This window comes from Bacillus sp. T17B1, from assembly GCF_026796395.1.
Classification (GTDB): domain Bacteria; phylum Bacillota; class Bacilli; order Bacillales; family Bacillaceae; genus Bacillus; species Bacillus spizizenii_A.
In genome coordinates this window covers 1-57,671 of record NZ_JALAYA010000027.1, presented here as the reverse complement: position 1 = coordinate 57,671, position 57,671 = coordinate 1, and the positions used below count along the sequence as shown (strand labels likewise).

Here is a 57,671-nt window from a genome sequence, read left to right as displayed (position 1 = left end):
TAGTGAAAAGACGCTTCTTCACGAAAGAACGCAGCCAAGCAGTTAGGGAATTTGCGAATACTTGGTTTGTGGCAGAGGATGAACTGTATTTATCTGCAGTTCAATATGTGATAGGAGCAGATCCTATTCCGAATATCGGGGGAATTATCAATAGCAAGCAATTTGATAAATATAAAGCCGTACATCCAGATGCAAAACCATTGAAATACGGACCAGAACTGAAGCGCCAGTGGAGAAGGACGTTAGATGAAGTCATTGTACCTTTGGATGGCGAGCTGAGATAAAGTCTTTTTGCACTAAAGGATCTATATAATGATAGGCCAACTGCGACTTGAGTTGGCCTAGTCTGTTTATGTACTCGTCATTTTTTTTGAATAAAGATCTGCAAGCTAAATATATATAAAATTTGTAATATTCAATGTAAACGCTTGTATTTATGGCAGAAAGTAATATACTGAGACTGTAATCTAGACTTTATAAATGAGTGTGATAATATGCGTAGTGATTCTGTTATTTGTATTGGAGAATTGTTAATTGATTTCTTTTGTACCGATGTTGACGTTGATTTAATGGGAGGGCGCCATTTCTTAAAAAGTGCCGGCGGTGCACCGGCGAATGTGTCAGCAGCCATTGCCAAGCTGGGTGGACAAGCTGCTTTCAGCGGAAAAGTGGGCAAGGATCCGTTTGGATATTTTCTGAAGCAAACATTGGACGCTGTACACGTCGATACCTCTATGCTGGTCATGGATGAGAAAGCGCCTACAACGCTTGCTTTTGTTTCATTAAAGCAAAATGGAGAGCGCGACTTTGTTTTTAATAGAGGCGCGGATGCTTTGTTTACGCTGGAGGACATTGACCAGGACAAACTAAACGAAGCGAAAATCCTTCATTTCGGCTCTGCAACGGCACTGTTATCAGATCCGTTTTGCTCAGCCTATTTACGGCTTATGTCGATTGCGAAAGACAATGGACAGTTTGTTTCATTCGACCCTAACTATCGTGAAGATTTATGGAAGGGAAGGGTGTCAGAGTTTGTAAGTGTCGCAAAAAAAGCGATCGCTGTAAGTGATTTTGTGAAAGTCAGTGACGAGGAGCTTGAGATTATCAGCGGTGTGAAGAATCATGAAGAGGGCGTTGAAATTCTTCATGAGATCGGAGCTAACATTGTCGCTGTGACACTTGGGAAAAGCGGGACTCTTCTTTCGAATGGGAAAGACCATGAAATCATTCCAAGCATTCCGGTAACATCAATCGATTCAACAGGAGCGGGAGATGCTTTTGTCGGTGCGGCTTTATATCAATTGGCAAACACGGATCACATTCAATCAGTTGATGCTGATTTTGCGAAGCTGCGTGAAATTGTGGGGTTTGCCAATAAGGTGGGAGCCCTTGTGTGCACGAAAATTGGAGCGATTGATGCACTGCCTAGCATGGATGAGATTGAAGTTACTTTGTAAAGAGCATGGATGTTTCTTGAAAGTCTTTGGACTTTTGGGAGGCATCTTTTTTTATCCCGCCTACTCTCGTATAGGCCATTTTCGAGCGCCCGCCTGGACAATTCCCAGCAGCAATTGACGACGTTCCTTTAAAGAATTGACGGCTGTTTGAAATGTTTGCTTGGATAAAGTCGGTATGCCTGATTGTTGAAGCCTTGAGATGTCTGGTTCCGGCGGCGCTTGTTCAGCTGAATGGATATAGGCAGTATGAACGGTATCCAAGTAGTTTTTAATACTAGAGCGCGTTTCTTTAATGTGAAGCTGATTCGGCTGATATTGTTCAGGAATGCCGTATTTTAAGATGGTTAATGCCTCATCCAATACAGTGACAGCTATGATGGATGATTCCTGTCGCTGCGTGCTATGGTAAAAATGAAGGATAGGGAAGGCGTTATGCTGAGCGGTCAGCTTTCCCAGCTCTGATGAGATAGCGACAAGAAGAAAATCAATGTCGTGAAAATCTTTGCCGTTCCATGCATTCTGCACAATGTCTGTTCCGTCACGTCCCAGACTTAATACACTTTGGGCAAATGAGCGCTTTTGATTAACAGCACTCAAGACGGAAATCAAATATGTGACAGAAAATGTGATGGTAAGCAGGCCTTGAGCCGTTTCAATAACCGTTACAAGCTTCCATAGGTCTCCATTCGGTGCGAGGTCGCCATTTCCTAGTGTAAACATGACATAACCGGAAAAATAAATTCGATCTGACCAGGATGCCGGTTCTTGCGATTGAGTTTCCACGAGTGAATGGGGGTCACTTGAGAAGATCAAAAACCACCCGCCCCAAAATAAAATGATCCATATTATTAACGTCAGGCATAACAGGAGAGGACCTGCCATGCTTAGAACCTTTGCATGGTCTCCGCTAATTTTACGGCAGCCTTTCCACAGCCATGCAGACAGACTTCTTGTGATCGGGCCGGCACCGCTCTCTAACCATAATGTGGTCCATAAAAAATCAATCATCCCCGCTGTCAACAATAAAAGGCCTGTCATCAGATAAATCTCATTCAATTTTGTTGCCTCCCCTAACCAGCCATCTTTTATTTTCTTATCTATTTCCTTTTATCTTGAGTCTGAAACAATTGATCGAATGTTGATAAGAGAGTCATTGCAGAGAAGAAAAATAGGAGGAGTTAACCAAAACTTACCCATTTTATTTATAGTAGCAGATGAACAGATATTCACAGAAATTTTGTCTTGTTTTACATAATTTTATGAAGAAAAAAGTTCATTTTCCCCTTGAATAGGTCATTTTCCTTTTATTGAATAAAAAAATTTCAGAAATTTATATTGACTGAAAACGCTTTTAAAATTATGATAATATCAGATGTAACAAAAATGTAACTATGATATTACTATAATCGAACTACTAAGTGACTATGATGTAACAAATCAAAATATATATGTTCAAGAAATACCCACTGTTCTTTTAGTGAAAAATGAAATCGCTTCCAAGAGAAATGACATGCGAAGAAGAAGGGAAGGTTATGAGGCCATTGGAGAAAAACATGATGAACTTTTTCTGAAGCCTGCTTATGAAATGTGAGTAAGGCAGCAGCCCTAAAATAAAGTTTTTGAAATACGCATTGATCGATTTTGAAAAAGACTGGGGGAAACAGTATGAATAAACAAGGCAATCAAATGTCATTTTTACGTACAGTTATTTTAGTCTCGACCTTCGGCGGGCTCTTATTCGGTTATGATACCGGAGTGCTCAATGGAGCTTTGCCGTATATGGGAGAGCCGGACCAGCTTAACCTCAATGCCTTTACAGAGGGGCTCGTCACCAGCTCGCTTCTTTTTGGAGCTGCGCTTGGTGCTGTTTTTGGCGGAAGGATGTCTGATTTTAACGGCCGGCGCAAAAACATTTTGTTTCTCGCTGTTATATTTTTTATTTCAACGATCGGATGTACGTTTGCTCCAAATGTAACGATCATGATTATCTCCCGTTTTGTACTTGGCATTGCAGTCGGTGGTGCATCAGTTACGGTTCCTGCTTATTTAGCAGAGATGTCTCCTATGGAAAGCAGGGGGCGAATGGTGACGCAGAATGAATTAATGATTGTATCAGGACAGCTTTTGGCCTTTGTTTTTAATGCAATCCTCGGAACAACAATGGGAGACAACTCCCATGTGTGGAGATATATGCTGGTCATTGCGTCGCTTCCAGCCGTATTCCTGTTTTTCGGCATGATCAGAATGCCTGAGAGTCCCCGCTGGCTCGTTTCTAAAGGTAGAAAAGAAGACGCTTTGCGTGTATTGAAAAAAATCAGGGATGAAAAGCGGGCGGCATCTGAACTGCAAGAAATTGAATTCGCTTTCAAAAAAGAAGATCAGCTTGAAAAAGCAACGTTTAAAGATCTTTCGGTCCCATGGGTGCGCCGTATTGTGTTCATTGGGATAGGGATTGCGATTGTGCAGCAAATTACAGGTGTAAACTCAATTATGTATTATGGAACTGAAATTTTAAGAGATTCTGGTTTTCAAACGGAAGCCGCTTTAATCGGGAATATCGCCAATGGCGTAATTTCGGTATTGGCAACGTTCGTTGGGATCTGGCTTCTTGGTAAAGTAGGCCGCCGGCCAATGCTGATGACAGGTTTGATTGGAACAACAACGGCATTATTGCTGATCGGGATATTTTCACTTGTAATGGAAGGATCACCGGCCCTTCCATATGTTGTCCTGTCATTAACGGTTACGTTCCTTGCCTTTCAGCAGGGTGCGATTTCACCAGTGACGTGGCTGATGCTTTCAGAGATTTTCCCGCTTCGCCTTCGCGGCCTGGGAATGGGTGTCACGGTATTCTGTTTGTGGATGGTGAATTTTGCAGTCAGTTTCACCTTCCCGATATTGCTGGCCGTCATCGGGCTTTCCACAACCTTCTTTATCTTCGTCGGATTAGGCATTTGCTCTGTTCTATTTGTGAAGAAATTTTTGCCGGAAACGAAAGGGCTTTCTCTTGAGCAGCTGGAGGAAAACTTCCGCTCTTATGATCGCAGCGAGGAGAAGAAAGAGCCCGGCGCTGAAGTAATTGGATAATAAAAAAAAGAATCCGCGCCCGAGTGCGGATTCTTCTTTCTGGTTTCAAATTAGTTAGGTCTGACAAGGATTTTGACTTGGTTTTTCTCGTTAATCAGAGCCCCGAAGCCCTCCTCGATTAAATCGTCTAACACGATTTTTTTCGTTACGAGTTTGTCGGCTGAGAAATAGCCTTCTTTCATTAATGACAAGACAGCGGGGAAGATGTCACGGTATCCGATAATTCCTTTTACTGTGCGTTCTTTGATGACGATATCGTTCGGATGGATTTCAGCGCCTTTTTCCCAAATGCTGACGATGACGGTTTCACCGGCGATTGTAGTGGATTGGATTGCTTGGGGTAATACCACTGGAACGCCTGTGACTTCGAATGCTACGTCAACGCCGCCTCCTGTACGTTCTGCAATTTCAGCTGCTACATCGTCTGTTTTGGACGGATCAACGATGATCGCTCCAAGCTCCTCAGCTTTTTGCTGGCGTTCAGGTGAAAGCTCGACAGCATAAATATCAGTCGCACCGGCAGCTTTCAGCGCTTCAATCACCAGAAGTCCAATCGGGCCGCAGCCGAATACAGCCGCTTTGTCGCCGGCTTTGATTTTGCTTGAGCGGACAGCATATAAAGCGACCGCAGAAGGTTCAACGAGCGCGCCTTGTTCATATGATAATTCGTCAGGAAGCTTGAATAACAGCTCTTCATCTACAGAGACATATTCAGAGAAACCGCCGCCTCCGCCGGCTAAGCCGAGGAATCCCATTTGCTCATCAAGGTTGTAGGCACCCTGGTGGCCGTGTGTGGCAAAAATCGGTTCGACTACGACGCGGTCTCCAATTTTATAATTTTCAACGCCTTCCCCGACTTCAACAACTTCGCCGGAGAATTCATGGCCCATTGTGACAGGTGCTGTTTCATTCGTTAATGGATGAGGTTTGTTAACCGGAATAAAGATCGGCCCGCCCAGATACTCGTGTAGATCACTGCCGCAGATGCCGCACCATTTGACTTTGATCTTTACTTTTCCCGGCTCCGTTTTTGGTTCTTCGATATGTTCAATACGGATATCTTTTTGGTTATGCCATCTTGCTGCCTTCATGGATTACCACTCCTATATCTTTTTGATATGAGTAGCATTCTGCACGGATCAATATGAACTGTTCACAAAATCGCCATTTTTAAAACCAAAAAAGAAATGAAATTTTTATATAATATAATTTATGTTTTTTTAAAAAAAGAAACTTTGAAGAAAAAAGAGTCTCGCACACTCTTTTTTCTTTACTATGAGAGAGTATGAGTCGTATACATAACTATGAATTTGGTTGAACAATACGGTAATGGTTCGTTCATATTGAATGCGTTAACTACTCTATCAACAATTATAACGCTAACACTGCAATTATTATAGGATAATCTTCCATGGTTTATTTTAGCAGATACAATTTTTCTGACTTTGTAACATTACTGTAAGAATATTGAAATAAAAAATCCCTGTTTCATCGTGTATAATTTTTCCTGGAAGTTAACAAATAGGGGGACAAAATGGTGAAGAAAGTCATTTTAGCGGCTTTTATCTTAGCAGGAAGTATTTTGGGAGCTTTCAGTTTTTCATCAGATGCCAGTGCGAAACATGTGAACGGAAATATTACTTGGTATAATGGAGTCGGAAAAAAAGGCTCTTCAGGTAAAAAACTTGGACATTGGGATTGTGCGACCAAGATCGGATTTGATGTTCCTAAAAACGGGACAAAAATCAGAGCCTATGCAAAAGCGAAGCCTAAAAAGGTAATTACGGTTTACAAAAATGATGTTGGCAGAATGCCTAATGCAGTACTGGACGTAAGCCCTAAAGCGTTTAAAGCGCTTGGATATCCATTAAGCAAAGGAAAAGTAGCGGGACATTACAGCTATTAATCTAATCTACATATATAATCTGTAAAGCAAGAAGTCACATTCTTGCTTTTTCTATTGGTGGAGATAAAAGATGAAAAAAAGAATCATATTATTATTAGCAGTCATCATAGCAGCTGCCGCGGGGGTTGCGTTTTACGTTACAAAGGATAAAGGCCATGAGAAGGCTGCTGATGTTTCATTCAATACGGAAAGCGGCGATAAGCTGCTTGTTTCAATTACGAATACCGATCTGCAGACGAAGTATTATGAAAATGATAAGGTGATCCATGAGGAGAAGCTGACCAGCTATCCGGCATTTGCTTTGGATCAAAAGCAGCAGGTGCTTTATTATACGGGCAATAACGATCAAAATGAAATGAGGCTTTTTAAGCTGGATCTAAAGTCTAATAAAAAGACGATACTTTATAAAGGCGCGGAGAGTGCGGATAGTTTGTTTTTGTCAAAAGACCGTTCAACCATCTTTTTCCGTTTAGGAAAAGCGGACGAAAGCAATTTCCGAATTGCAGCTTTTGATCTGAAAACGAAGAAGTACAAAAACCTTTATCCTGCCGCTAATGATCAGGATGACACCGTCAGCAGCTTCTTTTATAACAAAAAAACAGATTCGTTTGCATTGCTGCATTATTCTGTAGACGAAGATTACAAGAAAACAGATGAAGCGAATGAAAAGGGAACCGATCCTGAACCGACAACGATTCATTTTGCGGCAGGCCATCAAAACAGATTTGATGAGCTGAAGAGCCTTGACCAGTTTATCAGCGATATTGCTGTTTCCGATGATGATAAACAGATTTTGTTTACATCATATACGCAGAAAGGCACGGAGCAAACCGCTTCTGTTCAGATGCTGAATGCGGATACGAAAAAATATGAAACCATCATTTCAAATCAAAATTCATTCAAGCTGTTAATTGACGCACAGCCGCAGTTCTCTAAGGATGGAAAGGACATTTATTTTCTTGCCGAAGCCGAAGGGGCTAAAAAACTGAAGGATGAAACAGGGCGCGAAGCCAAGGTGCGGACGATTTATTCCTATAACCTTGAAAATAAGGCGTTCAAAAAAGTATGGGAAAATCCGAACGGCATCATCAACAGCTTTTCTGTCATCAACGAATAAAACCACTCGGCATGGGCTGAGTGGTTTTTTAATGGACGAGGTGCAGGGCTAATGATCCAAGCCATTTAAAGAGATGGATCAGAGGTATCGACAAAAACAGAAGTTCAACATAAGCGTTGATTGCAAGGTTCAGCTTTTTAAACCTAGCTCTCTTTTTCAGATCTCTTTGCTGCTGGTTTGAGAACACGTTATCACCCTTATATCCATATAATACCATAAGAATAGGCGAGAAAGCCCTAAACATTTATGGTTTTGGGCTTCTTTCTCATTTGCGGCCTCTTGCAATGAGAGGCTTATTCTGAAATATAGAATTTGCGTCTCCGTTCGGGGATTGTTTGCTTGCAGGAGACTGCATTTGTTATAGGGAAGAGCTAGCTTGTTTTCGTTTGACTGTTGTTTTGGAGATTCACTAATGAACGGATGCCGTCGATCATTTTGCTTCCGCACAAAGGACATGATGGCGAGTCACTGCTGGCGAAGTTTTTTCTGGTCCAGCCGTTGCAGTCTTCTTTTGTGCATTCCCATGTACTCACATCTTCTTTAGGCAGCGGTTCTTGATTACGTTTGTTATAGTAAGACATAAAGTCACTTCTTCCCTCATGTATTTTACTGCACATTTCTTATTGTCTCATACTTTTCCTCAATCTCCTAATTCCTTTTTCTTTATGGTTTTCCAATCAGGCCATCTAAAAAGGAGAGGAGTGTACTATTGAAAGCGTCGGGCTCTTCTAAAAATGGGCAATGGCTGCTTTCAGAAAAGGTGACGAGCGTCGAGTTTGGAATATTGCTGCGCAAGTGTTCTCCAGCTGCTGTCGAGAAAAATTTCCGGTCTTCTCCGAAGCACAGCAATGTCGGCACATTGATGTTTTGAAGGGTGCCGCGGTAATCAGCAGCCGTTTGGTTAAATAAGATCGTGCTTGAAATGGCAGCTGGCTGTTTGAGGATTTCTGCCAGCATCCATTCTGTTTCTGTCTCGGCAGGCGATTTTGCGAACATACTATGGATGAAACTTTCGTAGAATGGCAGCGGGTCAGTCTGAATGGCGTGCATCGCCGTTTTTAAACCGTCAAAATCAAACGGACCGTGTTCCCAGCCCTCCCATTGATAGTCGGAAGCGGATTGATCGATGATCACAGCGGCTTGTATGTTATCATTCCCAAATTGATTGAAATAATCCCATACGACGAAAGCACCCATTGACCAGCCGGCAAGAACGGCCTGATCAAGCTCCATTACTTTTAAAAATTCCCTTACATCACGGGCATATTGGGAAATGGTGTGTCCGTGAAGCGCTTTGTCGGATTCGCCGTGTCCTCTGAGGTCGAGACGAATACACTGATAATTGGCAGAAAGTACTGAAAATTGTTTGTGGAAAAATTGTCCGCTCATCAGCACGCCGTGTATAAACAGAATCGGTGTACCGCTCCCATGCGTTTCATAGTATAGGCGTGTCTGGTCTTCTAATGTGATGTATGGCATTTTTTCTCCTCCTTAGTTTCCGTCATGAGAATGACTGGCTGCTGTTGAGCTGATGATAGCAGCTGTCGCGGCTGCCTGGTGGGCCTGAATGACTGTTTCGATTGCGGTGTATAGCCCTGATTCCATCAGCAGATTTTCTTCCATATGCTCACTGAGGTATAGGCTGACGGCAATTTTGAAATTCATTTCCTTTTGCCACTTAAATGCTTTTTCTTGATTTAATTCGTGAGTGATGTTTAAAACGGCTTTGATATTTGGTTCTTCCAGAAATGTGAGAAGGGCAAGATCTGGATAATGGTAACTCTTTGGCTTTTTGAAAGAATCAGTGATGGATTGATATATATGTTTACATTGGGAAACAAGCGTTTCAGGGTCTTTTTCACTTTGTAAGGCCAGGATATGGCTGACCTGGTGCAAGTACTGTCCTTTTTTTAACCCGTTGGCCGCCAGCAGCCGATAGCATGTTTGCGCCTTGTTTAGCGCCTGCAAACCTTTTCCGTTTTCGCCAAGCAGTACGGCAAGCGGAACATTCTGAGTTGAAGTGAGGAAGTAATGATTTTTCTTCATCTGCTGATAAACAGATAGCCCCATGTTCATCTGTTCTCTTTGGTTTGTCGTTTCAGATTTGCCGGTGAGCAAGTTCAGAGCGGAAAGGTACGTGAACATATCCCGCTTATATCCAAGCTTCACCATTTCATTGTATACATCGATGAAAGTATGAAACGTTTGTTTTGCCTCTTGCTGAAAATGAATGTCCAGAAAAGAAGCAACAGTAAAACGGTGGTGTGAATTGAGTGTTGAGAAGCTCCCAATGTTTGATTTGATATAGCTGCTCAAATCATAAAAGCGATGAAAGTCAAACTCTCTTTTATTCACAATATATGCAGAAGAAATGAGCATTAATATCTGATCGTGTGCAACTTTCCATTTTAATTTTGATTTTAATTCAGCATAAATGGAAATGTATTGTTTTGTTTTTTCATTTAGGTCTTTTGTCAGCATAAAAAGCAGCTCCTCTTTGCTGTTTTTATGTTATACGAAAAAAGGGGCCAAAAGTTTCATATAGAAAAAACTTGCCTGTGAGAGGCAAGTTTGTCGTGTTATTTACGGGGATCTGTTATATCCATCGGTCTCATCATGTCATAGTCTTCATGCTCAAGAATATGGCAGTGCCACACGTATCGTCCGCTGTAAGGCGCGAATGTCACCGCGATTCGCAGGACTTCACCTGCATGTGCTTGAATGGTGTCTTTCCAGCCCTTTTCACTTGGCGGCGGAGGAACAGCCGGGCCGGTGTAGGACAATTCCCCTCTTTCTTGATAACGCGCGATATCAAACGGACGCCTGTCTAACACACGGAAGGAGACCAAATGCAGGTGGATCGGATGTGTTCCGCGCGTCGGGTTGACGATGGACCATATTTCAGTTGTGCTAGCTTTTGGTGCTTCTGTGACAGGATCATGCCAGCGTTTGTTATTGAGAAGAAGGACGGGTCTGCCGTATTCGTCTTGGGTGCCTGCCAGCTTCAGTGTTCTGATGTTTTGTATTTTTTCATTCTGTACGGAAGGGTATGAGGCGAGGTACTTTGGCTTTCTGCTTTCGTCTTTTTGTGCCAAAGGTTTGGTGACTCTAAATTGCATGATATTCGCATCTGTTTCTGGATTAACGCCACCTCCGCAGCCCTCGCTGTTTGCCAAAATGATGGATTGGCCTTCATAGGCTGTGAAGTCAATGATGATATCGTAACGTTCAGCGGGCGCAAGACTGAAAGAGTTCAGTTTTACAGAGCGTGGCAGGAGCCCTCCGTCTGAACCGATCTGAATAAATGCTCCGCCATTATCGAGTGACAGGTTATAGGTTCTCGTATTGGAGGCGTTGATGACGCGGAAGCGGTATTTCCTCGGTTCAACCTCAAAGTATGGCCATGCCTTCCCGTTGACGAGTATGGTTTTTCCGCAAAAAGCCGGAACGATAGAAGGGTTAGGCAGTGAGGGGGAAGGGTTTTCCGGCCCGCTTGGATAAAACAAAGAACCGTCCTCGTTGATCGTGCGGTCTGTGATCAGAAGCGGCACGTCGTATTCGCAGGAAGGCAGCTTTAGGCGTTTTTCCTTTGGATCGTGAATAATATAAGCGCCAACAAGTCCAGCATAGACATTTAGCCTCGTGAGTGCCATGGCGTGATCGTGATACCACAAAATAGCACCGCGCTGCTGATTCGGATAATGATAAACCTCTCGTTTAAAATAAGGGCCTGTTTGTTCAAAGTCTTTAGAAAACCAAGCCTCTGGATACCCGTCACTATCATCTGGCGTGACGCCTCCGTGTAAATGAACGACAGTCTTTACTTCTGGCTCTTCATGCTGGCTGTCACTGTGATGAATCGTGTGATCGATCGGAAGGAAATGCTCTGAAGGAAGGTTGTTCATCCATTTCACATACACGTTTTCGTTTCTTTTGACCTCAATGGTAGGCCCGGGAAATAAGCCGTTGTAGCCCCACAAACGGGTTGGAGGAAGATCGCGGTGAAGCTGATGGGCGCATTCTTTCATGGTGACTTCGTAGTATGTTTTTTCTTTTGATTGCTGTACTGGCTTTAGTGTATCTGGAATTGGGAGAGCATCTACAAATTTCTCAAGTGTCATTTTCATCTATCCTTATTTAAATTTTCCAAATTGGTACTATAGTTAATGACAATAAGGACGTGATGGTTCCAATAAGATCTGTGTGCCGCTGCCTGCCTAGAGAGAAATAACAAAATCCTAAACGGCAGGCCGTTTAGGATTTGATCAGCATTATGGCAGGATGTCGGGCTGTTGCTGTGTGACTGGCTTGGCTGCCGCTTTCTCGCTCTCCTTGCGTTTTCTGAACACAAGGTAAGAAATCAGAACGATTCCCGTGATGACGCCTGTCAGCAGCAGCTCGTTTCTCATGGAATTAATAAACGCCATTGATACTAAAATTCCGCAGATAGCGATGATGGTTAAGTAGGTTAGGAAAGGGAAGAGCCACATTTTGATTTTCAATGCTTCAGGATTTGTTTTTTCGAGTTTTTTTCGCATTCTTAGCTGGGAAACAGCGATGACAAGATAGACGAGTAAAGCAATTGCGCCTGATGAGTTGACTAAGAATAAAAAGACGGTGTCCGGTGAAAAGTAGTTCATTACAACTGCAATATAAGAGAAAAATGTCCCGGCGACTATGGCTTGTACGGGAACGCCTTTTTTGCTTAATTTCATAAAACGGCGCGGCGCTTCGTTTCTTTTTGCAAGTGAATACAGCATTCTGGATGTGGTGTACAAACCTGAGTTTAGACAGGAGAGTACGGCTGTGAGGACGATAAAGTTCATAATCTGCGCGGCTGCCGGCACTCCAATATGCTCAAGTACAGCGACGAAAGGGCTTTCTAAAATATTTGCTGAATTCCAAGGCAAAAGTGCCACCACAACGGCGATAGAGCCAACGTAAAAGACGATGATGCGCCATACAACGGATCGGGTCGCTTTTGTCACGGATTCGATCGGGTTGGATGTTTCTCCCGCAGCAATGGCAACAATTTCTGTTCCCATAAAAGAGAAGATGACAACGACTATGCCAAGCAATACGGAGCTGATGCCTTCCGGGAAAAATCCGCCTTTGCCTGTAATATTAGAAACACCCACTGGTTCACTGCCTGGCGCAAAGCCGAAAATAAAGGCAAAACCAATGATTAGAAATGCGATGATGGTTACAACTTTAATGAGGGAAAACCAATATTCAAACTCACCGAAAGATTTAACGGAGTAGACGTTAGTCAGGGTGAGCACGATCGTCAAGATCAAACTTGTCAGCCATAGCGGAATATCATGGAACCAGTATTGAATAATGCCTGCACCGGCAATGGCTTCGATTGCGATCACAATTACCCAGAAAAACCAATACAGCCAGCCGATTGTAAATCCTGCCCACGGTCCGATTGCATCATGAGCGTATTGAGAAAACGATCCGCTCGTCGGGTTTACAGCAGACATCTCACCGAGCATTCTCATGATAAAAATCACCAATAATCCGGCTAACGCGTAAGAAACAATGGCACCGGGCCCGGTTGAGTGAATCACTGAACCGCTGCCTACAAATAGGCCGGCTCCAATCACGCCAGCAATTGAAATCATTGTCATATGGCGGGTCTTTAATTCTTTTTTTAATCCTGATTGTGTCTGGTTCATAGGTTGCCTCCTTTAAGAATGAAGTCATACTGAATATTATGATAATTGAAACTCTATCATAAATATAGAGTTTGTCGAAAAATCGTGTAAGAAAATATAACAGTTTATTTCAAATTTGTAGGGTTTTGCTTAAGGTGCATTCAGCAGAAATGCTTGAAATAAAAGAAAAAATGTTTCTGTAATGATTCATTTTGTAGGTTGTTATACTCTCCTGATATATGTTTTTTTACGAGATATGTTGGTGTCATTGGAATTGAAGGTTTTTTTGGAGGAGAAAATAATTGGCTTAGAGAAACAATGTTCCACCGTTACTATTTTTCTGTGGCGGGTGAATCATGTTTCTGTAGACCCACTGCGGTTCAGCTTTGTATCATAATATAGGAAAACGCGAGCAGGGAGGAGGTTTTGTATGGAGAGATATGATGAACTGAAAAAAGGAGAAACCGGGGCGCTGGTCAGTATTGCCGCGTATCTTGTTCTGTCCGCAATTAAGCTGATTATCGGTTATCTCTTTCATTCGGAAGCACTTACGGCAGACGGGTTAAATAATACAACTGACATTATTGCTTCTGTTGCTGTGCTGATCGGCCTGCGTATCTCTCAAAAGCCTCCTGACGAAGATCATCCATACGGCCACTTTCGAGCGGAAACGATCGCATCACTTATCGCATCTTTTATTATGATGGTTGTCGGGCTGCAAGTGCTATTCAGCGCCGGAGAATCTATTTTTTCTGCGAAACAGGAGACACCGGGTATGATAGCGGCTTGGACGGCAGCGGGCGGGGCAGCCCTGATGCTTGTCGTCTACCAGTACAATAGAAGGCTGGGCAAAAAGGTGAAGAGCCAGGCGCTCCTTGCCGCGGCTGCTGATAATAAATCAGATGCATTTGTCAGTATCGGGACGTTTATCGGAATTGTGGCTGCGCAATTCCACCTTGCTTGGATCGATACGGTCACGGCGTTTGTAATCGGTCTTCTCATCTGCAAGACGGCATGGGATATTTTTAGAGAATCATCTCACTCTTTGACAGATGGCTTCGACGTAAAGGACATTTCAGCTTATAAACAGACGATCGAAAAGATCTCGGGTGTGAGTCGTTTAAAAGACATTAAAGCGAGATACTTGGGCAGTACGGTCTACGTTGATGTGGTCGTTGAGGTTTCGGCAGATTTAAATATTACGGAAAGCCACGATATTGCCAATGAAATTGAGCGGAGAATGAAGGAGGAGCATGCGATTGATTATTCGCATGTTCATATGGAGCCTTTCGAACACAAGTAATTGAGCTTCCTGTTACAGGGAGCTTTTTTGTGATTTGTCCTGCTTTATTGGAAACAATTTGCTAGAATCGTTTTTTTATACAGATCGCTATTTGTGGTAAAGTTAGGTTAGAATATGAAGAATTTTGTAGATGACTAGGAGGAAAAGAATGGCATACAAAGAAGACCTGCATCCTTTGCTGGGGAAAGCAGTTGAACATATTAATAGAGTAATGGTTGGAAAACGAGACATCGCCATACTCAGCTTCGCAGCCATTCTTGCCAAAGGGCATGTGCTGCTTGAGGATGTACCCGGAGTCGGAAAAACGATGATGGTCCGCGCGCTGGCAAAGTCAATCGGCGCCGATTTCAAAAGAATCCAATTCACTCCGGATTTGCTGCCATCTGATGTAACAGGCGTATCCATCTATAATGCGAAAACAATGGAATTTGAGTACCGTCCCGGCCCGATTATGGGAAATATCGTGCTGGCCGATGAAATCAACCGCACCTCTCCGAAGACACAGTCTGCTTTGCTTGAAGCGATGGAAGAGGGAAGCGTAACGGTAGATGGCCATACGATGGCGCTTGCCGCTCCGTTTTTTGTAATGGCAACGCAAAACCCAGTCGAATATGAAGGGACCTATCCTTTGCCGGAAGCTCAGCTTGACCGTTTTTTATTCAAACTTCGCATGGGTTATCCCTCCTTTAAGGAAGAGCTGGACGTATTATCTCTTCAGGAAAACAGCCATCCGATTGAGACGCTTGAGCCGGTTATAACAAAAGAAGACTTCATCCGGTTGCAGCGGGAAGTGCAACATGTCCGCGCCGATGACAGCATAAAAGAATATATTGTGGAGATCGTGCAGAAAACGAGACAGCATGCTTCTGTTCAATTAGGCGTAAGTCCGCGCGGATCAATTGCCCTCATGAAAGCGGCTCAAGCATACGCGCTGCTGCATCATCGCGACTATGTCATTCCGGATGATATTCAATATTTGGCTCCATTTACGCTTCCGCACCGGATGCTGCTGCAGCCTGAGGCGAAGTTTGAAGGGATCGAGGCAGAAGCAATCGTACGGGAGATCATGTCAGCTGTGAAGGTACCGGTTCAAAGGTCGTCGATCCGCTGATGAAGAAGAAATTACAATGGCTCGTATATGGGTGGAAGCTGATTGTATTAACATTATTGACCGCTGCTGTTTTTTCTTACGCGATGTTTCAAGGCGGCTTTGTCAGCTGGTTTTTGTTTTACACGTTTCTCCCTTTTGTCGTGTATGCCGGGCTGCTGGCGTTGTATCCGCTCTGCTCTTTTCAGGTTTCACGGCAAATGGCCAAAACACAATTACATGCGGGGGACAGGCTGGGCGTGTCGGTTACGCTGAGTAGAAAGCTGCCATTTCCAATGATGTATATGGTGATTGAAGATTGCCTGCCAGAAGGAATCGAGTCATTGAACCGAGACAAAGCTGTGGCCAAACGGCTCGTTTTTCCTTGGTTTAAACGGACTATGACGATGTCATATGAATTAGTTCCCGTACCGCGCGGAGAGCATCATTTTTATGCTATCAGGGTGAGAACCGGGGATGTCCTCGGTTTGATTGAAAAAACAGTTTTTTATGAGCTGGAAGACACCCTGCTTGTTTATCCATCCTTTCAGCGTTTTTCCTATCAGGTGAATGAGAGGCATCAGGAAGACGGTGTAAGCGGTTCTTCTCCTATTCATCAGCACCATTCCTCAGTCGCGGCAAGTGTGCGGAATTATCAGCCGGGAGACCGGTTTGCTGCATTAGACTGGAAAACTTCTGCACGGCGGAGCCAGCTGATGACGAAGGAATTTGAACCGTCACGAAGCAAAAACCTATTTCTTCTGATGGACCGTTCTTCCTCTGAAGCATTTGAAGAGGTCGTTTCTGTGACAGCTTCGATTCTTTATTCTGTTTTAAAAAACGGCGCGGGGGCAGGCTTGGCCTCAGTCGGAAAGGAAAAGAATATTTTTCCGATTCAGGAGGGAGAGCATCATTTTAACCACATGCTTCGGCATTTAGTTGTCGCTCATTGTGATGCAGCTGATCCGGTAAGTCGATATGTACGGGAAGAGCTGGGGAAGCCATCTGTTCGCCAGGCTGACAAAGTGATCGTCACGGGGCAGTTCACGGAAGATTTGCTGAGCATCGCAGAAACCAGGGGAGGCCGGGTTACAGTGATACTGGCAAAAGAGAAAGGTGCTGAACTTTCCCAAGCTGAAAATGTCATGATCGAACGGATGATGAAACGTCAAATCAGAGTTCAGGTCATGAGAGACGGATGAGTTTCGCGTGTTGTTTAGAAAGAGAGGTGACGGGTGCACATGCCGCACGATGATCAGAAGGAAAGCCGTTTGAGCTTGCTGTTATTTTATTTTCTGGCGTTTTTATTGCTGTGTGAGTGGCTAAGGCCGCTTGACAGTTTTACAGATACGAAACATACGGGCTTTTTTAGTGTCTTTATCGGTTTGACGTTTCTGCTGACTTTTTTCAGGATGAGGTGGTTTGTCACCGTTCCTTTTTCTGTCTTATTTACGTTGATCTCGATACACATCCTGTTTTATCAAGGTTCAATATTTGACTTGAGCTGGGTCAGCTCTTTTTTACAGGATGTCTATTTGAATATCAAGCTGATTCAATCAGGGCAATGGAATGACATGATTCCTTCGTTTCGGACCCTGTTGTTTTTTGTCCTGCTCTGGCTGTTGGTCTATCTCCTTCATTATTGGGTGATTTACCAGAGGAGAATTTTATTTTTCTTTATCATGACTGTAGCGTATATTACGATTCTTGATACCTTTACGCCATATGATGCCACTTTTGCCGTCATCCGTATCGTGCTGATCGGCTTCTTTATGCTGGGCCTTTTATACTTAGACCGCATCAAGCTGATGGAAAGAATTACACTGCCAAAAATGTCTGTCCTGAAATGGTTTCTTCCTTTAACTGTATTGGTTGTGGCTGCGGTGGGATTCGGGCTTGCCGCTCCCAAATCAGAACCGGCATGGCCTGATCCGGTACCCTTTCTCAAAAAAATCACGAATCAAGATCATGTGCCGGCTGGAGAAAGCAAAATCGGATATGGGAACCATGATGAATCGCTCGGCGGCCCGTTTCAGCAGGATGATACCCCTGTTTTTGCATGGCAGGGAAAAGAGCGTACGTATTTCCGTGTGGAAACGAAGGATACCTATACAGGAAAAGGCTGGGTTGAAACAGACACAGGCATGTCCTATCAGCTTAGCGGAGGAAAAGTAGAAAATCTATGGTTTGACCATAAGGTTGCGACAGAGCGCAACACCGTTCGTGTAAAAGTCGATGAGCACTATGGGTATAACCATGTGATGTATCCGATCGGTGCAGAAACCATTCAGCCAAATCAGGCTGTTTCGCTTGAAATGAACGGGAACACGGAACAAATTTCTCCGATCAGTGAACAAGCCGGTGAGATCAGAAATATGGGAAGCTATACAGTAACGTACCATTCTCCGGTCTACAAGCTGGATGAGCTGAGAAAGGTAAAAGTGAGAAGCAACAGTGAGGAATACAGATTCAGTGACCGCTATATGCAGTTGCCGAATTCACTGCCTGAGCGGGTAAGAACCCTTGCGATCAAGCTGACTCAGGATCACGACAATATGTTTGATAAGGTGAAAGCGGTTGAGGACTACTTAGGATCAAATGAGTTCACATATGAAACCGAAAACGTATCCATCCCTAAGAGTGATGAGGATTATGTCGATCAATTTTTGTTTGAAACAAAGAAGGGCTACTGTGATAACTTTTCTTCCTCAATGGTCGTGCTCCTGCGCTCGGCCGGTATTCCAGCCCGCTGGGTAAAGGGTTATACGTCCGGTGAATATAAAGAAGCAGGGAACAAAAACGGCAGCATTTACGAAGTGACCAACAACAACGCCCATTCCTGGGTAGAGGTGTATTTCCCGGAACAGGGCTGGGTCACATTTGAGCCGACTAAAGGGTTTACAAATCCGGCTGAGTTTGTTTCTTCAGACACAAAGGATTCCGGCAGCAAGAGCAGCAGCTCACCGGAGAAAACAAAAGAGCAGCAGAAAGAAGAGAAAAAACAGCCGAAAAAAGAGGAAAAACAAAAGGAAAAACGGGAGCCAGCTGGTTCTAAAAAGCCGTCCGCTTCACATGCAAATGCCGGTGCGGGCTGGTATTTAGGACTTGCAATTCTCGCAGTCCTCCTGTTGACAGTAGTATTGCTTTATGTTTTCCGTTCGTTATGGATTCCTGTTTTCGTTGTGAGAAAATTGAAGCGGCGCAGCGATCAGTACGTGTTTTTTGAGGCGTATGGCGCGCTGCTGAAACAGCTGAAGAGAAGGGGACTGTCGAAACGAGACAGTGAAACGCTGCGTGATTATGCAAAACGAATCGATGGAAAATTCGGCTCGGAAGACATGTCAAAGCTGACATTATGCTATGAACGGGCGCTTTACAGAAATGAAGATTCGGCTGCGCTTTGGATTGAATCCAGAGAGTTATGGGAAAATTTAATTAAAAGAAGATGGTCTTGACCGCTTATCAACGTGTTGTTAGAATTAGTGAATATTATCGGAGTCTGGGAGCGAGTTGCCAGACTCCGACAAAACGGCCTTGCCAAGGAGGGCGGAGCGAGCTTCATATCTGTCCTCGTTTTTTTCTGTGTCAAAAAACTTAGAGGAGATTAGGTGACAACCATGACAAAGTTAGTGAATGAAATGATTCTTGTCCTTGATTTCGGTAGTCAGTATAACCAGCTGATTACACGCCGTATCCGTGAATTCGGTGTTTACAGCGAACTGCATCCCCATACATTGACGGCTGAAGAAATTAAAGAAATGAATCCAAAAGGAATTATTTTATCCGGCGGTCCAAACAGTGTGTATGATGAAAACTCTTTCCGCTGTGACGAAAAAATCTTCGAGCTTGATATTCCTGTTTTGGGAATTTGCTACGGCATGCAGCTGATGACTCATTACCTTGGCGGTAAAGTTGAAGCGGCAAGCCAGCGTGAATACGGAAAAGCAAACATCCACATCGAAGGCACACCTGATTTGTTCAAAGATCTTCCGCACGAACAAGTGGTTTGGATGAGCCATGGCGATTTGGTTGTAGAAGTTCCTGAAGGCTTCACGGTTGACGCGACAAGCCATCACTGCCCGAATTCAGCGATGAGCAAAGCCGATAAAAAATGGTACGGCGTTCAGTTCCACCCGGAAGTGCGCCACTCTGAATACGGCAATGATCTTCTGAAAAACTTCGTATTCGGTGTTTGCGATTGTGAAGGCAAATGGTCAATGGAGAACTTTATCGAAATTGAAATGCAAAAAATCCGTGAAACGGTCGGGGACAAACAGGTTCTTTGCGCGCTAAGCGGCGGCGTTGATTCCTCGGTTGTTGCTGTTTTGATTCATAAAGCAATCGGCGACCAGCTGACTTGTATCTTTGTAGACCATGGTCTTCTCCGTAAAGGCGAGGCTGAAGGTGTTATGAAAACATTCAGCGAAGGCTTTAACATGAACGTGATTAAAGTAGACGCAAAAGACAGATTCTTAAATAAATTAAAAGGCGTTTCTGACCCTGAGCAAAAACGCAAAATCATCGGTAATGAATTCATTTACGTGTTCGATGATGAAGCGGACAAGCTCAAAGGCATCGACTACCTTGCACAAGGAACGCTTTACACTGATATCATCGAGAGCGGTACTGCAACGGCGCAAACGATCAAATCTCACCACAATGTCGGCGGGCTTCCTGAAGACATGCAGTTTGAACTGATCGAGCCGTTAAACACGCTCTTCAAAGACGAAGTGCGCGCGCTTGGCACAGAGCTCGGCATTCCGGATGAAATCGTATGGCGCCAGCCTTTCCCAGGACCGGGCCTCGGAATCCGCGTCCTTGGTGAAGTAACGGAAGAAAAACTGGAAATCGTTCGTGAATCAGATGCGATTTTGCGTGAAGAAGTAGCAAATCACGGATTAGAGCGTGATATCTGGCAATACTTCACAGTTCTTCCTGACATCCGCAGCGTTGGTGTTATGGGGGACGCAAGAACGTACGATTACACAATCGGTATCCGCGCCGTTACATCAATCGACGGCATGACATCTGACTGGGCGCGTATCCCGTGGGATGTGCTTGAAGTCATTTCTACACGTATCGTAAACGAAGTGAAGCACATTAACCGCGTGGTGTACGATATTACAAGTAAGCCGCCTGCGACGATTGAGTGGGAATAATAAACAATTAATGGAAACCATCTTTTAGGCGATTTTGCCAAGAAGATGGTTTTCTCTGTTTATTACGAACAAAATCGAATTTCATTTGACTATTGTTCGTTATTTATATTGTCAATTCAAAATGAACTTGGTACAATAGACACAGAAATCAAATAAGATGAATTCGTATAATCGCGGGGATATGGCTCGCAAGTCTCTACCAAGCTACCGTAAATGGCTTGACTACGTAAACATTTCTTTCGTTTGATATATAAATAAAACACGTTTATTTATTCAAACTGAAATTCGTCTGTAGTCAAGCGTCCCAAACTGTATTGGGGCGTTTTTTATTTGGCGTTTTCAGGACAGAATAAATAGCAAAGAGTGAAGGGAGCAAATAGCTTGAAAACGTTTTTTCAGTTTGATGAGCTGGGCACCAGCTATCGCAATGAAATCATTGGCGGATTAACAACTTTTTTATCTATGGCATATATTCTGTTCGTCAATCCGATTACACTTGCTTTAGAGAGCGTGAAAGATTTTCCGGAGGCGCTGAGAATCGACCAAGGTGCGGTCTTTACGGCGACAGCGCTTGCGTCTGCAGCAGGCTGTATTTTAATGGGATTGATAGCGAGATATCCGATCGCCATTGCGCCTGGTATGGGGCTCAACGCATTTTTTGCGTTTTCTGTCGTCCTTGGGATGGGCATTTCCTGGCAGGCAGCTTTGTCTGGTGTGTTTATTTCAGGTCTTATTTTTGTTGCTCTTTCTTTAACAGGTTTTCGAGAAAAAATCATCAACGCCATTCCGCCTGAGCTGAAATTGGCAGTCGGCGCGGGGATCGGCCTGTTTATTACATTTGTTGGATTGCAAGGGTCAGGAATCATTGCAGCGAACCCTTCTACACTGGTCACCATCGGAAACATTCACAGTGGTCCTGTGCTGTTAACGGTTTTCGGTGTGATTGTAACGGTTATTTTAATGGTGCTTCGCGTGAATGCGGGCGTGTTTATCGGGATGCTGTTAACAGCGGTTGCCGGCATGATTTTCGGTTTGGTTCCGGTACCGTCTCAAATCGTCGGTAGTGTGCCAAGCCTTGCGCCGACTTTCGGACAAGCTTGGATTCACCTGCCGGAAATTTTCTCTGTACAAATGCTGATCGTCATTTTAACGTTCCTGTTTGTCGGATTTTTTGATACAGCGGGTACACTTGTTGCTGTGGCAACGCAAGCTGGTTTAATGAAGGAAAACAAATTGCCGCGTGCGGGCCGTGCGCTTTTAGCTGATTCATCTTCTATTGTGATCGGAGCCATGCTTGGTACGTCTACAACAACTTCTTATGTTGAATCAAGCTCAGGTGTCGCTGCGGGTGCCCGTTCAGGATTTGCGGCAATTGTAACAGGTATTCTCTTTTTACTGGCTACGTTTTTCTCACCACTCTTGTCAGTCGTTACATCAAACGTAACAGCGCCGGCACTGATCATTGTTGGTGCACTGATGGTCGCGCCGCTTGGCAAAATCGCTTGGGATAAGTTCGAAGTGGCCGTTCCTGCTTTCCTTACCATGATCATGATGCCGTTAACGTACAGCATTGCGACCGGAATTGCCATCGGATTTATTTTCTATCCGATTACAATGGTGTGCAAAGGGAAAGCCAAAGAGGTTCATCCAATTATGTACGGGCTGTTTGCCGTATTTATCCTGTACTTTATCTTCTTAAAATAAGGAATAAGACCAGCTGCCTCAGCAGCTGGTTTTTTTGTTGCAAAAGGTAAAACCATATCATAGGATATACCGTCATGTAGATGTGCCGCCGGCCTCAGTTATAAGGAAATGACTTGACTGTTCAGGAAGGCTTCGGTACCTTATATAAGTGTTTTATTTTCTTACTGAATGGTATTCCGCCGTATTTTTTTGATAGGAGTTGCTAACATGACGGAAGAAAGAAAAGAAACGTTTGAAGAAGAAGTCAACCAGAGTGAAAGAATAGATGCAGATGAAGAACCGCTATCGAGAATGTCCAGAAATGCGAGCAGGCAAAGCAAGCAGAAGCAAAAACAAAAGCAGAAACCGCACAAGGGACGCGGTGTATCAACTGCTAAAGACAAGCTTGCGTCTATATGGGCAGCCATCAACAGATATTGCGGTTTTGCGTTCTCGATTTTGAAATCACCGGCGAAAACCGTCGTAGCGGATGGTTTTTCTCATTATAAGTATGGTCTGATATCCATGCTAATATTCAGTATGATCTTTTCAATCGGGAACTGGTTTCAGTTAAAGGCGAGCTGGAATCGGCCACTCGGTTTCGGTGAACGCCACCACACTTTTTATGACGGATTTTTAGTCGTTCTTGTGTATTTGCTTCTTTTTTCCGCGGTAATGGTCTTAGCTGTATGGGCCGTCGCCCGCTATATGATGAAGGAGAAGGTGACGTTTCGGGAAACGGCTGCCGGTTTGGGTTCCTTGCTTGTACCGGTAATTGCTGTTTCAATCCTTTGGTTAATCTTTGCGATCGTAAATATTCCGATGCTGACAGTTCTGTTTACAGTGCTAATCTTGTTTTCGATCTTTTTTGTGATGGCGCTGTATGTGCAGCGTCTGCATCAGGCGGCACAGGATGCACCGATTGACTATATCTATTGTGTGTTTGCTGTGGTTGCGATAGCGCTGCTATTTGCGGCGGTGACTTGGCCGTTGATTTCTGAATATTTCACGGCGTCGCTCATTCCGCTTTAATGAAAAAAACCGGCTGTTGATAGCCGGTTTTTTCATGTCACATTTTTTACAAATATATCTAAAAAACATAGTTGATTTGTAGGATTAACCCATGTATGATAAGGAAAATGCTGTAAACGTCCAGCGCGCAAACCTTTATGTTTAAGGAGGATGATGGACATGGCTCATTTACTTCGCCGAGCGATTAATCAAAAGAAACAATTTTTAAAAACCAAATTACTGCTCTCGGAATTTTATCAGGGTAGAGGGGAACAGCTGGCTGATTATACGCTGAGTGAGCTTGAGAAAGAATACAAGTCCCTTCTGAAAATGAAAAAAGAGATCTGACAATATATGAGTAGAGTTGAGTCTGCTGAAAAGCGGGCTTTTTATTTTGATTTTGAAAAGGTGAGAAAGAGGGTAAGCTACTACTGTTCAATCTCATAAAGCGTGTCGAAATATTTTCCTGAGGCTTACAGCCTCAGCTCATTGTAAACGACTCATTTCTCTAGTAGAATATGAATGCTTTATGCAAGCTGAAGAGTAGGGGGATGAAATAAAATGATGCAAACCATCTTATCAAATGGGTTAGCCATGGTTCTCATAATTCTCATTATTAATATTGTCTATGTGTCATTTTTTACAATAAGAATGATTTTAACACTGAAAGGCCAGCGTTATTTAGCGGCCGGCATCAGTACGATTGAGATATTGGTTTATGTGACAGGGCTGAGTCTGGTGCTTGATAACTTAGACCAAATTCAAAATGTGATTGCGTACGCGCTCGGTTACGGTCTTGGCGTGATTGTCGGCATGAAAATAGAAGAAAAATTGGCGCTTGGCTATATTATGGTCAATGTGATTACGAAGGAGCTTGATCTTGATCTTCCGAGGCAGCTCCGTGAAAAAGGCTATGGCGTGACAAACTGGGTGGTCGGAGGGCTTGAAGGCGACCGCACTGCCCTTCAGATTTTGACGCCGAGAAGATATGAACTTCAGCTGTATGATACGATTAAAACACTTGATTCAAAAGCCTTTATTATTGCATATGAACCAAAAACAATCCATGGCGGCTTCTGGGTCAAAGCGGTGAAGAAGAGGAGAATTAAAGAATAATGGCAAAGCCCAAGAAGAAAAAGTTTGAAGTAACAGAGCAGCAAACGATTGATGCGGTGCTTCAGCAAATGAAAGAAGAAGGATATCTTCCTGTAAGGCGAATGGAAGAGCCTATTTTTATGGAGAAAAAGGAAAATGGGTCAATTCAGATTGTTCCGTGCGGGAAAAAAATCGTATTTGAAGGGAAATTGATCTAAAACACGAACATTAGTAGAATGAATTTTTGTATCGTTCGATAATATCGTTGACATTATCCATGTCCGTTGTTAAGATAAACATGAAATCAAAACACGACCTCATATAATCTTGGGAATATGGCCCATAAGTTTCTACCCGGCAACCGTAAATTGCCGGACTATGCAGGAAAGTGATCGATAAAACTGACATGGATATATCGCAGAAGCGAACGACTGACGATACATGTACCATGCCCGGTTTGTATTGCTTCCTCATAAGTGCAATGCAGAGCGGGTATTTTTTTATTTTCTGAAAACAAAAGCATTAGAAGGTGGGGACAGAATGCAGCCGCTAGTAGGAATCATCATGGGAAGCACTTCCGATTGGGAGACAATGAAAAACGCATGCGACATACTTGACGAACTCAATGTTCCGTACGAAAAAAAGGTCGTTTCCGCTCATCGGACGCCTGATTTGATGTTTGAATACGCTGAAACTGCGAGAGAAAGAGGCATCAAGGTGATTATCGCCGGTGCCGGAGGAGCGGCCCATCTTCCGGGGATGACGGCTGCGAAAACAACTCTGCCGGTCATTGGAGTCCCGGTTCAGTCCAAGGCGCTGAACGGGCTGGATTCACTTCTTTCTATCGTGCAAATGCCAGGAGGCGTGCCGGTTGCGACAACAGCCATCGGCAAAGCGGGCGCTGTGAACGCCGGTCTGTTAGCGGCGCAAATTTTGTCAGCTTTTGACGAAGATCTTGCCCGTAAGCTGGATGAGAGAAGAGAAAATACAAAACAGACGGTGTTAGAAAGCAGTGATCAGCTTGTCTAAACAAATCATCTATCCGGGAGCTGTCATCGGAATGATTGGCGGCGGCCAGCTTGGAAAAATGATGGCTGTTTCCGCCAAACAAATGGGGTATAAAGTCGCGGTCATTGATCCGGTGAAAGATTCGCCGTGCGGGCAGGTTGCGGATATCGAAATTACAGCTCATTATAATGACCGTGAAGCGATTCGAAAATTGGCTGACGTCAGCGACATCATCACTTATGAGTTTGAAAACATTGACTATGATGCGCTGCATTGGCTAAAAGGTCATGCGTATCTCCCGCAAGGAAGTGAGCTGCTGCTCATTACCCAAAACCGTGAAACGGAGAAAAAAGCAATTCAAGCCGCGGGCTGTGCAGTCGCGCCGTACAGCATCGTCAAAACAGATGATGAACTGAAACAGGCGGTACAGGAGCTTGGGCTTCCAGCAGTACTGAAAACATGCCGCGGCGGATACGACGGCAAAGGCCAATTTGTGATCAAGGAAGAGGCGCAAATTGAGCATGCTGCAGCTCTTTTAGAACACGGAATTTGCATTCTCGAAAGCTGGGTTTCTTTTAAAATGGAACTGTCGGTTATCGTCGTCAGATCGATAAACGGTGAAATTTCAACATTTCCGGCAGCTGAGAACATTCACCATAACAATATTCTTTTCCAAAGCATCGTGCCTGTACGGGTGGAGGAAGGGATTCAGAAGAAGGCTGCTGATTTGGCTGTTAAGCTTGCAGACGAGCTTAACCTTGTCGGACCGCTTGCTGTTGAGATGTTCCTGACAGAAGACGGAGAGCTTTTGGTCAATGAACTGGCGCCAAGACCGCACAATTCAGGGCATTATACACTGGATCTTTGCGAAACGAGCCAGTTTGAACAGCATATCAGAGCGGTATGCGGCCTTCCGCTCGGGAAAACAGATTTGCTGAAGCCGGGTATGATGGTGAATCTTCTCGGCGATGAAGTGAAGCTTGTTGAGGAAGAACCGGAGCTTTTAAAAGAAGCAAAGCTATATATATACGGAAAACATGAAATTAAAAAAGGCCGCAAGATGGGGCATATTACATTTATGAAGCAACCTGAAGACCATTGGATTCAGGAGATCACAAATAAATGGATGAATAGAGACGGAGGACAAGCTGAATGATTGAACGTTATTCAAGACCTGAAATGTCTGCGATTTGGACGGATGAAAACAGATTTCAAGCATGGCTGGAGGTGGAGATTCTTGCCTGTGAAGCGTGGGCGGAGCTTGGCGTCATTCCGAAAGAAGACGTAAAGGTCATGCGTGAGAACGCGTCATTTGACATCAACCGCATTTTAGAAATCGAACAGGACACGCGCCATGACGTTGTCGCTTTTACACGCGCCGTTTCCGAATCACTGGGGGAAGAAAGAAAATGGGTGCACTACGGTTTAACGTCAACTGACGTTGTAGATACGGCTCTTTCTTACTTATTAAAACAGGCAAACGACATTCTGCTCAAGGACCTTGAGAGATTTGTTGACATTATAAAAGAAAAAGCGAAAGAGCATAAATACACAGTTATGATGGGGCGCACACACGGCGTACACGCTGAGCCGACAACGTTCGGTTTAAAACTTGCGCTTTGGCATGAGGAAATGAAACGGAATCTTGAGCGTTTTAAACAAGCGAAAGCAGGCATTGAGGTTGGGAAGATTTCCGGCGCGGTCGGCACGTATGCGAACATTGACCCATTTGTAGAGCAATATGTTTGTGAGAAGCTCGGATTGAAAGCAGCACCGATTTCAACTCAAACCCTTCAGCGTGACCGCCATGCTGACTATATGGCGACACTTGCTTTGATCGCGACAAGCATCGAAAAATTCGCAGTGGAAATTCGCGGACTGCAAAAGAGTGAAACACGCGAAGTTGAAGAATTTTTCGCGAAAGGGCAAAAGGGTTCATCTGCGATGCCGCACAAACGAAATCCGATTGGCTCTGAAAACATGACAGGCATGGCACGTGTGATCCGCGGCTACATGATGACAGCTTACGAAAATGTTCCATTATGGCATGAGCGCGATATTTCTCATTCTTCAGCAGAACGGATTATTCTTCCGGATGCGACAATCGCGCTGAACTACATGCTGAACCGCTTCTCTAACATCGTGAAGAATTTAACGGTTTTCCCGGAAAACATGAAGCGCAACATGGATCGCACGCTCGGCCTTATCTACTCTCAGCGCGTGCTGCTTGCTTTGATTGACACAGGCCTGACTCGCGAAGAAGCATATGACACAGTGCAGCCGAAAGCAATGGAGGCATGGGAAAAACAAGTGCCGTTCCGTGAGCTTGTGGAAGCGGAAGAAAAAATCACGTCACGTCTTTCTCCTGAAAAAATTGCTGACTGCTTTGATTACAACTATCATCTGAAAAATGTTGATCTGATCTTTGAACGTTTAGGTTTAGCATAGAAGAAGCTTTTAGGCGGCTTCTTCTATGCTGTCTTAGTTTGAAAATTCCCAACATTCGGGTTAGGAGGCCTTCCGTGAATATTGTGAAGAATGAACTTTTATACGAAGGAAAAGCAAAAAAGATCTACAAAACCGATGACGAAAACACGCTGTATGTCGTGTATAAAGACTCCGCCACTGCTTTTAACGGTGAGAAAAAAGCAGAAATCAGCGGAAAAGGGCGCTTGAATAACGAAATCTCAAGCCTCATTTTCAAACACCTTCATGCTAAGGGCATTAACAACCACTTTATCGAGCGTATTTCGGAAACGGAGCAGCTCATTAAGAAGGTAACGATTGTGCCGCTTGAAGTCGTCGTCAGAAATGTTGTGGCAGGAAGCATGTCCAAACGTCTCGGCATTCCAGAAGGCACGGAGCTTGAACAGCCTATAATCGAGTTTTACTACAAGGATGACGCGCTGGGTGATCCGCTCATCACAGAGGATCATATTTGGCTGTTGAAAGCAGCGACTTCTGAGCAGGTAGCATCCATTAAGTCCATTACAAAAACAGTAAATGAAGAGCTTCAAGCCATTTTTGACGATTGTCATGTCAGATTAATAGATTTCAAGCTTGAATTCGGTTTAGATGCAGACGGGCAAGTGCTTTTGGCGGATGAAATTTCACCTGACACATGCCGCTTGTGGGATAAAGATACGAACGAAAAGCTGGACAAAGATTTATTCAGACGCAATCTGGGAAGCTTAACCGACGCATACGAAGAGATTTTCAAAAGACTGGGAGGCATTCATCATGTATAAAGTAAAAGTTTATGTCAGCTTAAAAGAAAGTGTACTAGATCCACAAGGGAGTGCTGTCCAGCATGCCTTGCACAGTATGACTTATAACGAAGTTCAAGATGTGCGTATCGGAAAATACATGGAGCTTACCATTGAAAAATCTGACCGGGACCTTGACGTGCTCGTGAAAGAAATGTGCGAAAAACTTCTAGCGAATACAGTGATTGAAGATTACAGATACGAAGTTGAGGAGGTAGTCGCACAGTGAAATTTGCGGTGATTGTGTTACCCGGCTCCAACTGTGATATCGATATGTATCATGCTGTAAAGGATGAGCTCGGCCATGAAGTGGAATACGTCTGGCATGAGGAAACAAGCCTTGAAGGCTTCGACGGCGTGTTAATTCCGGGAGGATTTTCTTACGGCGATTACTTGAGATGCGGTGCTATCGCCCGATTTGCGAATATTATGCCAGCTGTCAAACAGGCGGCGGCTGAAGGGAAACCAGTTCTTGGCGTCTGCAACGGATTCCAGATTTTACAGGAGCTTGGCCTTCTGCCAGGCGCAATGAGACGTAACAAAGATCTGAAGTTCATTTGCCGTCCGGTTGAATTAATTGTACAAAACGATGAGACATTATTTACATCTTCCTATGAAAAAGGCCAATCGATTACCATCCCGGTTGCCCATGGTGAAGGAAATTTCTACTGTGATGACGAAACGCTTGCTTCATTGAAAGAGAACAATCAAATTGCTTACACATACGGCTCCAATATTAACGGGAGTGTCAGCGACATTGCCGGTGTCGTGAATGAGAAAGGCAACGTATTAGGCATGATGCCTCACCCTGAGCGCGCGGTCGATGAACTGCTTGGAAGCGCCGACGGTCTTACATTGTTTCAGTCTATCGTGAAAAATTGGAGGGAAACTCATGTCACTACTGCTTGAACCAAGTAAAGAACAAATAAAAGAAGAGAAACTGTATCAGCAAATGGGTGTCAGTGATGATGAGTTTGCATTGATTGAATCCATTCTTGGCAGATTGCCGAACTACACAGAAATCGGAATTTTTTCTGTCATGTGGTCAGAGCATTGCAGCTACAAAAACTCAAAGCCGATTCTGCGTAAATTCCCGACAAGCGGCGAGCGTGTGCTGCAAGGTCCGGGGGAAGGCGCTGGAATCGTTGATATCGGTGACAACCAAGCGGTTGTGTTCAAAATTGAATCGCATAACCATCCATCAGCCATTGAACCGTACCAAGGTGCTGCGACTGGCGTAGGCGGCATAATCCGTGACGTTTTCTCAATGGGGGCCCGTCCAATCGCTGTATTGAACTCTCTTCGATTTGGTGAACTGACTTCACCGCGTGTGAAGTACTTGTTTGAAGAAGTAGTAGCGGGTATTGCCGGATACGGCAACTGTATCGGCATCCCGACAGTCGGCGGAGAAGTGCAGTTTGACAGCAGCTATGAAGGAAATCCGCTCGTCAACGCAATGTGTGTCGGTTTAATCAACCATGAAGACATCAAAAAAGGCCAGGCGAAGGGTGTCGGCAACACAGTCATGTACGTAGGGGCAAAAACGGGGCGTGACGGAATCCACGGCGCTACGTTTGCTTCTGAAGAAATGTCTGATTCGTCTGAAGAAAAACGCTCTGCTGTTCAAGTCGGCGATCCGTTTATGGAGAAGCTTTTGCTTGAGGCATGTCTAGAAGTCATCCAATGTGATGCGTTAGTCGGTATTCAGGATATGGGAGCTGCCGGTTTAACAAGCTCAAGTGCCGAAATGGCAAGTAAAGCCGGCTCTGGTATTGAGATGAATCTTGACCTGATTCCTCAGCGTGAAACAGGCATGACTGCATATGAAATGATGCTTTCTGAATCACAGGAACGGATGCTTTTGGTCATCGAGCGCGGACGTGAGCAGGAAATCATCGATATTTTTGATAAATACGATCTTGAAGCAGTTTCTGTCGGACGCGTGACAGATGATAAAATGCTTCGCCTGACACATAAAGGAGAGGTAGTGTGTGAGCTGCCTGTTGATGCCTTGGCAGAAGAAGCGCCGGTTTACCACAAGCCATCTCAAGAACCAGCATACTACCGCGAATTTTTAGAGACGGATGTTCCGGCTCCTCAAATTGATGATGCGAATGAAACGCTGAAAGCCCTTCTCCAGCAGCCGACGATCGCAAGCAAAGAGTGGGTTTACGATCAGTATGACTACATGGTGCGGACGAATACAGTTGTCGCTCCTGGGTCTGATGCGGGTGTTCTCAGAATCCGCGGAACGAAAAAGGCACTGGCGATGACGACAGACTGTAACGCCCGTTATCTCTATCTCGATCCTGAAGTCGGCGGGAAAATCGCTGTCGCTGAAGCGGCGCGCAACATCATTTGCTCAGGCGCAGAACCGCTTGCAATCACAGATAACCTTAACTTCGGAAACCCTGAGAAACCGGAAATTTTCTGGCAGATCGAAAAAGCGGCTGACGGCATCAGCGAGGCGTGCAATGTTCTCAGCACACCGGTTATCGGCGGAAACGTTTCACTTTATAACGAATCAAACGGAACGGCGATCTACCCGACACCTGTTATCGGCATGGTCGGCTTAATTGAAGATACAGCACACATTACAACACAGCATTTCAAACAAGCGGGAGATCTCGTATATGTGATTGGCGAAACAAAACCTGAGTTTGCCGGAAGCGAGCTGCAAAAAATGACAGAAGGCAATATTTACGGAAAAGCACCGCAAATTGATCTTGATGTAGAACTGTCACGCCAAAGAGCATTGCTTGATGCGATTAAAAAAGGCTTTGTTCAATCTGCGCATGATGTGTCTGAAGGCGGTTTAGGCGTAGCGATTGCAGAAAGTGTCATGACGACAGAAAATCTTGGCGCGAACGTGACTGTTGAAGGCGAAGCAGCATTATTATTCTCAGAATCTCAATCCCGCTTCGTCGTTTCAGTGAAAAAAGAACATCAAGCAGCGTTTGAAGCAGCTGTGAATGATGCCGTTCATATCGGTGAGGTAACAGCTGATGGTCTTCTGGCGATTCAAAACCAAGACGGACAACAATTGATTCATGCGCAAACGAAAGAGCTTGAGCGCGCATGGAAAGGAGCTATCCCATGCTTGCTGAAATCAAAGGCTTAAATGAAGAGTGCGGCGTATTTGGGATTTGGGGACATGAAGAAGCCCCGCAAATCACCTATTACGGCCTCCACAGCCTCCAGCACCGAGGACAGGAAGGTGCGGGCATTGTAGCAACTGACGGTGAAAAACTAACGGCGCACAAAGGCCAAGGGCTGATCACTGAAGTGTTTCAAAATGGCGAGCTCAGCAAAGTAAAGGGAAAAGGCGCAATCGGGCACGTTCGGTATGCGACGGCTGGAGGCGGCGGATACGAAAATGTACAGCCGCTCCTCTTCCGCTCCCAAAACAACGGCAGCCTGGCGCTTGCCCATAACGGGAACTTGGTGAATGCCACTCAGCTGAAGCAGCAGCTTGAAAATCAAGGGAGCATCTTCCAGACCTCTTCAGACACAGAGGTGTTGGCTCACCTGATCAAAAGAAGCGGACACTTCACACTGAAGGATCAAATAAAAAACTCGCTTTCCATGCTGAAAGGCGCCTACGCATTCCTGATCATGACCGAGACAGAAATGATCGTAGCGCTTGACCCGAACGGGCTTAGACCGCTATCCATCGGCATGCTGGGCGACGCTTATGTCGTCGCATCAGAAACATGCGCATTTGATGTCGTCGGCGCAACGTATCTTCGTGAGGTAGAACCGGGTGAAATGCTGATCATCAATGATGATGGCATGAAATCAGAGCGCTTCTCCATGAATATCAACCGTTCTATTTGCAGCATGGAGTATATCTATTTCTCCAGGCCTGACAGTAATATTGACGGCATTAATGTGCATAGTGCGCGTAAAAACCTTGGGAAAATGCTGGCTCAGGAATCCGCAGTTGAAGCTGATGTCGTAACAGGGGTTCCGGATTCCAGTATTTCAGCTGCGATTGGCTATGCGGAAGCAACAGGCATCCCGTATGAGCTGGGCTTAATCAAAAACCGCTATGTCGGCAGAACGTTTATTCAGCCATCTCAGGCTCTGCGCGAGCAAGGTGTCAGAATGAAGCTATCTGCGGTTCGCGGGGTTGTAGAAGGAAAACGCGTCGTTATGGTAGATGACTCTATCGTGCGTGGAACAACAAGCCGCCGGATTGTCACGATGCTCAGAGAAGCGGGTGCAACAGAGGTGCATGTGAAAATCAGTTCACCGCCGATCGCTCATCCGTGCTTTTACGGCATTGATACGTCCACACATGAAGAACTGATCGCGTCCTCCCATTCAGTTGAAGAAATCCGTCAGGAAATCGGGGCGGACACCCTCTCATTTTTGAGTGTGGAAGGGCTGCTGAAAGGCATCGGCAGAAAATACGATGACTCTAATTGCGGACAGTGTCTCGCTTGCTTTACAGGTAAATATCCGACTGAAATTTATCAGGATACAGTGCTTCCTCATGTAAAAGAAGCAGTATTAACCAAATAAAACTTGAAAATGACATAAAGGCAGCGCAGTTCGGCTGCCTTTCTCTTTCTGCCCTCGTTCGGGGAGATATTTAGAAAAGCGCCTTAAAGGAGTGAATAGGATGTCTGAAGCATATAAAAACGCAGGAGTTGACATCGAAGCCGGATATGAAGCTGTAAAACGAATGAAAAAACATGTGGAGCGCACAAAACGGCTTGGCGTTATGGGCAGCCTTGGCGGTTTTGGCGGCATGTTTGACCTGTCTGAGCTTTCATATCAAAAGCCTGTTTTAATTTCGGGAACGGACGGTGTCGGCACAAAATTAAAGCTCGCTTTTTCCATCGATAAGCATGACACGATTGGTGTTGACGCTGTTGCGATGTGTGTCAATGATGTACTGGCACAAGGCGCAGAGCCGCTGTTTTTCCTCGATTATTTAGCGGTCGGCAAAGCGGACCCTATAAAAATTGAGCAGATCGTGCAAGGTGTGGCGAACGGCTGTGAGCAGTCAGGCTCAGCCTTAGTGGGCGGTGAGACGGCTGAAATGCCGGGACTATATACAGCTGATGAATACGATATTGCCGGTTTCTCAGTCGGAGTGGCGGAAAAGGACAAAATCGTCACTGGAGAAAACATCAAGGAAGGCCATCTTTTGATCGGTCTCAGCTCCAGCGGCCTTCACAGCAACGGATTTTCCCTTGTGAGAAAAGTGCTTCTGGATGATGCGGAGCTGGATCTTGATACAACATACGAACCGTTTGACCGCCCGCTTGGCGAGGAACTGCTTGAACCGACAAAAATTTACGTGAAGCCTGTGCTTGCTGCGGTGAAAAGCGGAAAAGTCGACGGCATGGCTCACGTAACAGGCGGAGGGTTTATCGAAAATATCCCGCGTATGCTTCCAGAAGGCTTAAGTGCGGAAATCGATCACGGCTCATGGCCGATTCCGCCGATTTTCTCTTTCCTTCAAGAGTACGGCAAGCTGAAGGAAGAAGACATGTTCAACGTCTTTAATATGGGCATCGGTTTTGTGTTGGCAGTTAAAGAAGAGAATCTGACAGATGTGATCGGAACGCTTGAAAGCCATGGTGAAAAAGCCTATTTGATCGGGCGTGTGAAACAAGGCGAAGGTGTCACATTCGGCGGTGCGGCGCTTTCATGAAAAAGTTTGCGGTATTCGCATCCGGAAACGGTTCAAACTTCGAAGCCATCGTTATGCGTTTAAAAGAGGAGAACTGGGATGCGTCCGTATCGCTTCTCGTTTGCGACAAACCGCAGGCGAAAGTCATCGAACGGGCGGAAACATTCCACATTCCATCCTTTGCATTTGAGCCGAAGTCTTATGAAAACAAGGCCGCATTTGAACAGGCCATTATCGAACAGCTTCATCTCCATGACGTTGAATTAATTGTTCTTGCCGGTTATATGAGGCTGATAGGTGATACACTGCTTGAGGCATACGGAGGAAAAATCATTAACATTCACCCGTCACTTCTTCCGGCGTTTCCCGGGATCGACGCAGTCGGGAAGGCGTACCGCGCGGGCGTGAAGGTTGCAGGAATCACTGTGCATTATGTCGATGAAGGAATGGATACAGGCCCGATCATCGCTCAAAAGGCAATCGAAATTGACGAATATGATACTTTGGAAACAATTGAACAGCGGATTCACAAGCTTGAGCATAAATGGTATCCGAGTGTAATTAAACAGCTATTAGGATTAAATAACAGAGGTGAGAAGGCATGACTATTAAACGTGCATTAATCAGTGTTTCAGATAAAACAAATCTCGTTCCTTTCGTAAAAGAACTGACAGAGCTTGGCGTTGAAGTGATTTCAACAGGCGGAACGAAAAAGCTTCTTCAAGAAAACGGTGTGAACGTCATTGGAATTTCTGAAGTGACAGGCTTTCCTGAAATTATGGACGGACGGCTCAAAACACTTCACCCGAATATTCACGGCGGTCTTCTGGCAGTTCGCGGCAATGAAGAGCATATGGCGCAGATCAATGAACACGGAATTCAGCCGATCGACCTCGTTGTGGTCAATCTCTATCCATTTAAAGAAACCATTTCTAAAGAAGATGTCACATATGAAGAAGCGATCGAAAATATCGACATCGGCGGACCGGGCATGCTGCGTGCGGCATCAAAAAACCATCAGGATGTGACGGTTATCGTCGATCCGGCGGATTACAGCCCAGTGCTGAATCAAATCAAAGAAGAAGGCGGCGTATCCCTTCAGAAAAAACGCGAGCTGGCGGCAAAAGTATTCCGACATACTGCGGCATATGACGCACTGATCGCTGACTATCTGACAAACGTTGTCGGTGAAAAAGAACCTGAACAATTCACTGTAACATTTGAGAAAAAACAATCGCTTCGCTACGGGGAAAACCCGCATCAGGAAGCAACATTCTATCAAACAGCACTTCCTGTCAAAGGCTCCATTGCGCAAGCGGAACAGCTTCACGGCAAAGAGCTTTCTTACAACAACATTAAAGACGCAGATGCGGCAGTTCAAATCGTCCGTGAATTTACTGAGCCGGCTGCAGTTGCCGTCAAGCATATGAATCCATGCGGCGTTGGAACAGGAAAATCAATTTCAGAAGCCTTCAACAGAGCGTTTGAAGCAGATCAAACATCTATCTTCGGCGGCATTATCGCCCTGAACCGTGAAGTGGACAAGGCAACTGCCGAAGCGCTTCACAACATTTTCTTAGAAATTATCATTGCGCCTTCATTCAGCCAAGAAGCACTTCACATCCTGACTGCGAAGAAAAATCTTCGTCTGCTGACGCTTGATGTGACAGCTGCCGTTCAAAAAGAAAAGCAGCTGACATCCGTTCAAGGCGGGCTGCTGACTCAGGATTTGGATATGCACGGGTTTGATGATGCTGAGATCAACATCCCAACGAAGAGAGAGCCGAACGAGCAAGAGTGGGAAGACTTGAAGCTTGCTTGGAAAGTCGTGAAGCATGTGAAATCAAATGCGATCGTTCTCGCGAAAGACAATATGACAGTCGGCGTGGGAGCAGGCCAAATGAATCGCGTCGGGTCAGCGAAAATTGCCATCGAGCAAGCAGGTGAAAAAGCGAAAGGCAGCGCACTTGGATCTGATGCATTTTTCCCAATGCCGGATACTGTCGAAGAAGCGGCAAAAGCGGGCGTTACGGCTATCATTCAGCCGGGGGGATCTGTACGTGATGAGGATTCCATCAAAAAAGCAGATGAGTACGGCATTGCCATGGTATTCACCGGCATTAGACACTTCAAACATTAAGGGGATGAAAACGACGTGAATGTATTCATTATCGGTAAAGGCGGAAGAGAACATACGCTGGCATGGAAGGCGGCGCAAAGCAGCCTCGTAGAAAACGTATTTGCCGCCCCAGGAAATGACGGCATGGCAGCTTCCGCACAGCTAATAAACATTGAAGAAAACGATCATGCCGGGCTTGTCTCGTTTGCAAAAGAACATCAGGTCGGCCTGACCATTGTCGGGCCTGAGGTTCCTTTAATAGAAGGTCTGGTGGATGAATTCGAAAAAGCGGGTCTTCCTGTATTCGGCCCGTCAAAAGCCGCTGCGATCATTGAAGGCAGCAAACAGTTCGCTAAAGATTTAATGAAGAAATACGACATTCCGACCGCAGAATACGACACATTTACATCTTTTGAAGAGGCAAAAGCATATGTGCAGGAAAAAGGCGCTCCGATTGTCATAAAAGCAGATGGACTTGCGGCCGGAAAAGGCGTTACAGTTGCCATGACAGAGGAAGAAGCGATGGCATGCCTGCATGATTTCCTTGAGGATGAAAAATTCGGTGATGCGAGCGCGTCTGTTGTCATTGAAGAATTTCTGTCAGGCGAAGAATTTTCTCTGATGGCATTCGTCAAAGGAGAAAAGGTGTATCCAATGGTGATCGCCCAAGATCACAAGCGGGCGTTTGACGGAGACAAAGGCCCTAATACGGGCGGGATGGGCGCCTACTCGCCAGTTCCGCAAATTTCGGAAGAAACCGTCCGCCATGCGGTAGAAACCATCGTCGAACCCGCCGCAAAAGCAATGGTACAAGAAGGCCGTTCCTTCACTGGCGTTTTATATGCGGGATTGATGCTTACTGAAAACGGCTCGAAGGTCATCGAATTTAATGCCCGTTTTGGCGATCCGGAAACACAGGTCGTGCTTCCGCGCATGGAATCTGATCTGGTACAGGTGCTTCTTGATCTTTTAGAAGATAAAGAAGTCGACTTGAAATGGAAGGATACCGCGGCTGTAAGTGTTGTGCTTGCTTCAGAAGGGTACCCGGAAAGCTACGCAACAGGCACGCCGATAGGCAGCCTTGCAGCGGAAACGGAGCAGGTGGTTGTCTTCCATGCCGGAACGAAAGCAGAAGGCGGAGAGTTCGTCACAAACGGTGGACGCGTCGCCAATGTGACGGCTTTTGATGACACATTTGAAGCGGCGAGAGATCGAGTGTACAAAGCCGTTGATGAGATCATCAAGCCGGGACTCTTTTTCAGAAAAGACATTGGGGCACGCGCGTTAAAGGCTGTCCAAAAATAAAGCGCAGAACCCCGCAGATTGAGCTGCGGGGTTTTTTGTTATACAAGAGCGGGGTGGTGTGCGGAAGAAGAAAGGACCACCAGCGTGGTGGGTTTACCATGGGCTATTGAAGCGTCAATAAAATCTTCGAGCGTATGTACCGATTCTGTCACTTTTGTCACATAGCTGTACATGCCTGTAATGCGGTGGTTTTCTGTCACATCCGGATGTGCTGCGGCAAAGGCGGCGTAGTGTTTACAGCTTTTCGGCTCCATCAGGATAAAAGCCGTAACATGCTTGTTTAGTTTTTCGTAACAGATATTCGCACTGTAGCCGGTGATCACTCCTTTGTCTTCCAGCTTCCTGACACGTTCCGCCGCGCTTGGCGGACTGAGGCCGACAAGCTTTCCCAACTCAACCATCGTTAATCTGCCATTTCGCTGTAAATGAGAGAGAATGTGAAGGTCTGTATCGTCCATTTTTTGGCTCCTTTATAAGTTTAGGTGAATTCGCAAAAATTCCTTCTATTATAAGGTGATGCTGATCATTTACCTTCATTGTAGCATATGGATGCCCTCTTATTCTTCCTATAATAAAGCCATCAACGGAGAGGAGGCATCATGTTGCCTGAATTGCAGCGTTCGATCACTTGGATACAAGGGACAGCATTAACCATTGGGGCCGTTTTAGGCTGTGGGATATTAATCCTGCCGTCTGTCACCGCTGACACAGCCGGTCCCGCTTCTTTATTCGTTTGGGTGTTCATGTCTTTCTTGTCTTTTCTTCTTGTCGGCACACTGGCCCGTCTTGTGAAAATAGCGCCCAGCGCGGGAGGAATCACGGCTTACGTGCAGCTGGCTTTTCCGAAAAAAGCTGGAGCGGTTTTGGGCTGGATCATGTTAGGGTCCGTTCCAATCGGCGTTCCCGTCATCGCTTTAACTGGCGCGCATTACGTCAGTTACGTCACAGAGGCTTCGGATTGGCAGATTACTTTGATTGCGTGCTGTATGCTGGCTGTCTCCATTTTGCTTCATATGAGAGGCATTCAACTATCCGCAAACATCAGTATACTTGTTATTTGTGTCATCGTATTTCTGCTAGTCACTTCTGTTGCCGTGTCATTGCCTCATGTCAAAGCAGCAGCATTCAAACCGTTTCTACCACATGGCTGGTCTGCTGCGGGATCTGTTTCTGTTATAATTTTTTTCTCTTTTGTAGGCTGGGAAATGATTACCCCATTGGCTGAGGAATTTCATCGTCCTGAAAAAGATGTCCCACTCAGCTTATACTTGGGAGCGGCTTGTGTGGCGGGGCTGTATATCATGCTGTCATTTGTGACGGTGGGGACTCATTCATATGGAGAGAATGGAGAAATTGCATCGCTTGCCATGCTCATATCAAAAGGAGCGGGGGAAAGCGGAGTCTATGTAACGGTATGTTTAGCACTGTTTATCACATTCGCTACCATTCATGCCAATATTGCGGGTTTTTCCAGAATGGTGTATGCATTGGCGAGAGAGGGGCATATTCCAGTATATTTTGGGAAACTCAGTGAGACAAAACATACGCCTATCCGTGTATTAACAGCGCTTGCCGCAGTATTTGGTTTAGTCCTTGGGGCATATGGCTTGTTTCAAATCGATTTGACAACGCTGTTAAAAGGGCCAAGTGCGGCATTCATCGCATCTTACATTTGTACAATGGCGGCAGCTCTGAAATTGCTGAGCTGGAGAGATTCAGGCTGGTGGATGGCGTTCGGGGCGTTTGCGGCTTGCGCTGTGATTTACTCTTTTAGCGGCTGGGCACTCCTTTATCCGGCAGCACTGGCAGCCGCAGGGTATCTCTATATAAAGACAAAGGAATGTCGTGAGAAAAAAGCTTGATCACGTTTCGTGAGCAAGCTTTTTTGTTTATCTGTTTTGATGCTCCTGTTCGTTATTGCCGGAAGCGCCGTTTTGAATCATGTAGGTCACAGGGCAGAAGCGCAAGATTCCGGAACCTGCTTTCAATGCCCCCATAAAGATGTAAAAGAGGTGCATTCTGCACCAAGGCTTTTTTGTAAACGTTGCGCTGGCGGCTGACATAATTGTCAGTCCGCAGGCGATTCTAAAGACGGCATTGACGAGACTGATGTTTGGCTTCATGGAAATCCGCTCCTTTTTACTTAAAAAAGTTTTTTTAATCTAACCTTCAAAAATTTGTAACGTTTATACCGTGCGTGATGAGGAAGGATGTGATAACATGAGTCTAATACATGTAAAGGAGAGTATGTGAATGTCCGAACGTACCTTTAACTGGAAAAACAAAGACATCAGGGCACAGGTTGATGTTGTAGACTCAAAGCTGCTTCCAACGCTCCTTTTACGGAATGCTCTCGTCTTAAATCCATATGTAAAACAATGGCTGAAAAAAAACATTTGGATTTATCAGGACCGCATTGTTTATGTGGGTCATGAACTTCCGAATAGAGCCGAAGAAATTCATACGATTGATTGTGAAGGAAAATACATTGTGCCAGGGTATATCGAACCGCACGTACATCCTTTTCAAATATATAATCCCCAAACGCTGGCTGAATATGTGTCTCAATACGGAACAACGACATTTGTGAATGACAACTTATTTTTGCTTTTACAAACCGGAAAAAAGAAAGCGCTTACTATTTTAAATGAACTCAAAAAGCAGCCTGTTCAATATTTCTGGTGGTCACGCTATGACCTTCAGACTGAGGTATTGAACGAGGATCACGTTCTTCCGTTTGATGTCAGAAAGCAGTGGATTGAACATCCGGATGTGATTCAAGGGGGAGAAATGACCGGATGGCCTCGTTTGGTAGATGGTGATGATTTAATGCTTCACTGTATGCAAGCTACAAAGAAGCAGAGGAAACGCATTGAAGGGCATTTTCCCGGTGCTTCAGATAAAACGCTTACAAAAATGAAGCTGTTCGGAGCGGATTGTGATCATGAAGCGATGACAGGTGATGAAGTGATGAGAAGGCTAGAACTGGGCTACTATGTTTCCCTTCGGAACTCTTCCATTCGCCCTGATGTAAGAAAAATCTTGCAGGAGCTGCATGAGAAGGATTTCCGCTATTATGACCATTTCTTTTACACGACAGACGGCGCGACGCCGAATTTCTATAAAGGCGGCATGACAAACGAGTTGATCCGCATCGCGTTAGAAGAAGGAGTTCCGGCAATCGATGCCTACAATATGGCATCATTTAATATCGCAAAGTATTACCAAATGGATGATTATTTAGGAGTTGTCGGACCGGGAAGACTGGCATCGTTAAATGTACTTGAAGATCCGTTAAACCCGAATCCCGTGACCGTTCTGTCAAAAGGGATCATCCTCCGTGAAGACGGCTGTGATTTGAAGGCATTTACAAAGACGGTCTGGAGCAAAGGCGGTCTTGTCCCGCTTGAGCTTTCATATGATATGACGATGGATGATTTGCAGTTTTCCATGCCGATGGGCGTGAAAATGCGGAATGCGGTCATTATGGAGCCGTATATGATTGAGATCGACAATTCGTTGGAACAGCTCTCATTTGACCATGATGAAAGTTATTTGACGATGCTAGACAGACATGGGAAATGGCGCGTCAATACGATGATAAAAGGCTTTGCCTCAAGCGTGCAGGGATTTGTGAGCTCCTTTACGACGACAGGTGATATTGTGGCGATCGGAAAAAATAAAGCGGATATGCTGCTCGCTTTCGCCCGCATGAAAGAGATCGGGGGAGGAATCGTCCTTGCGGAAAACGGGAGCATTCTGTATGAAATTCCGCTTGCGCTCTGCGGCTGCGCCTCTTCGGAAGCGTATGAAGACGTGCTGGAGAAGGAACAAAAGCTGAGAGATCTTCTGACTGAAAGAGGCTACGAGTTTTGTGATCCCGTCTATACACTGCTCTTTTTGCAAAGTACGCACCTTCCGTATATACGCATTACGCCTAGAGGAATCTTCGACGTCATGAAAAAAACTGTACTCTTTCCATCGATAATGCGTTAAAATATAAAAGAGCAGGGAGCCGACATATGAAAAAATGGATGACAGGTTGTGTGCTGTGTTTCGTGTTTTTTCTGCTGGTATCCTGCCAGCAGAAGGATGCTGTCCCGAATGTTGAAAAGAAGCTGAATGCTGCTTTGACGGGACTTGTGACTGAACAGAAGGTGGCTGAACGCCGTCCTGTTGCTGTTGTGGTGAACAATCACCCGAAGGCGAGACCGCAATCAGGACTGTCTAAAGCCGACATTGTCATAGAAGCGCTGGCCGAAGGACAAATTACTAGATTTCTGGCCATTTTCCAAAGCCAGATGCCTGAAACTGTCGGTCCTGTGCGAAGCGCGCGGGAATATTTCATCGCTCTCAACAATGGCTTTGACAGCATATTTGTCCATCACGGCTGGAGTCCTGGCGCCAAAGAGCAGCTGGAATCCGGAGCTGCCGATTTTATTAACGGATTGGATTTTGACGGTAGCTTATTTTGGAGAGCTGATTTTAGCAAACCGCCCCATAATTCCTATACGTCTTATGATTACATAAAAAAGGCGGCGGAACAAAAGGGATATGAGCTGAAGCGGGAAACAGATCCGCTGCTGTTTCAAACATCAGAAGCAAAACCTGCAAATGAATCTTACAATGTTCGGGTAGATTATGGAACAAAGAACGTTACAAATCTTGTCGAATACAATTATGATAAAAAAGCTGAAGCTTATACAAGAAGCTCTGATGGTGTCATAATGACAGACCGGGAAACCGGAAAGCCGGTTGCAATGCAAAATATTTTCATTGTTGAAGCCAGCCATCATACTATTGATCAAGATGGAAGGCGGGAGATCGACCTGGAATCAGGGGGGAAAGGTCTGTTGTTTCAGCACGGAAACGTTATTGAAACAGACTGGAAACAAGTAAACGGCAGAATTGTGCCGGTAAAAGACGGCAAATGGCTTCCGCTTGTGCCAGGAAAGACTTGGATTAATATCGTGCCTGATCTCGATGCGGCTTCCATTAGTAAAGGAGAAGGTGTGTAACGATGCAAATCGATAAATTACGCGGCAAAGAGCTGGACCAGTTATTCAACTCGATCTTATCGCTGAAAGACCTGGAGGAATGTTACCGGTTCTTCGATGATCTTTGCACAATTAACGAAATTCAATCGCTGGCTCAGCGTCTTGAAGTGGCGCGCATGCTTCGCGAAGGAAACACGTATCATAAGATTGAAACAGAAACAGGTGCTTCCACGGCTACGATTTCCCGTGTGAAACGCTGCTTAAATTACGGTAATGATGCTTATGAAATGGCACTCGACCGTGTGAAGGAGACCGAAACTGAGTCTTCTTCAAAATAACAAAGAACCGCCCTGCCGTACGGCATGGGCGGTTTCTTTATGAAACAAATTGGTGGATCAGTTTGTCGATGTCGACGATGCTGTCATCCTCTTTTCGATAGCCAACATGCTCCTTGGAAAAGCGGACCGGCGAATTGATGCCCGCTGCGGCTGCGAGGTTATACAGCCCCTTGCGCAGCGAAATGACGTAATTGCAGATACGATGCTGTTTTTCTTCAACGCTTAGTGCTTTTTGCAGGTTTGGATCTGTTGTCGCCACACCTGCCGGACATGTGTTGGTGTGGCAGACGAGAGCGCGGATGCAGCCGACCGAAAACATCATGCCGCGGGCAATGTTGACAAAATTAGCGCCGAGGGCTAAAGCAACCGCGATTTTGTCAGGAGTCAGGAGTTTCCCGGAAGCAAAGATTTTCAGTTGGCCGCGCAAGCCGTACTGTCAAAGAAGCGTGTCAACAATAGGCAGCGCTGTCATAATCGGAAGGCCGACTGTATCATCGAGCTCGTAAAAGGAAGCTCCGGTACCACCTTCGCTTCCGTCAATCGTGATAAAATCCGGATGCTGACCGCTTTTCTGCATATAAAAGAAAAGCTCCTGCAATTCTTCAGGGTTCCCTGCAACTAATTTGATGCCCACTGGCTTTTGCCCAACATCTCTAAGTTTCTCAATTAAGTCGAGCATGTCGGGAGCGCTTGAAAATTCATAAAAGCGGTTCGGGCTGTCAATCGATTCCCCCGGTTCGACATTCCGGATGTCTGCCACCTCTTCAGATCCCTTGGCGCCATCCGCATGGCCGCCGCGGGTTTTCGCTCCTTGCGCCAGCTTCAGTTCAAAGGCTTTAATTTGGTCAAGCCTGTTTATTCGTTTAAATTCCTCCCATGAAAATTCTCCATTTCTCTATTGAAGGCTTTTTTAAGCTCCCTTTTTATGAAAAAAGAATCAAAACAGCTTTTTCAGTGAATAACGAGATTAACGGCTTTTTCCGTTTTTCCGCGCTATGTGAATTTGTTATAATGTTTAAATGGTAACAAACGAATGGAGGAACGTATGACGTGTACGATGTAACGGAGTGGAAGCATGTCTTTAAACTCGATCCAAATAAAGATTTGCCTGATGAACAGCTGGAGCTTCTCTGTGAATCAGGAACGGATGCGGTCATTATCGGAGGAAGCGATGGTGTGACAGAGGACAATGTCCTGCGGATGATGTCTAAGGTGAGACGGTTTTTGGTGCCGTGTGTCCTTGAGGTGTCAGCAATTGAAGCAATCGTTCCCGGCTTTGACTTATATTTTATTCCGAGTGTATTAAACAGCAAAAACGCGGACTGGATTGTCGGAATGCACCAGAAAGCCATGAAGGAATACGGAGATCTGATGTCTATGGAAGAAATCATGGCGGAAGGCTACTGCATCGCTAATCCCGATTGCAAAGCGGCGGAACTGACTGAAGCGGATGCCGATCTGAGTATAGACGATATTGTCGCCTATGCGCGTGTGTCTGAGCTGCTGCATCTGCCGATTTTTTACTTGGAATACAGCGGCGTGCTTGGAGACATAGAAGCCGTGATAAAAACGAAGGCTGTATTGGAAACGTCCACCTTGTTTTATGGCGGCGGCATCAAGGATGCGGAAACGGCAAAGCAGTATGCTGAGCATGCTGACGTGATTGTTGTTGGCAATGCGGTATATGAAGATTTTGACCGGGCTTTGAAAACAGTAGCGGCTGTGAAAGGCGAGTAGTAAATTGTACGGTTTTGGTTTATGATAGAACATATGTTTTGTATAGGCGGGTGAACAAATTTTGAATTATATTAGCAATCAATTATTAAGCGGATTAAACCCCGTTCAGCAGGAAGCTGTCAAAACAACGGACGGGCCTCTCTTGCTGATGGCGGGAGCGGGAAGCGGAAAGACACGTGTCCTGACACACAGAATCGCTTACTTAATGGCGGAAAAGCATGTGGCGCCGTGGAACATTTTGGCGATCACATTTACAAATAAAGCAGCACGTGAAATGAAAGAACGTGTGGAAAGCATTCTCGGACCGGGTGCGGACGATATCTGGATTTCCACATTTCACAGCATGTGCGTGCGGATCTTGCGCAGAGATATCGACCGGATCGGAATCAACCGCAATTTCTCTATCCTTGATACGGCAGACCAGCTGTCAGTCATCAAGGGGATCTTGAAGGAGCGCAATCTTGATCCGAAGAAGTTTGATCCAAGAAGCATTCTCGGCACGATCAGCAGTGCGAAAAACGAATTGACCGAACCGGAAGAATTCTCTAAAGTTGCCGGCGGCTACTATGATCAGGTCGTCAGCGATGTATACACTGATTATCAGAAGAAACTGCTGAAAAACCAATCGCTTGATTTCGACGACTTGATTATGACGACCATTAAATTGTTTGACCGTGTACCGGAAGTGCTTGAATTTTATCAGCGCAAATTCCAGTACATCCACGTCGATGAGTATCAAGATACGAACAGGGCACAATACATGCTTGTTAAACAGCTTGCAGAGCGTTTCCAGAACCTTTGCGTTGTCGGAGACTCTGATCAGTCGATCTACAGATGGCGCGGCGCGGATATCACCAACATCCTTTCTTTTGAAAAAGATTACCCGAACGCCAGCGTAATTTTGCTTGAACAAAATTACCGTTCAACGAAACGGATATTGCGCGCGGCTAACGAGGTCATCAAAAATAACTCAAACCGCAAACCGAAGAATTTGTGGACGGAAAACGATGAAGGCATCAAAATTTCCTATTACCGCGGAGATAATGAGTTCGGCGAAGGACAGTTTGTGGCCGGTAAAATTCATCAGCTTCACAGCTCAGGCAAGCGGAAACTCTCCGATATCGCTGTCTTGTACCGGACAAATGCGCAGTCCCGTGTGATTGAGGAAACGCTTCTCAAAGCAGGCTTGAACTATAACATTGTCGGCGGCACAAAGTTCTATGACAGAAAAGAAATTAAAGACATTCTCGCGTACTTACGCCTCGTGTCCAATCCGGATGACGATATCAGTTTCACACGCATTGTCAATGTGCCGAAACGCGGAGTCGGTGCGACATCACTTGAAAAAATTGCTTCGTATGCCGCGATGAACGGCTTATCATTCTTCCAAGCCATTCAACAGGTTGATTTTATCGGCGTCAGCGCCAAGGCAGCCAACGCACTTGACAGCTTCAGGCAGATGATTGAGAACCTGACCAATATGCAGGATTACTTATCTATTACAGAGCTGACAGAAGAAATTCTTGATAAGACGGAATACAGAGAAATGCTGAAGGCTGAGAAATCAATCGAAGCCCAAAGCCGTTTAGAAAACATCGACGAGTTCCTGTCTGTTACGAAAAACTTTGAACAGAAAAGTGAAGATAAGACACTTGTTGCATTTCTGACAGACTTGGCGCTGATTGCAGATATTGATCAGCTCGACCAGCAAGAGGAAGAGTCAGGCGGCAAGGATGCAATCACCCTGATGACACTGCACGCCGCAAAAGGGCTGGAGTTTCCGGTTGTTTTCTTGATGGGGCTTGAAGAAGGCGTCTTCCCGCATAGCCGTTCATTAATGGAGGAAGCGGAAATGGAAGAAGAACGCCGCCTTGCTTACGTTGGGATTACAAGGGCGGAGCAGGAGCTTTATCTGACTAACGCCAAAATGCGAACCTTGTTTGGCCGAACAAATATGAACCCGGAATCTCGCTTTATTGCTGAAATACCGGAAGATTTATTGGAAAACCTAAATGAGAAAAAAGAAACGAGAGCGCCGTCTGCGAGAAAAATGCAGCCGAGACGCGGCCCTGTTTCACGTCCGGTGTCCTACGCCAGCAAAACAGGCGGCGACACCTTAAACTGGGCAGTCGGAGATAAGGCGGGCCATAAAAAATGGGGAACAGGAACTGTCGTCAGTGTAAAAGGCGAGGGAGAAGGGACGGAGCTCGATATTGCGTTCCCGAGCCCAGTCGGCGTAAAACGCCTGTTAGCAGCATTTGCTCCTATTGAAAAGCAGTAATTGAAGAGGAAAGGAAGAAGCAGATGGACAAAGAAACAGCGAAGCAGCGGGCAGACGAACTGCGCCGCATCATCAACAAGTATAGCTATGAATATTACACCTTAGATGAACCGAGCGTCCCTGATGCCGAATACGACAGATTGATGCAGGAGCTGATAGCGATCGAGGAAGAGCATCCAGACCTCAGAACGCCGGACTCTCCTACGCAGCGTGTCGGCGGAGCCGTGCTTGAAGCGTTTCAGAAAGTCACTCACGGCACGCCAATGCTCAGTTTGGGCAACGCCTTTAATGCCGATGACCTTCGTGATTTCGACCGCCGGGTTCGCCAGGCCGTCGGCGACGATGTGGCGTATAATGTGGAGCTGAAAATAGACGGTCTTGCTGTTTCTCTCCGTTATGAAGACGGCTATTTTGTCAGAGGTGCCACAAGAGGTGACGGAACGACGGGAGAGGATATTACGGAGAATCTGAAGACGATCCGCAATATTCCGCTCAAAATGAAACGTGATCTGTCGATTGAAGTACGCGGCGAGGCGTATATGCCGAAGCGTTCGTTTGAAACGCTTAATGAGGAACGGATCAAAAACGAAGAAGAACCGTTTGCCAATCCGCGAAATGCCGCCGCTGGATCACTCAGACAGCTCGATCCGAAAATTGCAGCGAAACGAAACCTCGATATCTTCGTCTACAGTATAGCGGAGCTTGACGAGATGGGTGTGGTGACGCAAAGCCAGGGGCTTGATTTTCTCGACGAAATCGGATTTAAAACAAACCAGGAACGAAAAAAATGCGACAGCATAGAAGAAGTTATTGCACTGATTGATGAGTTTCAGTCTAAACGAGCTGACCTCCCGTATGAAATTGACGGCATCGTGATTAAAGTTGATTCCCTTGATCAGCAGGAGGAGCTTGGTTTTACAGCGAAAAGCCCGCGCTGGGCCATCGCGTATAAATTTCCTGCTGAAGAGGTCGTGACAAAACTTCTCGACATCGAATTAAATGTCGGCAGAACGGGTGTAATTACGCCGACCGCCATTCTTGAGCCGGTAAAAGTTGCCGGCACAACGGTCTCAAGAGCATCCCTTCATAACGAAGATTTAATTAAAGAGAAGGATATTCGGATATTAGATAAGGTCGTCATCAAAAAAGCGGGCGATATCATTCCGGAAGTCGTGAACGTCCTTGTTGAACAGCGCACAGGAGAAGAAAAGGAATTCAGCATGCCGACGGAATGTCCTGAATGCGGGAGCGAACTCGTCCGCATCGAAGGGGAAGTGGCGCTTCGCTGCATTAATCCTGAATGCCCGGCGCAAATCCGGGAAGGGCTGATCCATTTTGTTTCCCGCAATGCCATGAACATTGACGGGCTTGGCGAACGAGTGATCACACAGCTGTTTGAGGAGAACCTTGTCCGCAATGTGGCGGATTTATATAAGCTGACGAAGGAACAGGTCATCCAGCTCGAACGCATGGGCGAAAAATCTACTGAAAATCTGATCAGCTCCATTCAAAAGTCCAAAGAAAATTCGTTAGAGCGCTTGCTATTCGGACTCGGCATCCGCTTTATCGGTTCAAAGGCTGCAAAGACGCTAGCCATGCATTTTGAAAGCTTGGAGAACCTGAAAAAAGCTTCAAAAGAGGAGCTTCTCGCAATCGATGAAATCGGTGAAAAAATGGCTGATGCGGTCATCACTTATTTTCATAAAGAAGAAATGATTGATCTCTTGAATGAACTTCAGGAGCTGGGCGTAAACACAGACTACAAAGGCCCGAAAAAAGTAAAAGCAGAGGAAAGCGATTCTTACTTTGCCGGTAAAACAATTGTTCTGACAGGCAAGCTGGAAGAACTGTCAAGAAACGATGCCAAGGCGCAAATCGAAGCGCTAGGCGGCAAGCTGACTGGAAGCGTCAGCAAAAACACAGACTTGGTCATCGCCGGTGAAGCTGCGGGAAGCAAGCTGACAAAAGCACAAGAGCTGAACATTGAAGTATGGAATGAAGAACAGTTAATGGGAGAGCTAAAGAAATAAGAGGAGTGTTTTCTATTGAAAAAGACGTTGGCAATGGCGGCAACGGCGGCAGTGTTAATGCTGTCTGCCTGCTCGTCAGGTTTTGGGGGGGATAAGGAGGAAGAGATTACGCAAAAGACGGCCAAATCGTCAGAAAAAGCGATTGTCCCGAAATATAATATCTCTGACTCCTATTACAAAATGGTGCTGCCGTTTAAGGCAGGAAAAGCGCGCGGCTTAACAACGGGACAGCTGAATACAAGGCTGGACATTGATGAATTTGAAACAGGGCTGATGCGTCTTGCCCAAGATTCTTTCTCGACTGACGATTATCTGTTCCAGGAAGGGCAATATTTAGATGAAGATACAGTATTAAGCTGGCTGGCACGGAAAAAAACTGGCTCTGATCTGAAAAAAGCCCAAAAAGAAGATAAGAACTTCAAAAATGAAGGCTTGAACCCAGCACTTCCGAGTTCTGGTTCAACAGAAGAAAAGAACGAAAGCAGCCCGGTTTATTTAGCGTCTATGCTGGAGCACGATTATTTAGTCAGAAAAGACAAGAATTCCATCCAGCTTGGCGGCGTGATGATCGGACTGGCATTAAACTCCGTGTATTACTATCGTGAAAAAATAGGCGACCCTCAAAAAGAAGTGGAGATTAACGACAGCACGCTCCGCGAGCAGGGAGAAAAAATCGCACAAGAGGTCATTAACCGACTCCGTAAAAAAGATAACCTGAAGAATGTGCCGATCACAGTCGCGCTCTACAAGCAGGCTTCAAAAACATCAATTGTGCCGGGGAACTTCATCGCCAAAACAGAAGTCAAAGCAGGCTCCACGGATATCTCAAATTGGGATGACATAAATGAAAAATATGTATTTTATCCAGCGGATACAACGACAGCAGAAAAATACCCGGATGACACCGAGGTCTTTAAGCGGTTCAAAAACTCAATTGAAGAATTTTTCCCGAACTATACAGGTGTTGTTGGTACAGCGTTATATGAAAATAAAGAAATGAAGAAAATGAAGATTGATATTCCAATGCAATTCTACGGAAAAAGTGAAGTCGTCGCGTTTACCCAGTTCTTAACAGGTGAAGTGATGGACTACTACTCCAAGGGCTCAGTTGATGTCGAAGTCAATATCACATCCTCAGACGGACAGGAAGCGGTCATTATCCGCAATGCCGGAGATAAAGAGCCGACTGTTCATATTTATAATTAAAAACAAAGCAGAGAATCCTTGTGTCAATATGGCACAAGGGTTTTTTATGTTACAATCAACAGGAAAAGGAAAAAGATGTATTTTCGCTTCTGCCGAGACACAAATCAGGGGGAGGTATGTTGATGCTGGAGCTCGTGTGAATACAATCAATATCAAATCAATAGCAAAGAAAGGGAGTTAGACGTGCATAAAGAAATCAAAAACATATTTCATGAAAATCAGGTTTTGGCAGAGGCTGGGATGAAATACGGTTTTTCAAACAGCCAGGTTCGTTTTCTGGCTGATGCGGAAAACTATGTATATGAAATTATGAAAGACAACCATTCTTATATTCTAAAGATCACCCATACAATTCGGAGATCTTGTGATTATATTATGGGAGAAATGGAATGGCTCCGTCACCTTGCGGAAGGCGGGCTGTCAGTTGCAAAACCACTGCCGTCGCTGGGCGGGAAAGACGTTGAAGAAGTGCCGGACGGAATTGGCGGTTCATTTTTACTGAGAGTATATGAGAAAGCGCCGGGGCAAAAAGTGGATGAATCGGACTGGAGTGAAACGCTATTTTATGAGCTTGGCAGATATACAGGCGAGATGCACAGCCTGACAAAAAGATATCAACTGAGCAAACCCGCTTTTAAAAGACAGGAATGGGATGAAGAGGAGCAATTAAAGCTGAGAAAGTATGTGCCTGACGATCAAACAAAGGTGTTTCAGCAAGCCGATTCGCTAATGGATGAACTGCGGCGGCTGCCAAAAAGCCGGGACAGCTACGGTTTGGTGCATGCGGATCTGCATCATGGCAATTTTCATTGGGATCATGGCAAAATCACAGCATTTGATTTTGATGATATCGGCTATAATTGGTTCATTAATGATATCAGCATTCTCCTTTACAATGTGCTGTGGTACCCGGTTGTGCCATATGAAGATAAAGCTGCGTTTACAGAAGAATTTATGACGCATTTCATGAGAGGGTACTGGGAGAAAAATGAACTTGATCCTGCATGGCTAAAAAGGATACCTGATTTCCTCCGCCTCCGCCATATGCTGATTTACGGACTGCTTCATCAAATGTTTGACCTTGACGCAATAGGAGAAGAGGAAAAAGAAATGCTCGCCGGCTTCAGAAGAGATATAGAGAATGGCACACCGATCACAGCATTTGATTTTTCTTCACTGATGTAGATAGAAAAAAGCCAATGGGGTACTGTCCCATTGGCTTTTATAATGTATCACACTTTACGCCGACTACACCTTCAATGTCTTTAATGTCATAGTAGACATCGGTCGTGTACCTGTTTTTATGGACGCGGACCTTCACTTCCATGATTGGAAATTCCTTTTCGCCCAGGTCGTCGATTCGGACGGAGTGTGTTTTGATATCTCTTCTTTTCATTTCTTTTAAAATCTCTGTCATTTTGTCTTTATCAGAAAGCGACATTCTGATGCGGATGTCTTTTTCCTGAAGGCGGTCTGGGCCGATTTTTCTGACCACCCATGGGAGAAATTCCACGCTGATCAGGATGAACAGAAGACTGACAAACGCTTCTTTATAGAATCCGGCTCCCGTTGCCAGCCCGAGCCCTGCTGCCCCCCAGATCATAGCTGATGTCGTTAGGCCGGAAATGACATCGTTGCTTTTCCGCAAGATGACACCGGCTCCGATAAACCCGACGCCGGAGATGATTTGGGCCGGCAGACGCAGCGGATCCATCATGATGCGGTAGTATTTAGGGAAATGATAAGCCGCATTAATACTGACGATCGTCAGCATGCATGAGCTGACGGCGATAACGATACAGGTTTTTAATCCGAGCGGCTTGTTTTTTAATTCGCGCTCAAGCCCGATGACCATGCCAATCAAAGTGGCAATGCCCAGTTTTAGTAATATATCAGGATCAATATACCAGCTCAACAGCAACTTCCCCCTTCTCTAAGGTGTTTTTAAATAAATATGATTTTCTCACAGTATTTATAGCAAAACAAGAGCACAAAAGCCATCAAGCGGTGCTTGATGGCTTATTATTACTTTTTGCGTTTTAACAGCTTTTCCATGACACCGAACAAACGGTAAGAGGCTTTTGCAGGACGTTTTGTGATCAAGCTTCCGATAATACCTGCAATCATACTCAGGAAAAATCCTGGAATCATTTCATAGAGGCCTGTAGAGTCAGCTAAACCAGTTGTAATCCAAATTAATACTGTCGCAGCTCCCACAACCATGGCTGATAGGGCGCCCCATTCAGTCATTCGTTTCCAATACAGGCTCAACAGAATGGCAGGCCCAAAAGCAGAACCGAATCCGGCCCACGCATAACCAACCAAATCAAGAATCGTGCTACTTGGATTCAGGGACATCAGAATAGCAATGACCGCTATGATCAATACTGACAGCCGGCCGGCCATGACCAATTCTTTATCTGATGCTTCACGTCTGAAAAATGTCCGATATAAATCTTCTGTCATTGCGCTCGCTGTGACCAAAAGCTGAGAAGAGATCGAACTCATAATAGCTGCTAAAATAGCAGACAGCAAGAATCCCGTAATTAATGGGTGGAACAATATTTTAGAAAAAATAATGAAAATCGTTTCAGGATCACTTACAGCAACTCCGAATTTATGTGCGTAAGCCACACCGACTAAACCCGTTACGGTTGAACCAAGAATAGAGATAATCATCCAGCTCATACCGATTCTGCGCGCAGGTTTTAAATCCTTGATATGCTTAATCGCCATAAAACGGACGATGATATGAGGCTGGCCGTAGTAGCCCAAGCCCCAGGCCAAATAAGAAATAATGCTAATGACGCTCGCGCCTTTAAAAATATCCAATAGCTTTGGGTCTACAGCTGTAATCTCATGTAAAGCAGGAGAAACGCCGCCCAGCTGGGTAAAAGCAACGATCGGCACAAGCACTAGTGCTGCAAACATGATCGCACCCTGTACAAAGTCAGTCAGACTGACAGCAAGGAAACCGCCAAACAATGTATATAACACGACAACGCCTGCAGTCAGCAGGAGTCCAAGTGTATAATCGGCTCCAAAAGCAGATTCAAATAATCTTCCGCCTGATACCATACCTGAAGACGTATACAGTGTGAAAAAGATCATAATGATTAAAGCTGATACAATTTTCAGCACTGACGAAGAATGCTGGAATCGTTTATCAAAGAAATCGGGAATCGTAATCGCGTCATCCGCCGCTTCTGTATACGCTCTAAGACGGGGAGCCAAAAGAAGATAGTTCGAATACGCGCCGATTGTCAAACCGAGTGCAAGCCACAGCGTCGACAAGCCTGTTGCAAACATGGCCCCTGGAATTCCCATCAGCATCCATCCGCTCATATCCGCCGCTCCGGCAGACAAAGCTGTGACAAATGGTCCGAGACCCCTTCCTCCAAGCATGTAATCGTTGATATCAGTTGTTTTCTTAAACGAGTACCAGCCGATTAACAGCATGGCAGTAAAATAAATTCCTAACGATATAATAATTTCAATACTCACGTTTTACCCTCTCTTCAATTCTAATAATGTTGCATCACCTCTCAAATTGATGGTGCCAGTTAAGCTGTCTGGCGCAAGTGCAAACCCTAATGTCATTCATTTGCAGGTGCACTTGTTAACCTAACCTAACAAAGTATTCCCGGCCATTCAAGCGATGAAACCTAGACCGCCAGCGGGAAATACTGTTGCGAACCTAGAAGGGAATAAAGAATGAAGCGCTTTCAAAAAATAATAAAAGTAAAAATATTCAGAAAAATATTTCGTTTCTCCTTTGTCTCTTTTTAGTATAAAATATATAGGGTATTGTCTCGAAAACACAGGCCTGTCCAAGGCGTTTTGTTGCTTTAGAGGGCTTGTTTTTGATATGATCAGTATTATATGACTTAACGGAGAAATATGTGGAGGTGGATCATATGTCACGAATTTCAATAGAAGAAGTAAAGCACGTTGCGCACCTTGCAAGACTTGCGATTACTGAAGAAGAAGCAAAAATGTTCACTGAACAGCTTGACAGCATCATTTCATTTGCCGAGGAGCTTAATGAGGTTAACACAGATAATGTGGAACCTACAACCCACGTGCTGAAAATGAAAAATGTCATGAGAGAAGATGAAGCGGGTAAAGGTCTTCCGGTTGAGGACGTTATGAAAAATGCACCTGACCATAAAGACGGCTATATTCGTGTGCCATCAATTTTGGACTAAAGGAGGGACACAAGAATGTCATTATTTGATCATAAAATCACAGAATTAAAACAGCTCATACATAAAAAAGAGATTAAGATTTCTGATCTGGTTGACGAATCTTATAAACGCATCCAAGCGGTGGATGATAAGGTACAAGCCTTTTTGGCATTAGATGAAGAAAGAGCGCGCGCGTACGCGAAGGAGCTTGATGAGGCGGTTGACGGCCGTTCTGAGCACGGTCTTCTTTTTGGTATGCCGATCGGCGTTAAAGATAATATCGTAACAAAAGGGCTGCGCACAACTTGCTCCAGCAAAATTCTCGAAAACTTCGATCCAATCTACGATGCTACTGTTGTTCAGCGTCTTCAAGATGCTGAAGCTGTCACAATCGGGAAGTTAAACATGGACGAATTCGCCATGGGATCATCTACCGAAAACTCAGCTTACAAACTGACAAAAAACCCTTGGAACTTAGATACAGTTCCCGGCGGTTCAAGCGGCGGTTCAGCGGCTGCGGTTGCTGCGGGAGAAGTTCCGTTTTCTCTTGGATCAGACACAGGCGGTTCCATCCGTCAGCCGGCATCTTTCTGCGGCGTTGTCGGATTAAAGCCTACATACGGACGTGTATCCCGTTACGGGCTCGTCGCATTTGCGTCTTCATTAGACCAAATCGGGCCGATTACTCGTACGGTTGAGGACAACGCATTCTTGCTTCAAGCGATTTCCGGCGTAGACAAAATGGACTCCACAAGCGCAAATGTGGACGTGCCTGATTTTCTTTCTTCATTAACTGGCGACATCAAAGGACTGAAAATCGCGGTTCCGAAAGAATATCTTGGTGAAGGTGTCGGTAAAGAAGCGAGAGAATCTGTACTTGCAGCGCTGAAAGTTCTTGAAGGCCTCGGCGCTACATGGGAAGAAGTGTCTCTTCCGCACAGCAAATACGCGCTTGCGACATATTACCTGCTGTCATCTTCTGAAGCGTCAGCCAACCTTGCACGCTTTGACGGCATCCGCTACGGCTACCGTACAGACAACGCGGACAACCTGATCGACCTTTACAAGCAAACGCGCGCTGAAGGTTTCGGAAATGAAGTCAAACGCCGTATCATGCTCGGAACGTTCGCTTTAAGCTCAGGCTACTATGATGCGTACTACAAAAAAGCGCAAAAAGTGCGTACTTTGATTAAGAAAGACTTCGAAGACGTATTTGAGAAATATGATGTTATTGTTGGACCGACTACACCAACACCTGCATTTAAAATCGGTGAAAACACGAAAGATCCGCTCACAATGTATGCAAACGATATCTTAACAATTCCGGTCAACCTTGCCGGCGTACCGGGAATCAGTGTGCCATGCGGATTAGCAGACGGCCTTCCGCTCGGCCTGCAAATCATCGGAAAACACTTTGATGAAAGCACTGTATACCGTGTTGCTCATGCATTTGAACAAGCGACAGACCATCATAAAGCAAAACCTGAATTGTAAGGGGTGAAAAAAATTGAACTTTGAAACGGTAATCGGACTTGAAGTCCACGTCGAGTTAAAAACAAAATCAAAAATTTTCTCAAGCTCTCCAACGCCATTCGGCGCGGAAGCGAATACGCAGACTAGCGTCATTGACCTCGGATACCCGGGTGTCCTGCCTGTTCTGAACAAAGAAGCCGTTGAATTTGCAATGAAAGCCGCTATGGCACTCAACTGTGAGATTGCAACGGATACGAAGTTTGACCGCAAAAACTATTTCTATCCGGACAACCCGAAAGCGTATCAGATTTCTCAATTTGATAAGCCAATCGGCGAAAACGGCTGGATCGAAATTGAAGTCGGCGGAAAAACAAAACGGATCGGCATCACACGCCTTCACCTTGAAGAAGATGCCGGAAAACTGACGCATACAGGCGACGGCTACTCTCTTGTTGACTTCAACCGCCAAGGAACGCCGCTTGTTGAGATCGTATCAGAGCCGGATATCCGCACGCCGGAAGAGGCTTACGCGTATCTTGAAAAGCTAAAATCCATCATTCAATATACAGGTGTTTCTGACTGTAAAATGGAAGAAGGCTCACTTCGCTGTGACGCCAATATCTCTCTTCGTCCGATCGGCCAAGAGGAATTCGGCACAAAAACAGAATTGAAAAACTTGAACTCCTTTGCGTTTGTTCAAAAAGGCCTTGAGCATGAAGAAAAACGCCAGGAACAGGTTCTTCTCTCTGGCGGTGTCATCCAGCAGGAAACACGCCGTTATGATGAAGCAACGAAGAAAACCATTCTCATGCGTGTCAAAGAGGGATCTGACGACTACCGTTACTTCCCAGAGCCAGACCTTGTCGAGCTCTACATTGATGACGAATGGAAGGAACGCGTGAAAGCAAGCATTCCTGAGCTTCCTGATGAGCGCCGCAAGCGTTATATCGAAGAGCTTGGCTTGCCTGCATATGACGCGATGGTTCTGACACTGACAAAAGAAATGGCTGATTTCTTCGAAGAAACCGTTCAAAAAGGCGCTGAAGCCAAACAAGCGTCCAACTGGCTGATGGGTGAAGTGTCAGCTTATCTGAATGCTGAGCAAAAAGAGCTCGCTGATGTTGCGCTGACACCTGAAGGCCTTGCCGGAATGATCAAATTAATTGAAAAAGGAACCATTTCTTCTAAGATCGCGAAGAAAGTGTTTAAGGAATTGATTGAAAAAGGCGGCGACGCTGAGAAGATTGTGAAAGAGAAAGGCCTTGTTCAGATTTCTGACGAAGGCGTGCTTCTGAAGCTTGTTACAGAGGCGCTTGACAACAATCCTCAATCAATCGAAGACTTTAAAAACGGGAAAGACCGTGCGATCGGCTTCCTTGTCGGACAGATTATGAAAGCGTCCAAAGGACAAGCCAACCCGCCGATGGTTAACAAAATCCTGCTTGAAGAGATTAAAAAACGCTAATAAAAAAAGCAGCCCGCAGGGGCTGCTCAGCGTGTCGACAAAGTCAC

The 57,671-nt window shown here is 45.2% G+C and carries 50 protein-coding genes, 2 pseudogenes and 2 riboswitches (1 of these 54 running past the window's edge); of the genes and pseudogenes, 39 read left to right on the top strand and 13 right to left on the bottom strand.

Annotation, left to right across the window (positions count from 1 at the left end):
- Together MOF34_RS13800 and MOF34_RS13795 are read left to right on the top strand one after the other, a co-directional pair.
- Positions 1-284, top strand: the 3' portion of a protein-coding gene (locus MOF34_RS13800) for a type I restriction endonuclease subunit R, EcoR124 family (RefSeq protein ID WP_268400531.1). It extends 2,875 nt beyond the left edge of the window; 284 of the gene's 3,159 nt are visible here — the last part of the coding sequence; its start codon lies off the left edge, out of view; its stop codon occupies positions 282-284.
- Between the two features lie 210 nt (positions 285-494).
- Positions 495-1,457, top strand: coding sequence for a carbohydrate kinase family protein (locus MOF34_RS13795; RefSeq protein ID WP_268400530.1), 963 nt, complete (start codon positions 495-497; stop codon positions 1,455-1,457).
- A 60-nt stretch (positions 1,458-1,517) separates the two neighbouring features.
- Here MOF34_RS13795 and MOF34_RS13790 read toward each other — a convergent pair whose 3' ends face one another.
- Positions 1,518-2,513 carry a potassium channel family protein gene (locus MOF34_RS13790; protein WP_268400529.1) on the bottom strand — a complete coding sequence of 332 codons (996 nt, stop codon included), beginning with the start codon at positions 2,511-2,513 and terminating at the stop codon, positions 1,518-1,520.
- A gap of 609 nt (positions 2,514-3,122) precedes the next feature.
- On the opposite strand from MOF34_RS13790, the gene iolT reads away from it, so the two are divergent.
- Positions 3,123-4,544 carry a myo-inositol transporter IolT gene (gene iolT / locus MOF34_RS13785; protein WP_268400528.1) on the top strand — a complete coding sequence of 474 codons (1,422 nt, stop codon included), beginning with the start codon at positions 3,123-3,125 and terminating at the stop codon, positions 4,542-4,544.
- A gap of 50 nt (positions 4,545-4,594) precedes the next feature.
- On the opposite strand, the gene bdhA is transcribed toward iolT, so the two are convergent.
- The gene (gene bdhA / locus MOF34_RS13780; protein ID WP_268400527.1) at positions 4,595-5,635 is read right to left on the bottom strand and encodes a (R,R)-butanediol dehydrogenase; all 1,041 of its coding nucleotides are present in this window, start codon (positions 5,633-5,635) and stop codon (positions 4,595-4,597) included.
- Between the two features lie 443 nt (positions 5,636-6,078).
- Here bdhA and walM point away from each other — a divergent pair, with 443 nt between their 5' ends.
- Together walM and MOF34_RS13770 are read left to right on the top strand one after the other, a co-directional pair.
- Positions 6,079-6,450, top strand: coding sequence for a cell wall metabolism protein WalM (gene walM, locus MOF34_RS13775; protein WP_019713488.1), 372 nt, complete (start codon positions 6,079-6,081; stop codon positions 6,448-6,450).
- A 70-nt stretch (positions 6,451-6,520) separates the two neighbouring features.
- On the top strand, positions 6,521-7,567 hold the full coding sequence (locus MOF34_RS13770) for a hypothetical protein (RefSeq protein ID WP_019713489.1): 1,047 nt from the start codon (positions 6,521-6,523) through the stop codon (positions 7,565-7,567).
- Positions 7,568-7,595: 28 nt separating this feature from the next.
- On the opposite strand, the gene MOF34_RS13765 is transcribed toward MOF34_RS13770, so the two are convergent.
- The 6 genes from MOF34_RS13765 to gabP all read right to left on the bottom strand — a co-directional run bounded on the left by MOF34_RS13765 (position 7,596) and on the right by gabP (position 13,248).
- On the bottom strand, positions 7,596-7,754 hold the full coding sequence (locus MOF34_RS13765; RefSeq protein WP_268400525.1) for a hypothetical protein: 159 nt from the start codon (positions 7,752-7,754) through the stop codon (positions 7,596-7,598).
- A gap of 184 nt (positions 7,755-7,938) precedes the next feature.
- Entirely contained in the window at positions 7,939-8,148 is a 210-nt protein-coding gene (locus MOF34_RS13760; RefSeq protein ID WP_003219370.1) for a cold-shock protein, read from the bottom strand.
- 82 nt (positions 8,149-8,230) lie between these two features.
- The gene (locus MOF34_RS13755; RefSeq protein ID WP_268400524.1) at positions 8,231-9,046 is read right to left on the bottom strand and encodes an alpha/beta fold hydrolase; all 816 of its coding nucleotides are present in this window, start codon (positions 9,044-9,046) and stop codon (positions 8,231-8,233) included.
- 12 nt (positions 9,047-9,058) lie between these two features.
- Positions 9,059-10,048: a DUF4003 domain-containing protein gene (locus tag MOF34_RS13750; RefSeq protein ID WP_268400523.1), complete on the bottom strand. Its 990-nt coding sequence runs from the start codon at positions 10,046-10,048 to the stop codon at positions 9,059-9,061.
- Between the two features lie 98 nt (positions 10,049-10,146).
- Positions 10,147-11,688, bottom strand: a complete 1,542-nt coding sequence (gene cotA, locus MOF34_RS13745) for an outer spore coat copper-dependent laccase CotA (RefSeq protein ID WP_268400522.1) — start codon at positions 11,686-11,688, stop codon at positions 10,147-10,149.
- A gap of 150 nt (positions 11,689-11,838) precedes the next feature.
- Complete coding sequence (gene gabP / locus MOF34_RS13740) at positions 11,839-13,248, bottom strand: GABA permease (protein ID WP_268400521.1); 1,410 nt, start codon at positions 13,246-13,248, stop codon at positions 11,839-11,841.
- 409 nt (positions 13,249-13,657) lie between these two features.
- Between gabP and mneS the strand changes: the two genes are divergently transcribed.
- The 22 genes from mneS to purD all read left to right on the top strand — a co-directional run bounded on the left by mneS (position 13,658) and on the right by purD (position 37,910).
- On the top strand, positions 13,658-14,530 hold the full coding sequence (mneS, locus tag MOF34_RS13735) for a manganese transporter MneS (protein ID WP_268400520.1): 873 nt from the start codon (positions 13,658-13,660) through the stop codon (positions 14,528-14,530).
- A 148-nt stretch (positions 14,531-14,678) separates the two neighbouring features.
- Positions 14,679-15,641: an AAA family ATPase gene (locus tag MOF34_RS13730; protein WP_268400519.1), complete on the top strand. Its 963-nt coding sequence runs from the start codon at positions 14,679-14,681 to the stop codon at positions 15,639-15,641.
- On the top strand, positions 15,641-16,819 hold the full coding sequence (locus MOF34_RS13725; protein WP_268400518.1) for a DUF58 domain-containing protein: 1,179 nt from the start codon (positions 15,641-15,643) through the stop codon (positions 16,817-16,819). Before MOF34_RS13730 ends, MOF34_RS13725 begins: the two co-directional genes overlap by 1 nt.
- A gap of 39 nt (positions 16,820-16,858) precedes the next feature.
- Positions 16,859-19,072 (top strand): DUF4129 domain-containing transglutaminase family protein, encoded by a 2,214-nt coding sequence (locus MOF34_RS13720; RefSeq protein WP_268400517.1) that lies wholly within the window; start codon positions 16,859-16,861, stop codon positions 19,070-19,072.
- Positions 19,073-19,234: 162 nt separating this feature from the next.
- Complete coding sequence (gene guaA, locus MOF34_RS13715; protein WP_268400516.1) at positions 19,235-20,776, top strand: glutamine-hydrolyzing GMP synthase; 1,542 nt, start codon at positions 19,235-19,237, stop codon at positions 20,774-20,776.
- Between the two features lie 143 nt (positions 20,777-20,919).
- Positions 20,920-21,021: riboswitch (purine riboswitch) on the top strand.
- A gap of 136 nt (positions 21,022-21,157) precedes the next feature.
- Complete coding sequence (gene pbuG, locus MOF34_RS13710; RefSeq protein WP_268400515.1) at positions 21,158-22,480, top strand: hypoxanthine/guanine permease PbuG; 1,323 nt, start codon at positions 21,158-21,160, stop codon at positions 22,478-22,480.
- A 207-nt stretch (positions 22,481-22,687) separates the two neighbouring features.
- On the top strand, positions 22,688-23,491 hold the full coding sequence (locus MOF34_RS13705) for a hypothetical protein (protein WP_268400514.1): 804 nt from the start codon (positions 22,688-22,690) through the stop codon (positions 23,489-23,491).
- Between the two features lie 159 nt (positions 23,492-23,650).
- Positions 23,651-23,818 carry a Fur-regulated basic protein FbpA gene (locus MOF34_RS13700; protein WP_019713500.1) on the top strand — a complete coding sequence of 56 codons (168 nt, stop codon included), beginning with the start codon at positions 23,651-23,653 and terminating at the stop codon, positions 23,816-23,818.
- A 213-nt stretch (positions 23,819-24,031) separates the two neighbouring features.
- Entirely contained in the window at positions 24,032-24,586 is a 555-nt protein-coding gene (locus MOF34_RS13695; RefSeq protein ID WP_268400513.1) for a DUF2179 domain-containing protein, read from the top strand.
- Complete coding sequence (locus MOF34_RS13690) at positions 24,586-24,783, top strand: NETI motif-containing protein (protein WP_003219403.1); 198 nt, start codon at positions 24,586-24,588, stop codon at positions 24,781-24,783. Before MOF34_RS13695 ends, MOF34_RS13690 begins: the two co-directional genes overlap by 1 nt.
- Positions 24,784-24,862: 79 nt before the next feature.
- Positions 24,863-24,964: riboswitch (purine riboswitch) on the top strand.
- A gap of 141 nt (positions 24,965-25,105) precedes the next feature.
- On the top strand, positions 25,106-25,594 hold the full coding sequence (purE, locus tag MOF34_RS13685; RefSeq protein WP_019713502.1) for a 5-(carboxyamino)imidazole ribonucleotide mutase: 489 nt from the start codon (positions 25,106-25,108) through the stop codon (positions 25,592-25,594).
- Positions 25,587-26,729: a 5-(carboxyamino)imidazole ribonucleotide synthase gene (gene purK, locus MOF34_RS13680; protein ID WP_268400512.1), complete on the top strand. Its 1,143-nt coding sequence runs from the start codon at positions 25,587-25,589 to the stop codon at positions 26,727-26,729. The genes purE and purK overlap by 8 nt, the downstream gene beginning before the upstream one ends.
- Positions 26,726-28,021 (top strand): adenylosuccinate lyase, encoded by a 1,296-nt coding sequence (gene purB, locus MOF34_RS13675; RefSeq protein ID WP_014476028.1) that lies wholly within the window; start codon positions 26,726-26,728, stop codon positions 28,019-28,021. Before purK ends, purB begins: the two co-directional genes overlap by 4 nt.
- 74 nt (positions 28,022-28,095) lie before the next feature.
- Complete coding sequence (gene purC, locus MOF34_RS13670) at positions 28,096-28,821, top strand: phosphoribosylaminoimidazolesuccinocarboxamide synthase (RefSeq protein WP_268400511.1); 726 nt, start codon at positions 28,096-28,098, stop codon at positions 28,819-28,821.
- Positions 28,814-29,068, top strand: coding sequence for a phosphoribosylformylglycinamidine synthase subunit PurS (gene purS, locus MOF34_RS13665; protein ID WP_003219409.1), 255 nt, complete (start codon positions 28,814-28,816; stop codon positions 29,066-29,068). Before purC ends, purS begins: the two co-directional genes overlap by 8 nt.
- Entirely contained in the window at positions 29,065-29,748 is a 684-nt protein-coding gene (gene purQ / locus MOF34_RS13660; RefSeq protein WP_268400510.1) for a phosphoribosylformylglycinamidine synthase subunit PurQ, read from the top strand. Before purS ends, purQ begins: the two co-directional genes overlap by 4 nt.
- Positions 29,732-31,960 (top strand): phosphoribosylformylglycinamidine synthase subunit PurL, encoded by a 2,229-nt coding sequence (gene purL, locus MOF34_RS13655; protein ID WP_268400509.1) that lies wholly within the window; start codon positions 29,732-29,734, stop codon positions 31,958-31,960. The genes purQ and purL overlap by 17 nt, the downstream gene beginning before the upstream one ends.
- Positions 31,936-33,366 (top strand): amidophosphoribosyltransferase, encoded by a 1,431-nt coding sequence (gene purF, locus MOF34_RS13650; protein WP_268400508.1) that lies wholly within the window; start codon positions 31,936-31,938, stop codon positions 33,364-33,366. The genes purL and purF overlap by 25 nt, the downstream gene beginning before the upstream one ends.
- 100 nt (positions 33,367-33,466) lie before the next feature.
- Positions 33,467-34,507, top strand: a complete 1,041-nt coding sequence (gene purM / locus MOF34_RS13645) for a phosphoribosylformylglycinamidine cyclo-ligase (protein WP_268400507.1) — start codon at positions 33,467-33,469, stop codon at positions 34,505-34,507.
- On the top strand, positions 34,504-35,091 hold the full coding sequence (purN, locus tag MOF34_RS13640) for a phosphoribosylglycinamide formyltransferase (protein ID WP_268400506.1): 588 nt from the start codon (positions 34,504-34,506) through the stop codon (positions 35,089-35,091). Before purM ends, purN begins: the two co-directional genes overlap by 4 nt.
- Positions 35,088-36,626, top strand: a complete 1,539-nt coding sequence (purH, locus tag MOF34_RS13635) for a bifunctional phosphoribosylaminoimidazolecarboxamide formyltransferase/IMP cyclohydrolase (protein WP_268400505.1) — start codon at positions 35,088-35,090, stop codon at positions 36,624-36,626. The genes purN and purH overlap by 4 nt, the downstream gene beginning before the upstream one ends.
- Positions 36,627-36,641: 15 nt before the next feature.
- On the top strand, positions 36,642-37,910 hold the full coding sequence (purD, locus tag MOF34_RS13630; RefSeq protein ID WP_268400504.1) for a phosphoribosylamine--glycine ligase: 1,269 nt from the start codon (positions 36,642-36,644) through the stop codon (positions 37,908-37,910).
- 38 nt (positions 37,911-37,948) lie between these two features.
- On the opposite strand, the gene MOF34_RS13625 is transcribed toward purD, so the two are convergent.
- Complete coding sequence (locus tag MOF34_RS13625) at positions 37,949-38,368, bottom strand: Lrp/AsnC family transcriptional regulator (RefSeq protein ID WP_268400503.1); 420 nt, start codon at positions 38,366-38,368, stop codon at positions 37,949-37,951.
- 141 nt (positions 38,369-38,509) lie between these two features.
- On the opposite strand from MOF34_RS13625, the pseudogene MOF34_RS13620 reads away from it, so the two are divergent.
- Positions 38,510-39,785, top strand: a pseudogene (locus MOF34_RS13620) (APC family permease).
- Positions 39,786-39,799: 14 nt separating this feature from the next.
- Here MOF34_RS13620 and MOF34_RS13615 read toward each other — a convergent pair.
- Positions 39,800-40,033 carry a YgaP family membrane protein gene (locus tag MOF34_RS13615; protein WP_019713513.1) on the bottom strand — a complete coding sequence of 78 codons (234 nt, stop codon included), beginning with the start codon at positions 40,031-40,033 and terminating at the stop codon, positions 39,800-39,802.
- A 130-nt stretch (positions 40,034-40,163) separates the two neighbouring features.
- Here MOF34_RS13615 and MOF34_RS13610 point away from each other — a divergent pair, with 130 nt between their 5' ends.
- The 3 genes from MOF34_RS13610 to MOF34_RS13600 are packed head-to-tail and all read left to right on the top strand — an operon-like array spanning position 40,164 to position 43,245.
- Positions 40,164-41,906: an adenine deaminase gene (locus tag MOF34_RS13610; protein WP_268400501.1), complete on the top strand. Its 1,743-nt coding sequence runs from the start codon at positions 40,164-40,166 to the stop codon at positions 41,904-41,906.
- Between the two features lie 26 nt (positions 41,907-41,932).
- The gene (locus MOF34_RS13605) at positions 41,933-42,928 is read left to right on the top strand and encodes a DUF3048 domain-containing protein (RefSeq protein ID WP_268400500.1); all 996 of its coding nucleotides are present in this window, start codon (positions 41,933-41,935) and stop codon (positions 42,926-42,928) included.
- Positions 42,929-42,930: 2 nt separating this feature from the next.
- The gene (locus tag MOF34_RS13600) at positions 42,931-43,245 is read left to right on the top strand and encodes a YerC/YecD family TrpR-related protein (protein ID WP_003219429.1); all 315 of its coding nucleotides are present in this window, start codon (positions 42,931-42,933) and stop codon (positions 43,243-43,245) included.
- Positions 43,246-43,282: 37 nt separating this feature from the next.
- On the opposite strand, the pseudogene MOF34_RS13595 reads toward MOF34_RS13600, so the two are convergent.
- A pseudogene (locus MOF34_RS13595) lies at positions 43,283-44,140 on the bottom strand (glutamate synthase-related protein); the annotation flags it as partial.
- 155 nt (positions 44,141-44,295) lie between these two features.
- On the opposite strand from MOF34_RS13595, the gene MOF34_RS13590 reads away from it, so the two are divergent.
- The 5 genes from MOF34_RS13590 (at position 44,296) to MOF34_RS13570 (ending at position 51,684) form a co-directional block, all read left to right on the top strand.
- Positions 44,296-44,982: a heptaprenylglyceryl phosphate synthase gene (locus MOF34_RS13590; RefSeq protein ID WP_268400499.1), complete on the top strand. Its 687-nt coding sequence runs from the start codon at positions 44,296-44,298 to the stop codon at positions 44,980-44,982.
- Positions 44,983-45,043: 61 nt separating this feature from the next.
- Positions 45,044-47,263: a DNA helicase PcrA gene (pcrA, locus tag MOF34_RS13585; protein ID WP_268400498.1), complete on the top strand. Its 2,220-nt coding sequence runs from the start codon at positions 45,044-45,046 to the stop codon at positions 47,261-47,263.
- A 23-nt stretch (positions 47,264-47,286) separates the two neighbouring features.
- Positions 47,287-49,293, top strand: coding sequence for an NAD-dependent DNA ligase LigA (ligA, locus tag MOF34_RS13580; RefSeq protein WP_268400497.1), 2,007 nt, complete (start codon positions 47,287-47,289; stop codon positions 49,291-49,293).
- Between the two features lie 15 nt (positions 49,294-49,308).
- A complete protein-coding gene (locus MOF34_RS13575; RefSeq protein WP_019713519.1) occupies positions 49,309-50,499 on the top strand; it encodes a CamS family sex pheromone protein in 1,191 nt (396 codons plus the stop codon).
- A gap of 183 nt (positions 50,500-50,682) precedes the next feature.
- The gene (locus MOF34_RS13570) at positions 50,683-51,684 is read left to right on the top strand and encodes a phosphotransferase enzyme family protein (protein ID WP_268400496.1); all 1,002 of its coding nucleotides are present in this window, start codon (positions 50,683-50,685) and stop codon (positions 51,682-51,684) included.
- A 37-nt stretch (positions 51,685-51,721) separates the two neighbouring features.
- Here MOF34_RS13570 and MOF34_RS13565 read toward each other — a convergent pair whose 3' ends face one another.
- Both MOF34_RS13565 and putP read right to left on the bottom strand, forming a co-directional pair.
- Positions 51,722-52,420, bottom strand: a complete 699-nt coding sequence (locus tag MOF34_RS13565; RefSeq protein ID WP_080010246.1) for an MgtC/SapB family protein — start codon at positions 52,418-52,420, stop codon at positions 51,722-51,724.
- Positions 52,421-52,524: 104 nt separating this feature from the next.
- A complete protein-coding gene (gene putP, locus MOF34_RS13560) occupies positions 52,525-54,003 on the bottom strand; it encodes a sodium/proline symporter PutP (protein ID WP_019713523.1) in 1,479 nt (492 codons plus the stop codon).
- 413 nt (positions 54,004-54,416) lie between these two features.
- Here putP and gatC point away from each other — a divergent pair, with 413 nt between their 5' ends.
- The 3 genes from gatC to gatB are packed head-to-tail and all read left to right on the top strand — an operon-like array spanning position 54,417 to position 57,624.
- Positions 54,417-54,707: an Asp-tRNA(Asn)/Glu-tRNA(Gln) amidotransferase subunit GatC gene (gene gatC / locus MOF34_RS13555; RefSeq protein ID WP_003219442.1), complete on the top strand. Its 291-nt coding sequence runs from the start codon at positions 54,417-54,419 to the stop codon at positions 54,705-54,707.
- 15 nt (positions 54,708-54,722) lie between these two features.
- A complete protein-coding gene (gene gatA, locus MOF34_RS13550; RefSeq protein ID WP_003242878.1) occupies positions 54,723-56,180 on the top strand; it encodes an Asp-tRNA(Asn)/Glu-tRNA(Gln) amidotransferase subunit GatA in 1,458 nt (485 codons plus the stop codon).
- 13 nt (positions 56,181-56,193) lie between these two features.
- A complete protein-coding gene (gatB, locus tag MOF34_RS13545) occupies positions 56,194-57,624 on the top strand; it encodes an Asp-tRNA(Asn)/Glu-tRNA(Gln) amidotransferase subunit GatB (protein WP_003219444.1) in 1,431 nt (476 codons plus the stop codon).
- Positions 57,625-57,671 lie beyond the last annotated feature (47 nt).

Coding starts and splice junctions, on each gene's coding strand:
- MOF34_RS13730 (WP_268400519.1), top strand. CDS start 14,679: ATGGCATACAAAGAAGACCTGCATCCTTTGCTGGGGAAAGCAGTTGAA.
- MOF34_RS13700 (WP_019713500.1), top strand. CDS start 23,651: ATGGCTCATTTACTTCGCCGAGCGATTAATCAAAAGAAACAATTTTTA.
- MOF34_RS13705 (WP_268400514.1), top strand. CDS start 22,688: ATGACGGAAGAAAGAAAAGAAACGTTTGAAGAAGAAGTCAACCAGAGT.
- gatA (WP_003242878.1), top strand. CDS start 54,723: ATGTCATTATTTGATCATAAAATCACAGAATTAAAACAGCTCATACAT.
- MOF34_RS13755 (WP_268400524.1), bottom strand. CDS start 9,046: ATGCCATACATCACATTAGAAGACCAGACACGCCTATACTATGAAACG.
- mneS (WP_268400520.1), top strand. CDS start 13,658: ATGGAGAGATATGATGAACTGAAAAAAGGAGAAACCGGGGCGCTGGTC.
- purH (WP_268400505.1), top strand. CDS start 35,088: ATGACTATTAAACGTGCATTAATCAGTGTTTCAGATAAAACAAATCTC.
- guaA (WP_268400516.1), top strand. CDS start 19,235: ATGACAAAGTTAGTGAATGAAATGATTCTTGTCCTTGATTTCGGTAGT.
- MOF34_RS13690 (WP_003219403.1), top strand. CDS start 24,586: ATGGCAAAGCCCAAGAAGAAAAAGTTTGAAGTAACAGAGCAGCAAACG.
- ligA (WP_268400497.1), top strand. CDS start 47,287: ATGGACAAAGAAACAGCGAAGCAGCGGGCAGACGAACTGCGCCGCATC.
- MOF34_RS13615 (WP_019713513.1), bottom strand. CDS start 40,033: ATGAAGCCAAACATCAGTCTCGTCAATGCCGTCTTTAGAATCGCCTGC.
- purS (WP_003219409.1), top strand. CDS start 28,814: ATGTATAAAGTAAAAGTTTATGTCAGCTTAAAAGAAAGTGTACTAGAT.
- MOF34_RS13750 (WP_268400523.1), bottom strand. CDS start 10,048: ATGCTGACAAAAGACCTAAATGAAAAAACAAAACAATACATTTCCATT.
- purB (WP_014476028.1), top strand. CDS start 26,726: ATGATTGAACGTTATTCAAGACCTGAAATGTCTGCGATTTGGACGGAT.
- MOF34_RS13605 (WP_268400500.1), top strand. CDS start 41,933: ATGAAAAAATGGATGACAGGTTGTGTGCTGTGTTTCGTGTTTTTTCTG.
- purM (WP_268400507.1), top strand. CDS start 33,467: ATGTCTGAAGCATATAAAAACGCAGGAGTTGACATCGAAGCCGGATAT.
- walM (WP_019713488.1), top strand. CDS start 6,079: ATGGTGAAGAAAGTCATTTTAGCGGCTTTTATCTTAGCAGGAAGTATT.
- MOF34_RS13625 (WP_268400503.1), bottom strand. CDS start 38,368: ATGGACGATACAGACCTTCACATTCTCTCTCATTTACAGCGAAATGGC.
- iolT (WP_268400528.1), top strand. CDS start 3,123: ATGAATAAACAAGGCAATCAAATGTCATTTTTACGTACAGTTATTTTA.
- MOF34_RS13695 (WP_268400513.1), top strand. CDS start 24,032: ATGATGCAAACCATCTTATCAAATGGGTTAGCCATGGTTCTCATAATT.
- purE (WP_019713502.1), top strand. CDS start 25,106: ATGCAGCCGCTAGTAGGAATCATCATGGGAAGCACTTCCGATTGGGAG.
- MOF34_RS13760 (WP_003219370.1), bottom strand. CDS start 8,148: ATGTCTTACTATAACAAACGTAATCAAGAACCGCTGCCTAAAGAAGAT.
- purN (WP_268400506.1), top strand. CDS start 34,504: ATGAAAAAGTTTGCGGTATTCGCATCCGGAAACGGTTCAAACTTCGAA.
- bdhA (WP_268400527.1), bottom strand. CDS start 5,635: ATGAAGGCAGCAAGATGGCATAACCAAAAAGATATCCGTATTGAACAT.
- MOF34_RS13720 (WP_268400517.1), top strand. CDS start 16,859: ATGCCGCACGATGATCAGAAGGAAAGCCGTTTGAGCTTGCTGTTATTT.
- gabP (WP_268400521.1), bottom strand. CDS start 13,248: ATGAACCAGACACAATCAGGATTAAAAAAAGAATTAAAGACCCGCCAT.
- purL (WP_268400509.1), top strand. CDS start 29,732: ATGTCACTACTGCTTGAACCAAGTAAAGAACAAATAAAAGAAGAGAAA.
- MOF34_RS13795 (WP_268400530.1), top strand. CDS start 495: ATGCGTAGTGATTCTGTTATTTGTATTGGAGAATTGTTAATTGATTTC.
- MOF34_RS13610 (WP_268400501.1), top strand. CDS start 40,164: ATGTCCGAACGTACCTTTAACTGGAAAAACAAAGACATCAGGGCACAG.
- gatC (WP_003219442.1), top strand. CDS start 54,417: ATGTCACGAATTTCAATAGAAGAAGTAAAGCACGTTGCGCACCTTGCA.
- MOF34_RS13725 (WP_268400518.1), top strand. CDS start 15,641: ATGAAGAAGAAATTACAATGGCTCGTATATGGGTGGAAGCTGATTGTA.
- MOF34_RS13600 (WP_003219429.1), top strand. CDS start 42,931: ATGCAAATCGATAAATTACGCGGCAAAGAGCTGGACCAGTTATTCAAC.
- purF (WP_268400508.1), top strand. CDS start 31,936: ATGCTTGCTGAAATCAAAGGCTTAAATGAAGAGTGCGGCGTATTTGGG.
- MOF34_RS13770 (WP_019713489.1), top strand. CDS start 6,521: ATGAAAAAAAGAATCATATTATTATTAGCAGTCATCATAGCAGCTGCC.
- cotA (WP_268400522.1), bottom strand. CDS start 11,688: ATGACACTTGAGAAATTTGTAGATGCTCTCCCAATTCCAGATACACTA.